At 73.6% G+C, this 57,671-nt stretch carries 38 protein-coding genes (1 of these 38 running past the window's edge); 6 read left to right on the plus strand and 32 right to left on the minus strand.

What is annotated here, in order from left to right; translation table 11 throughout:
• Positions 1 to 262: 262 nt before the first annotated feature.
• The 16 genes from ACFRAC_RS22335 to sbnA form a co-directional block, all read right to left on the minus strand.
• Positions 263 to 559 (minus strand): hypothetical protein, encoded by a 297-nt coding sequence (locus tag ACFRAC_RS22335; protein WP_361341160.1) that lies wholly within the window; start codon positions 557 to 559, stop codon positions 263 to 265.
• A 131-nt stretch (positions 560 to 690) separates the two neighbouring features.
• Entirely contained in the window at positions 691 to 1,335 is a 645-nt protein-coding gene (locus tag ACFRAC_RS22340; RefSeq protein WP_382926329.1) for a LuxR C-terminal-related transcriptional regulator, read from the minus strand.
• The gene (locus ACFRAC_RS22345; protein WP_382926331.1) at positions 1,299 to 2,618 is read right to left on the minus strand and encodes a sensor histidine kinase; all 1,320 of its coding nucleotides are present in this window, start codon (positions 2,616 to 2,618) and stop codon (positions 1,299 to 1,301) included. The genes ACFRAC_RS22340 and ACFRAC_RS22345 overlap by 37 nt, the downstream gene beginning before the upstream one ends.
• Positions 2,619 to 2,765: 147 nt before the next feature.
• Positions 2,766 to 3,227: a MaoC family dehydratase gene (locus ACFRAC_RS22350; protein WP_382926334.1), complete on the minus strand. Its 462-nt coding sequence runs from the start codon at positions 3,225 to 3,227 to the stop codon at positions 2,766 to 2,768.
• A 99-nt stretch (positions 3,228 to 3,326) separates the two neighbouring features.
• Entirely contained in the window at positions 3,327 to 4,358 is a 1,032-nt protein-coding gene (gene sbnB / locus ACFRAC_RS22355) for a 2,3-diaminopropionate biosynthesis protein SbnB (RefSeq protein WP_382926337.1), read from the minus strand.
• Positions 4,359 to 4,409: 51 nt separating this feature from the next.
• Entirely contained in the window at positions 4,410 to 6,137 is a 1,728-nt protein-coding gene (locus ACFRAC_RS22360) for a phytoene desaturase family protein (protein WP_382926341.1), read from the minus strand.
• Positions 6,137 to 6,865 (minus strand): 3-oxoacyl-ACP reductase FabG, encoded by a 729-nt coding sequence (gene fabG, locus ACFRAC_RS22365; RefSeq protein WP_382926343.1) that lies wholly within the window; start codon positions 6,863 to 6,865, stop codon positions 6,137 to 6,139. The genes ACFRAC_RS22360 and fabG overlap by 1 nt, the downstream gene beginning before the upstream one ends.
• Positions 6,862 to 7,989, minus strand: coding sequence for a beta-ketoacyl synthase N-terminal-like domain-containing protein (locus ACFRAC_RS22370; RefSeq protein ID WP_382926346.1), 1,128 nt, complete (start codon positions 7,987 to 7,989; stop codon positions 6,862 to 6,864). Before ACFRAC_RS22370 ends, fabG begins: the two co-directional genes overlap by 4 nt.
• A 9-nt stretch (positions 7,990 to 7,998) precedes the next feature.
• Positions 7,999 to 9,228: a beta-ketoacyl-[acyl-carrier-protein] synthase family protein gene (locus ACFRAC_RS22375; RefSeq protein WP_382926348.1), complete on the minus strand. Its 1,230-nt coding sequence runs from the start codon at positions 9,226 to 9,228 to the stop codon at positions 7,999 to 8,001.
• 44 nt (positions 9,229 to 9,272) lie between these two features.
• Positions 9,273 to 9,524 carry an acyl carrier protein gene (locus tag ACFRAC_RS22380; RefSeq protein WP_361341184.1) on the minus strand — a complete coding sequence of 84 codons (252 nt, stop codon included), beginning with the start codon at positions 9,522 to 9,524 and terminating at the stop codon, positions 9,273 to 9,275.
• 112 nt (positions 9,525 to 9,636) lie between these two features.
• Positions 9,637 to 10,479 (minus strand): ABC transporter permease, encoded by an 843-nt coding sequence (locus ACFRAC_RS22385; RefSeq protein ID WP_382926352.1) that lies wholly within the window; start codon positions 10,477 to 10,479, stop codon positions 9,637 to 9,639.
• Positions 10,476 to 11,441 (minus strand): ATP-binding cassette domain-containing protein, encoded by a 966-nt coding sequence (locus ACFRAC_RS22390; RefSeq protein ID WP_382926355.1) that lies wholly within the window; start codon positions 11,439 to 11,441, stop codon positions 10,476 to 10,478. The genes ACFRAC_RS22385 and ACFRAC_RS22390 overlap by 4 nt, the downstream gene beginning before the upstream one ends.
• Positions 11,442 to 11,443: 2 nt before the next feature.
• Positions 11,444 to 11,650: an MbtH family protein gene (locus ACFRAC_RS22395; RefSeq protein WP_062668543.1), complete on the minus strand. Its 207-nt coding sequence runs from the start codon at positions 11,648 to 11,650 to the stop codon at positions 11,444 to 11,446.
• Positions 11,651 to 11,697: 47 nt separating this feature from the next.
• Positions 11,698 to 18,924, minus strand: coding sequence for an amino acid adenylation domain-containing protein (locus ACFRAC_RS22400; RefSeq protein ID WP_382926358.1), 7,227 nt, complete (start codon positions 18,922 to 18,924; stop codon positions 11,698 to 11,700).
• Entirely contained in the window at positions 18,921 to 26,822 is a 7,902-nt protein-coding gene (locus tag ACFRAC_RS22405) for an amino acid adenylation domain-containing protein (RefSeq protein ID WP_382926361.1), read from the minus strand. Before ACFRAC_RS22405 ends, ACFRAC_RS22400 begins: the two co-directional genes overlap by 4 nt.
• Before the next feature lie 54 nt (positions 26,823 to 26,876).
• Positions 26,877 to 27,914, minus strand: coding sequence for a 2,3-diaminopropionate biosynthesis protein SbnA (gene sbnA, locus ACFRAC_RS22410; protein WP_382926365.1), 1,038 nt, complete (start codon positions 27,912 to 27,914; stop codon positions 26,877 to 26,879).
• A gap of 277 nt (positions 27,915 to 28,191) precedes the next feature.
• Here sbnA and ACFRAC_RS22415 point away from each other — a divergent pair, with 277 nt between their 5' ends.
• Positions 28,192 to 35,211 carry an amino acid adenylation domain-containing protein gene (locus ACFRAC_RS22415; RefSeq protein ID WP_382926368.1) on the plus strand — a complete coding sequence of 2,340 codons (7,020 nt, stop codon included), beginning with the start codon at positions 28,192 to 28,194 and terminating at the stop codon, positions 35,209 to 35,211.
• Positions 35,212 to 35,297: 86 nt separating this feature from the next.
• On the opposite strand, the gene ACFRAC_RS22420 is transcribed toward ACFRAC_RS22415, so the two are convergent.
• The 12 genes from ACFRAC_RS22420 to ACFRAC_RS22475 all read right to left on the minus strand — a co-directional run bounded on the left by ACFRAC_RS22420 (position 35,298) and on the right by ACFRAC_RS22475 (position 47,805).
• Entirely contained in the window at positions 35,298 to 36,056 is a 759-nt protein-coding gene (locus ACFRAC_RS22420) for a BTAD domain-containing putative transcriptional regulator (protein WP_382926371.1), read from the minus strand.
• 131 nt (positions 36,057 to 36,187) lie between these two features.
• A complete protein-coding gene (locus tag ACFRAC_RS22425; RefSeq protein ID WP_382926374.1) occupies positions 36,188 to 36,478 on the minus strand; it encodes a helix-turn-helix transcriptional regulator in 291 nt (96 codons plus the stop codon).
• Positions 36,479 to 36,751: 273 nt separating this feature from the next.
• On the minus strand, positions 36,752 to 38,947 hold the full coding sequence (locus tag ACFRAC_RS22430; protein ID WP_382926376.1) for an MMPL family transporter: 2,196 nt from the start codon (positions 38,945 to 38,947) through the stop codon (positions 36,752 to 36,754).
• Positions 38,948 to 39,110: 163 nt separating this feature from the next.
• Positions 39,111 to 39,701 (minus strand): 4'-phosphopantetheinyl transferase family protein, encoded by a 591-nt coding sequence (locus tag ACFRAC_RS22435; RefSeq protein ID WP_382926379.1) that lies wholly within the window; start codon positions 39,699 to 39,701, stop codon positions 39,111 to 39,113.
• Between the two features lie 176 nt (positions 39,702 to 39,877).
• Positions 39,878 to 41,038, minus strand: a complete 1,161-nt coding sequence (locus tag ACFRAC_RS22440) for an acyl-CoA dehydrogenase family protein (RefSeq protein WP_382926381.1) — start codon at positions 41,036 to 41,038, stop codon at positions 39,878 to 39,880.
• Complete coding sequence (locus ACFRAC_RS22445) at positions 41,035 to 41,694, minus strand: hypothetical protein (protein WP_382926383.1); 660 nt, start codon at positions 41,692 to 41,694, stop codon at positions 41,035 to 41,037. Before ACFRAC_RS22445 ends, ACFRAC_RS22440 begins: the two co-directional genes overlap by 4 nt.
• Complete coding sequence (locus tag ACFRAC_RS22450) at positions 41,669 to 42,580, minus strand: hypothetical protein (protein WP_382926385.1); 912 nt, start codon at positions 42,578 to 42,580, stop codon at positions 41,669 to 41,671. The genes ACFRAC_RS22445 and ACFRAC_RS22450 overlap by 26 nt, the downstream gene beginning before the upstream one ends.
• A gap of 2 nt (positions 42,581 to 42,582) precedes the next feature.
• Entirely contained in the window at positions 42,583 to 42,864 is a 282-nt protein-coding gene (locus ACFRAC_RS22455) for an acyl carrier protein (RefSeq protein ID WP_382926387.1), read from the minus strand.
• 37 nt (positions 42,865 to 42,901) lie between these two features.
• Positions 42,902 to 44,191 carry a type III PLP-dependent enzyme gene (locus tag ACFRAC_RS22460; RefSeq protein ID WP_382926389.1) on the minus strand — a complete coding sequence of 430 codons (1,290 nt, stop codon included), beginning with the start codon at positions 44,189 to 44,191 and terminating at the stop codon, positions 42,902 to 42,904.
• Between the two features lie 2 nt (positions 44,192 to 44,193).
• Complete coding sequence (locus tag ACFRAC_RS22465; protein WP_382926392.1) at positions 44,194 to 45,588, minus strand: ATP-grasp domain-containing protein; 1,395 nt, start codon at positions 45,586 to 45,588, stop codon at positions 44,194 to 44,196.
• Positions 45,589 to 45,617: 29 nt separating this feature from the next.
• A complete protein-coding gene (locus ACFRAC_RS22470; protein WP_382926395.1) occupies positions 45,618 to 46,550 on the minus strand; it encodes a 3-oxoacyl-[acyl-carrier-protein] synthase III C-terminal domain-containing protein in 933 nt (310 codons plus the stop codon).
• A 64-nt stretch (positions 46,551 to 46,614) separates the two neighbouring features.
• Positions 46,615 to 47,805: an MFS transporter gene (locus tag ACFRAC_RS22475; protein WP_382926397.1), complete on the minus strand. Its 1,191-nt coding sequence runs from the start codon at positions 47,803 to 47,805 to the stop codon at positions 46,615 to 46,617.
• A 72-nt stretch (positions 47,806 to 47,877) separates the two neighbouring features.
• On the opposite strand from ACFRAC_RS22475, the gene ACFRAC_RS22480 reads away from it, so the two are divergent.
• From ACFRAC_RS22480 to ACFRAC_RS22490, 3 genes are all read left to right on the plus strand, one after another.
• Positions 47,878 to 48,861 (plus strand): ArsR/SmtB family transcription factor, encoded by a 984-nt coding sequence (locus ACFRAC_RS22480; protein ID WP_382926400.1) that lies wholly within the window; start codon positions 47,878 to 47,880, stop codon positions 48,859 to 48,861.
• 10 nt (positions 48,862 to 48,871) lie between these two features.
• A complete protein-coding gene (locus ACFRAC_RS22485; RefSeq protein WP_382926404.1) occupies positions 48,872 to 49,375 on the plus strand; it encodes a glutathione peroxidase in 504 nt (167 codons plus the stop codon).
• Between the two features lie 82 nt (positions 49,376 to 49,457).
• Positions 49,458 to 50,309, plus strand: a complete 852-nt coding sequence (locus ACFRAC_RS22490) for a MerR family transcriptional regulator (RefSeq protein WP_382926407.1) — start codon at positions 49,458 to 49,460, stop codon at positions 50,307 to 50,309.
• 180 nt (positions 50,310 to 50,489) lie between these two features.
• Here the strand turns inward: ACFRAC_RS22490 and ACFRAC_RS22495 are convergent, their stop codons facing one another.
• The 3 genes from ACFRAC_RS22495 to ACFRAC_RS22505 all read right to left on the minus strand — a co-directional run bounded on the left by ACFRAC_RS22495 (position 50,490) and on the right by ACFRAC_RS22505 (position 52,813).
• The gene (locus tag ACFRAC_RS22495; RefSeq protein ID WP_361341241.1) at positions 50,490 to 50,681 is read right to left on the minus strand and encodes a DUF397 domain-containing protein; all 192 of its coding nucleotides are present in this window, start codon (positions 50,679 to 50,681) and stop codon (positions 50,490 to 50,492) included.
• A gap of 210 nt (positions 50,682 to 50,891) precedes the next feature.
• Positions 50,892 to 51,749: a helix-turn-helix domain-containing protein gene (locus ACFRAC_RS22500; protein ID WP_382926410.1), complete on the minus strand. Its 858-nt coding sequence runs from the start codon at positions 51,747 to 51,749 to the stop codon at positions 50,892 to 50,894.
• Between the two features lie 308 nt (positions 51,750 to 52,057).
• On the minus strand, positions 52,058 to 52,813 hold the full coding sequence (locus ACFRAC_RS22505; RefSeq protein WP_361341244.1) for a GPP34 family phosphoprotein: 756 nt from the start codon (positions 52,811 to 52,813) through the stop codon (positions 52,058 to 52,060).
• 251 nt (positions 52,814 to 53,064) lie between these two features.
• Between ACFRAC_RS22505 and ACFRAC_RS22510 the strand changes: the two genes are divergently transcribed.
• Together ACFRAC_RS22510 and ACFRAC_RS22515 are read left to right on the plus strand one after the other, a co-directional pair.
• Entirely contained in the window at positions 53,065 to 55,551 is a 2,487-nt protein-coding gene (locus ACFRAC_RS22510) for a D-alanyl-D-alanine carboxypeptidase (protein ID WP_382926413.1), read from the plus strand.
• A 191-nt stretch (positions 55,552 to 55,742) separates the two neighbouring features.
• A complete protein-coding gene (locus tag ACFRAC_RS22515) occupies positions 55,743 to 57,599 on the plus strand; it encodes an MFS transporter (RefSeq protein ID WP_382926416.1) in 1,857 nt (618 codons plus the stop codon).
• Between the two features lie 9 nt (positions 57,600 to 57,608).
• On the opposite strand, the gene ACFRAC_RS22520 is transcribed toward ACFRAC_RS22515, so the two are convergent.
• Positions 57,609 to 57,671, minus strand: partial view of a hypothetical protein gene (locus ACFRAC_RS22520; RefSeq protein WP_382926418.1) — the end only. 777 nt of this gene lie beyond the right edge of the window; only the last 63 of its 840 coding nucleotides appear in the window; the start codon falls outside the window, past its right edge — the gene reads right to left on this strand; its stop codon occupies positions 57,609 to 57,611.

Raw genomic sequence — 57,671 nt, forward strand, 5'->3', positions numbered from 1 at the left:
GAACCGACCAGGGGCCCGGTCCGCTCGCGCGGGTCGGGCCCCTGGTCGGTTCTTCGGGGGTGGTCGTGGAGTTGGTCGGCCGCAGGCGCTGTCACGCCCTTTCGGCTGGACCGGCGCTGGGCCGGGTGTTCCTCACGGCCGCACTCCACCGGCCGGTCTCACCCCGGGGCGCCAGGACGCCTCCCCTTCGACGGGTGTCCCGTCCGGGTCGGCGCCGGGCGACCTGAGGCGTGGCGCGAAACGCCGTTCCTTCGGGCGGACCTCAGAACGCGCTGTTGTCGCAACCCATGGACGAGCCGAGGTGGGTCGCCTGCGCGCCCGGGTCGCCCTCGCCGTTGAGCGCGCTGCCCAGGGCGCCGTTCAGGATGCCGACCTCACCGAGGACGTCGACGTTCAGGTCGTGCGACCGGCAGTTGGAGCTCTGCAGGACGCTGACCTTGTCCCCGCCCTTCTTGCCGCCGTGCCCGTCGAGACCCTGAGCGGTGGCCGTGCCGCTGGCCAGGATTCCGGCGCTGCCGAGGGCGACGACCAGGACGGCAGCCTTGCGAAGCTTGTGCATGTCATCTCCGGAGAGGTGAGGAGGTGCGATCCACGAGAGATCGACTGCGTACAGTTACGAAAGTAATGTGAAGAAATTGGACATGTCAGTACGACTCGCCGATGATCGTCATGTTTCACACCGCCCGCCCGCTACTGGTCCAGATACGCCAGCACGGCCAGCACCCTGCGGTTGTCCCCGTCCGTCGGCAGGAGACCGAGCTTGGTGAAGATGTTGCCGATGTGCTTGGCGACGGCCTTCTCGGAGATGAACAGGCCCTGGGCGATCCCCGCGTTCGAGCGGCCCTGCGCCACCCATTCCAGGACCTCGCGCTCACGCTCGGAGAGGCTGCCCACGGCCTCGTCGCGCTCCTTGCGGACCAGGAGCTTGGAGATCACCTCGGGGTCCATCGCGGTGCCGCCCTCCGCCACCCGGCGGATGGAGTCGAGGAAGTGGCCGCCGTTGGTGACGCGGTCCTTCAGCATGTAGCCGACGCCCCGGCCGCCGCCGGCCAGCAACTCGCGTGCGTACAGCGGCTCCACGTACTGGGAGAGGAGCAGGACCGGCAGGTCCGGGACGCGTTCGCGGGCGGCCAGCACCGCGCGCAGGCCCTCGTCCGTGAACGTCGGCGGCAGCCGGACGTCGACGACCGCGACGTCCGGCTGCCGCTCGATGAGCGCGTCCAGCAGTTCCGTCCCGTTGTCCACGGCGGCGACGACCTCGTGGCCGTGGGCGCCGAGGAGACGGATCAGCCCGTCCCTCAGGAGGAAGTGGTCTTCGGCGAGGACAATACGCACGGAAGCTCCATCGTCACCATGGTCGGGCCGTTCACGGGGCTGTTGACGGCGAGGACGCCGTCGAAGGTGGCGAGCCGGCGCTCGATGCCCCGCAGACCGGTTCCGCGCGAGACGTCCGCACCGCCCTGGCCGTCGTCCGTGACGGTGATGCGCAGCATCCCGCGATCGTAACGGATGTCGATCCAGGCCCGGTCGGCGCCGGAATGCTTGGCGACGTTGGTCAGGATCTCGGAGATCGCGAAATAGGCCGCGGACTCGACGGGCATCTCGGGGCGGCCCGGCAGGTCGACGTGGACCTCGGTGCGGACCGGGCAGACCATCGCCAACGCCCGTACGGCATCGGCGAGTCCGCGGTCGGCGAGGACCGGAGGGTGGATGCCGCGCACGAGGTCGCGCAGCTCCTCCAGGGCCTTGGAGGAGGACTCACGGGCCTCGATGAGCAGGGCGCGCACGGCCTCCGGGTTGGTCTCCAGGAGGTGTTCGGCGGCGTCCAGGGTCATGCCCATCGCGACCAGGCGGGCCTGGGCGCCGTCGTGCAGGTCGCGTTCGATACGGCGGATCTCGGCCATCTGCGTGTCGACGGCGTCGGAGCGCGTGGTGGACAGGTGCTGGATGCGGCTGGCCATCAGCTCGCTCTCGCTGGGGGCGAGCATGGAGCGGGTGTACAGGGCGTGCCGGCGGACGGCGCGCGGCGCGACCCACAGGGCGAGCGGCAGCTGGAGGACGCCGAGGACACCGGCGAGGACGGCGGTGGCCTGGCCCTCGATCGGGATGAACTGGTACCACAGGCCGTCCCATTCGACGGACAGCGGGACCCCGAAGAAGGCGAGGAAGACGCCCCAGACGCCGCTGAGGATCAGGGCGAGCGGGAAGAACGCGAAGAACGCGCCGGCCAGCGGGTCGACGAGCACCCAGACCCACTCCCGGCGGGTCTGCGGGTCGCTCATGATCCACCGGTAGCGGGCGGCGGCCCCGGAGGCTCCCTCGGGTGCGGGGGGCAGCGGGCCGGGCGGGCCGGGGATCTCGACCCCGGACCAGCGCAGGGCCAGCTCGCGCTGGCGGGCGGCGAGGTTGCGCACGCCCTCCATGGCGCGCGGCACCACGCCGAGGCCGGGCCCCACCAGCCAGATCGCCCCGGACACCGCCAGGGACCGGCCGAAGGCCGCCGACGCCATCCAGCACAGGGTCATCACCCTGCGCAGCCCGACCAGTCCGGCCGCGACCGAGAATCCCCTGATCTCGTCGGGCGCGCGGTTCACCCCGAGCTGCATCGTGCGGTCCATACGGCTCGCTCCTCTCTGCTGCCTGTGCGGTACGTGGGCCGAAGCGCCCGTGTCCTCATTCTGGCCACGGCCGGGGTGGCGGCGCGGTGGGGAAAACTCCCCTCTTCGGCGGCTGGAAAGGGGTGTTGCCTCCACCCGCCGGGCGGGTCAGGGGCCGATGAAGAGCGACAGGGTGTCCGCGACGCAGGCCGATCGCGGGCGTTCCTCGCCCTCCACCTCGACCGTCATCCGGACGGCCGCGAGGTGGCCGGCGGGGGTCTCGCGCACGCCGGTCAGCCGGGCGCCGCCGCGGACGCGGGAGCCGACCGGTACGGGCCGGGGGAAACGCACCTTGTCCAGGCCGAAGTTGACGCCCATCTCGATCTTCTCGATGTCGAAGATGGCGCGCATCATCTCGGGCAGCAGGGCCAGGGTCATGTAGCCGTGCAGGATGGTCCCGCCGAAGGGGCTGCGCGCCGCCCGTGCGGGGTCCACGTGGATCCACTGGAGGTCGCCGGTGGCCTCGGCGAACCGGTCGACCCGGTCCTGGGTGACCCGCTGCCACTCGCTGTACCCCAGGTGTTCGCCGGTGGCGGCGGCAAAGTCGGCCAGACTGGCGAAAGATCTCATGGCGTCGATTCTGTTGGGCCGTTCGGGACAGGGACAAGGCGCGCCCCGGCCAGGAAGTCCCGGCCGTCAGCGCGCCGTCAGTCGTTCGTCAGCGGTGGCTCAGCCGTACCGCTTGAGCTCGTGGAAGAAGCCGGGCACGGTGTGCAGCTCGCCGGCGGCTGCGACCCGGTCGTAGACGTGCTTGGCGACGGCCAGGTCCAGGACGCCGAGGCCGAACGGGGAGAAGATCACCGTGCGGTCGGAGGGCGGGGTGAGGGCCCCGGTGAGCACGTCGTACAGGGTCCCGGCCACGAAGTCCCGGTTTCCCAGGCGCTGTTCCGCCAGGTGCGGGGACGTGCCGGCCTTCAGGCAGTGCTCGACGTCGTCGACGGCGTTCCAGGAGTCGAGGACGATCTCGGGCGACAGGTCGCGCAGGGAGACGTGCAGCACCAGCGGGTGGTGGGTGAACCACTGCGGGTCCGTGACGTGGGGTTCCCCGGCGACGGTGGCGAAGACGACGAGGTCGCTGGAGCGGATCAGGTCCTCGGCCTTGTCGTGGACGGTGATCTCCACACCGTCGCCCTCGGCGCGCCGCAGATAGCCCCGGAAGCCCTCGGCATGCTCGGCGGACAGGTCGTGCACGCCGATCGCCTCGAAGTCGAAGCCGCTCGCGGCGAGGTAGGTGTGCAGGTAGCGGGCGATCAGGCCGACGCCGACGAAGCCGACCCGGGTGGGCCGGGTGCCGCGGGCCGTGCCGAGCCGGTCGGCGGCCAGCGCCGCCGAGGCGGCGGTGCGGGCGGCGCTGATGATGGAGCTCTCCAGGCAGGCGAACGGGTAGCCGGTCTCGGCGTCGTTGAGGATCAGCACCGCCGAGGCGCGCGGAATGCCCGCGGCGACGTTCTCCGGGAAGCTGGAGATCCACTTGATGCCGTGCACGCCGACGTCGCCCCTGACGGAGGCGGGCAGCGCGATGATCCGGGACGACGGACGGTCCGGGAACCGCAGGAAGTACGAGTCCGGGTTGACCGTCTGTCCCTCGCCGTGCAGCCGGTAGGCGGCCTCGACGGCCGCGACCACCTCGTTCTCGTGCCCGTCGAGCGCCTGGTGCACCTGGGCGCCGGAGACGACGGCGAAGGGGGGGACCTGAGTCATGGGGATGCTGCTCCTGAGAGGTGGAAGGGTCGTACGGGGGCGGGGGCCGGGTCAGCCGATCCGGGCGAGGCCCTTGGCGTCCTGCCGGGCCCGGCCCCGGGACACCAGCAGCGGGTCCCAGTCCGGGTGCCGGTCGGGCAGCCGGGCGGGGTCGCCGAGGACCGTGCCGCCGTACACCTCGGCCAGCAGGGGGCGGCCGAGGATCTGGGAGGCCACGGCCATGCCACCGGTGGCGACGCCGCCGACGCCGCTGCCGTAGCGGACGTTCTGACCGACGACGTAGAGCCCTTCGACGTCCGTGCGCACGTCCGGGCGGCGGCCGTCGGAGCCCCAGCTGGCCATGCCGTACGGGGTGCCGCCGCTGGCGCGGATGTAGCGCTCGTTGGTGAGCGGGGTCGCGGTCTCCACGTGGGTGACGCGGTCCCGGACGGGCCCGAGGACGCGTTCGGCGGCGTCCAGGATCAGCTCGGTCACCTCGCGTTTGCGGGCCAGGTAGGCGGGGTTGCGGCGGTACGGTTCGCCGTCCGCGGGGCCGCCGCGCACCCCCCAGAAGGCGTGGCCGGGCGGGCAGCCGGTCATGAGCTGGAAGTTGCTGTGCCCGGGCGGGCAGACCGCCTTCGATCCCCGGTCCTTCACGGAGGCGAAGGAGAACGCGAGTTGGGGGATCCGGTCGAAGACGCCGTCGCGCTCGTAGCGGTCGAGCACGTCGGCGTGGGCGGCCTCCATGTCGTCGCTGTCGTGCCACCAGATGTTGGCGTTCGGCAGGCCGTCCAGCTCGGTGTCGAGGGCGACGTACACGGCGACGACCGCGCTGCGCATGGTCGCCGCACGGGTGCGGGCGACCAGGTCGGCGGGGAAGGACTCCTCGCCGCCGCACAGGTCGAGGACGGTGCGCCGGTAGTCGGCGTTGGAGACGACCAGGGGCGCGAACACACGCTGCCCGTCGGCGAGTTCCACGCCGGTGGCGCGTCCGCCGTCGATCAGGACGCGGCGCACCTCGGTGCGGGTGCGCAGCTCGCCGCCGTAGGACTCCAGGGCCTCCACGAAGGCGGCGACGAGGGTCTGGCCGCCGCCCTCGGGGTAGTACGCGCCGCGCAGGTAGTGGTCCATGATGTTGACGTGCTCGGCGAAGCCGATGCCGTCGGGCATGGCGCCGTAGTTGCCGGCCTGCGCGGCGAGCAGGGTGCGGCCCTTCGGGGACAGTCCGCAGTGGTCGAGCGCCCTGCCGAGGGTGCGGCGGGTCCAGCGCATCGTCTGCGGGGAGCGGCGGAACAGCTCGACCATCGACTCGCCCATCAGCCCGGCGCGGCTGGCGCCGGCCACGGCGACGGCGAGGTCGACGAACCGGTCGACCCGGTCGGCCTCGGCGGGCAGGGCCTGCTTGAGGCGGGCCCGGTACCGCTCCCAGCCGGCCGGCACGTCCACGGTGGCCGTGGGCGTCATGATCCGGTCGAAGCCGCCCTCGTTGTCCATGGGCCGGAACCGCACGCGGTCGCGCACGCCCAGGCCGGACAGCACGGCGGGCAGCAGTCCGCCCTCGCCGCAGTCGCCGAGGTAGTGGGTGCCGACGTCGAACTCGTACTTGCGGCGGCGCCGGAAGACGTGCGCGTTGCCGCCGGCCACGTCGTGCTGTTCGAGGACGAGGACCCGGCGGCCGTCGGCGGCCAGGTATCCGGCGCCGACGAGGCCGCCGATGCCGCTGCCGACGACGATCGCGTCGTAGTGCCGGCCGTCGAGGTCGCGGGCGCCGCGCTGCTGGGGTCGGGTTCCGCCGCTCATCAGAAGGTGCCGCCGCCGTGGATCTCGAGGACCGAGCCGGTGATGTACGCGGCCCGCTGGGACACCAGGAAGGAGACCAGGTCGGCGACCTCCTCGGGGCGGCCGAGGCGGCCCAGCGCCACGTTCCTCAGCTGCCGCTGCAGGGCGGTCTCCGGCATGCCGCCGACCATGTCGGTCTCGATGAGGCCGGGCGCGACCACGTTGGCCCGGACGCCGCGGGGCCCGCACTCCTTGGCCAGGGACTTGGTGAACCCGATGATCCCGGCCTTGGAGGCGGCGTAGTTGGCCTGCCCGGTGTTGCCGTACACGCCGGCGACCGACGACAGGTTGACGATGGCGCCGGTCCGGCGCTTGCTCATGGAGAACGCGGCGGCCCGGCACACGTGGTAGACGCCGTCGAGGTTGGTGCGCAACACCTGGTTCCAGTCCTCCTCGGGCATCAGCACCAGCGGCCGGTCCCGGGTGATGCCGGCGGAGGTGACGGCGGCGTCGACGGGGCCGAGCTCGCGCTCGGTGCGCGCGTACCAGTCGCGTACGCCGTCGGCGTCGGCGACGTCGCAGCGGGTGGCGGTGACCCGGGTGCCGTGCTCGGCGGCCTCCTTGGTGAGGCGTTCGGCGGCGTCCTCGTCGGAGCGGTAGCAGAAGGCGACGTCGTACCCGTCCTGGGCCAGGCGCGTCACGATCGCCCTGCCGATGCCCCGGGAGCCGCCGCTGACCAGTGCGATCACCGCTGCTCCCCCATCAGGCGCAGGACGGCCGCGGCCACCGCGCCGTCGCGGTCGACGGCGGAGACCAGGGCGGTACGGCCCCGGGAGCCGGGGTCGGCCTCGGCGACCGCGAGGACGGCTCCGATCTGGAAGGAGGCGGAGGCGGCGCTGGTGTCGCCGAGCAGTTCCATGGACGGCACGCGGGAGAGCGCGTCGGCGGGGACGAGGGCGGCGAGGGCCTCGTGCTCGGCGCGTCCGGCGGCGGTCGGCGCGGCGCACGGCACGGCGGCCCACAGTCCGGCGGCGTCGACGCCGGCCCGGTCGAGTGCGCGGCGGGCGCACGCGGTGACGGCGGCCTGCGGGTCGTCGTCGATGTCGACGCGGGTCTCCACGCTCAGCACGGCGGCCAGCGCGGGGCGTTCGGCGGTGTCCGCGGGTTCGAGGAGGAAGAGGCCGCAGCCCTCGCCGAGCAGCGGCGCCGGGTCGCCGGGGGCGGCGGCAGTGTGCTCGAACCAGGCGTGCGCGGCGGAGAACTCCTCGGCGGAGCCCACCAGGTACTTCGTGGCCCGGCCCTGGTGCATCAGGCGGCGCGCGTAGTTCAGGGCGAGCAGGCCGCTGACCCGGCCGCCGGCGACGGTGGTGTTGGGGCCCTTCAGGCCGTGCCGGATGGCGGTGGCGCCGGCGGCGTGGTTGAGGCTGCCGAACGGGATGCGTCCCGCGTCGACGTAGAAGGGGCGCTCGTTGGTGTAGGACTGGCGCAGGAAGTCGGTGACGTTCTCCAGGCTGCCCATGGTGATGCCGAGCACGACGCCGGTCAGGTCGTCGGTCTCCACGACGCGGTTGCCGTCGCCGTCCAGCAGGAGGCCGTCCGAGGCGACCAGGGCCAGCGCGGTGAGCCGGTCCATCTTGGCGGTGCCGCGTTTGCCGAGCACCTCCTGGATGTCGAAGCCGGGCACCACGCAGACGTCGGAGGACGGCAGGGAGCCGAGCCCGGCGTCCGCCTTCACGGCCGTCTTGGCGCCGGCGCGGACCCCGGCGGCGAAGCGTTCACGGCCGATGCCGTACGGCGAGACGGCCGACCAGCCGGTGATGACGGGTGTGCCGGGCGGCAACGTGGCCTCCGGACTGGCGGTTGCGGTGCTCATGGTCGTCACTCACTCCCCGTACGTGCCGAGTATCAGGACGGCGTTGTTGCCGGCGAAGGCGCTGGAGTTGTTCTGCACGATCCGTACGTCCGCCTCGACGGCCCGGTTGGGCACGACGTCGAGCGGGCAGTCCGGGTCGGTCTCGCGGTGATTGATGGTGGGCGGGATGAAGCCCTCCTCGATGGCGATGCCGCAGGCGATCGCGCCGAGCGCGCTGGCGGCGCCCATCGAGTGGCCGAGCATCGACTTCACGGCGACGGTGCGCGGCGGGGTGTCGCCGTACACGTCGACGATGGCGGCCGACTCGGTCTTGTCGTTGGCCTTGGTGCCGGTGCCGTGCGCGGAGATGAAGTCGACCTCCTCCTGCTCGACGCCGGCGTCGTCGAGGGCGAGGCGGATGCCGCGCGCGATGCCGTCGCGGTTGGGCGCGGTGGGGTGGGCGGCGTCGCAGCTGAGGCCGTAGCCGAGGACCTCGGCGTGGATGCGGGCGCCGCGGGCGAGCGCGGACTCCAGGCTCTCCAGGACGAGGATGCCGGCGCCCTCGCCGGTGAGGATGCCCTGACGGTCCTTGTCGAAGGGCCGCACCACGTCGGGGGTGAGCGCGCCGAACCGCTTGAACAAGGCGAACGCCTTGCGGCACACGGCGTCGGCGCCGCCGCACAGCGCGAGGTCGACCTCGCCGGAGCGGATCGCGTCCAGGCCGTAGCCGATGGAGTAGTTCCCGGCGGCGCAGGCGGTGGTGACGGTGGTGGCCTCCACGTTCGGCATGCGCAGTTCGCGGGCGATGACGGTGGACAGCCGGCCCGCGTTGATGCGGCGGGACAGCACCGGGTCCATCGCCTCGGGGTCGCCGGCGGCGAGCTCCTGCTCCAGCAGCAGCGCGATGTCGTGGGATTCGCCGTCGGTGGTGCCGACGGTGACGACGGCCGGCCGCTCGCCGAGGTCGGTCTCGGTGAGCCCGGCGTCCTCGACGGCCATCCGTGCGGCGGCGACCGCGTACTGGCCGGCGCGGCCCATGTCGTCCAGGGGGACGTTGCGGATCCACCGCCCGGGCTCGAAGTCGGGGACCTCGCAGGCGATGTCCTGGCCGAAGCCCTCGGTGTCGAACCGGGTGATGGGCCGTGCGCCGGAGCGGCCGGCCCGCAGCCCCGCCGTGTACTCCTCGACACCCGTGCCGATGCTGGAGATCACCCCGTAGCCGGTGAGGACGACCCGGCGGCGTGCTGGTGCGGTGGACATGGGACTCCTTCGGAGGGACGGACGCTCGGGACGGGGGGTGCCGGTCACCAGCCGGCGGCCGCCGCGGTCACCTGGTAGGTGGCCTCGACGTTCACCATCCTGGGGAGTTCGTTCATGTCGATGACGATGGAGTACTCCATCTCCAGGGCGCTGAGGACGTCGATGAGCTTCAGCGAGTCGGCGCCGAGTTCGTCGATGAACAGGGCCGTGTCGGAAAGGGAGCCGAGGTCGACGTCGATGTTCTCGGCGATGATTTCCCGGATTCGGCTGAGGCGTTCGGGGGCGACCGTCGTCATTGCTGTTTCCTCCGTTTATGACGGTTGAGATCTGCTGTCGCGGAAAAACGTAGTGAGCGTCGGTGACTGCGCGCTGACGTCCAGCTGATGGACCGCTGACGGGCGTCGCCGGTCAGCGTCCGACGGCCCGCCGGAAGCCGCGTACGCTGCCCAGCACGGCCACGACCAGCAGCGCGGTCAGCGTGATGGCGGTGACGGCCCCGGGGTGCTGGGCGGGGAAACCGGTCCCGGCGGCGCCCGCCGGGTCGTTGCCCCACAGCCGCCGGCAGGTGGTGATGACGGACGTCACCGGATTCCATTCCGCGACCGGGCGCAGCCAGCCGGGCAGTCCGCTCACGGAGACGTAGGCGTTGGACAGGAAACTGAACACGACGAGGACGAGAGCGCCGGTGCCGTCGATGGCCTCGATGTTCTTCTGGGTGGTGCCGAGCAGAATTCCCACCCAGAGCATCACGTAGACGAAGGCGAGCAGGACGGCGAATCCGGCGGCGGTGCGCAGGGCGCCCTCGTGCGGGCGCCAGCCGACGGCGAGGCCGGCCAGGGACACCGCGGTGAGGCTGACCGCGCCGACGAACAGGTCGGACAGGGTGCGTCCGACGAGCACGGACGCCGGGGAGATCGGCAGGGAGCGGAACCGGTCCACGAGGCCGTGCCGCAGGTCGAGGGCGACCCCGATGGCGGTGGGGCCGACGCTGGTCAGGCCGACCTGGATGGCGATGCCGGCCATGATGAAGTCCTCGTAGGCCACGTGCCCGGGGACCTGCATGGAGTTGCGGAACAGGTAGCCGACGGCGATCAGCATGACCAGCGGGTTCATCGTGACGAGGATCAGCCGGCCGGGCGAGCGCCGCAGATGGGTGAGGTGCCGGCCCGCCAGCGTCAGGGTGTCCCCCAGATGCCCGGCGAGGGCGCCGCCGGAGGGCGCGGGGCGGGTCGTCGTGGCCGTGGCCGTCACTGGGTCTCCTCTTTCCGGCCGGTGCCCGTGAGGTCGAAGAAGACGTCGTCGAGCGTGGGCCTGCGCAGTTCGAAGTCGGCGAGGGGCACCCCCTTCTCGCGCAGGGCGAGCGCGGCGCGGGCCACCTCGTCCAGGCCGTCCGGACCGAGCTGCACCGACACCCGGCGGGCGCCCTCGTCGACGGCCGGCGCCCGGCCGCCGAGCCCGGACAGGGCGGCCACCGCGTCGCCCAGGTTCTCCGGGCGGGCCACGGTGACCTCCAGGAACTCGCTGCCGACCTGGCGTTTGAGGGACTGCGGGGTGCCCTCGGCGATGACGCGGCCGGCGTCGATCACGGCGATCCGGTCGGCGAGTTCGTCGGCCTCCTCGAGGTACTGGGTGGTGAGCAGGATGGTCACCCCGCCGGCGACGAGGTCGCGCACGATGTCCCACAGCACGGCCCGGCTGGTCGGGTCGAGGCCGGTGGTGGGTTCGTCGAGGAACAGCACCTCGGGCTCGCCGATGACGCAGGTGGCCAGGTCGAGGCGGCGGCGCATCCCGCCCGAGTAGGTGCCGACGGGCCGGTCGGCGGCCTCCGTGAGCTCGAAGCGTTCGAGCAGTTCGGTGGCGCGCCGGGCGGCGCCGCGCCGCCCGAACCGCAGCAGCCGGGCGAGCAGCGCGATGTTCTCGCGCCCGGTGAGCAGTTCGTCGACGGCCGCGTACTGGCCGGCCAGGCCGATGCGCCGGCGCACCTCGCGGCTGTCCCGGACGACGTCGTGCCCGGCGACCGTGGCCCGGCCGGCGGACGGCTGGACGAGGGTGGCGAGGATGCGCACGGTGGTCGTCTTGCCGGCGCCGTTGGGCCCGAGCACGCCGAGGACGGTGCCGGCCGGCACCGCCAGGTCGATGCCGTGCAGCGCCGTGTGGGAGCGGTAGGTCTTGCCCAGGCCCTCGGCGAGGATGGCGATGTCGGACGAGGACACGCTCAGCCCGCCTGCCGCTGGAGGCTGAGCGGACGCATGTCGGTCCAGTTGCTCTCCACGTGGGCGACGGCGGTGGCCCGGTCGGTCGCGTCGAGCACGACCCGCCAGCCGTCGGGCACGGCCGCGAAGGACGGCCACAGGGAGTGCTGCCCCTCGTCGTTGACGAGGACGAGGAAGGTGCCGTCTTCGTTGTCGAAGGGGTTGGCCATGGGGTTCTCCTGATCTGTGCGGAAGGGTGGGACGTTCGGGTGCCGCGTCAGCGGGCGGCCGCCAGGGCGGCGAGATCGTGTTCGACGTGGCGGCCGATGACGGCCGCCGGGCCGGGGGCGAGCATCCGCTGGTGGCCGCAGTCGACGTCGTACGTCTTCGGGGCGGCCGCGAGGTGCGGCTCCCAGCGTTTGGCCCGCAGGGCGCGTTCCTCCCCGGTGACGCCTTCGGCGGCCAGGAAGAGCGTCATCGGGCAGCCGTCGAGACGGCCGGGTGTGAAGCGCCGGAACAGGTCGAGGTGGTTGCGCATGACGCCGAGCAGCCGCTCCAGGGTGGCCGCGCCCAGACCGGCGAGCGGGCCGCCGAGCCGGTCGAGGTGGGCGGCGACGGCGGCCGGGGTGAGCGTGCCGAGCCCCGTGGTGTCGACGCCCGCCTCGGTGAGGAAGTCGGCGAGGAACTCCTCGTCGGTGGGCGCGGCGCCGTCCGCGTCGCCGGGGAAGGCGTCCAGGTTGGCCAGGTAGGCCACCTCCTGGCCGGCGGCGCGCAGCCGGATCGCCATCTCGTGGGCGACGACTCCGCCGTAGGACCAGCCGAGCAGGTGGTACGGCCCCTCGGGCTGGACGGCGCGGACGCGCCGGACGTAGTCGTCGGCGACCTCGCCGAGGTCCCGGGGCAGGGGTTCGCCGGCGGCGAGGCCGCGGGCCTGGAGGGCGTACACCGGCCGGCCGGGGTCGAGGTGCTCGGCGAGCGTGGCGAACGGGATGCCGAAGCCGAGGCCGCCGTGGACGCAGAACAGCGGGGGCCGGGTGCCGGTGGACCGGATGGGCAGCATCGGGCCGAGCGGGTCGACGCCTTCGCCGAGGGTCGCGGAGGCGGCCGCGAGCGACTCCAGGGTCCGGTGCTCGAAGACGGCGGCGAGACTGATCCGCAGTCCGGCCCGGGCGGCGGCGTTGACCAGCAGGATCGCCTTGAGGCTGTCGCCGCCGAGGGCGAAGAACCCGTCGTCGGGACCGACCGGTCCGGTGCCGAGCACCTCGGCGACGGCCGCGCAGAGGACGCGTTCCGCGTCGGTGCGCGGCGGCCGTACGGCCCGGTCGGCGGGGGCGGTGCCGGCGGCGGGCAGGGCGCGGACGTCGAGCTTGCCGTTCGGGGTGAGCGGCAGGTCCGGCAGTGCGACGTAGGCCGCGGGCACCATGTATCCGGGCAGGGAGCGGGCCAGGTGGGCGCGCAGCTCGGCGGCGTCGGGCGCGGGCCGGCCGGGGGCGGGGACGACGTAGGCGACGAGCCGGCGCTGTCCGCCGGGTCCGGCGGGGGCGAGGACGGCGGCCCGTGCGACGGCCGGGTGGCCGGTCAGCCGGCCTTCGATTTCGCCGGGTTCGATGCGGAAGCCGCGGATCTTCACCTGCTGGTCGGCGCGCCCCACGTAGTCGATACGGCCGCGCGCGTCCCAGCGCACCAGGTCCCCGGTGCGGTACATCCGCTGCCCCGGCGCGCCGAACGGGCAGGCGACGAACCGCTCCGCGCTCGCGCCGGGCCTCCCCAGGTAGCCGAGCGCCAGGCCCGGTCCCGCCAGGTACAGCTCGCCGACCACGCCGCGCGGCACCGGCCGCAGCGCGTCGTCCAGCACATAGGTGTGGGTGTCGCCGATGGGCAGTCCGATGGGCACGCCGGCCGGGGCGTCCACCGCCTCGGCGCAGTCCTGGAGGGTGGCGAAGGTGGTGGCCTCCGTGGGGCCGTACACGTTGTACACGCGGGTGCCGGGCAGGGCGGCGCGCAGCCGGTCGAGGTGGTCGCGGGAGTGCGTCTCGCCGCCGGTCAGCAGCACCCGCAGCGGGGTGAGCGCGTCGGGCCCGGTGTCGGCGACGGCGTTGACGAACTGGGTGGTCAGGAAGGCCACGCTCACCCCGGCCGACCGGCAGAAGTCGCCCAGCGCCCGCGGGTCGGCGGGTCCCGGCGGGCAGATCGCGAGCCGGGCGCCGTGGGTGAGCGGCGTCCAGATCTCGAAGGTGGACGCGTCGAACGCGACCGGCGCGAAGTACAGGAAGGTGTCGCCGGCGGTGAGGGCCAGTTCGGGCAGGCCCTGGACGAGCCGTACGGCGGCGCGGTGCGTGACGGCGACGCCCTTCGGGCGGCCGGTGGAGCCGGAGGTGTAGATGACGTAGAGGAGGTCGTCCGGGCGGGGCGGGGCGACGTCCGGCGGGGTGGCCGGGAGAGGGGCGAGGGCGCCCCGCACGTCGGGGGCGTCCAGGACGACGACGTCGGCCGGGCATCCGGTCGCGGCGTCCGCCAGCGCCTCCTCGGTGAGCAGCAGCCGGGCCCCGCTGTCGGCCAGCATGCCGTGCGTCCGCTCCACCGGATGGGCGGGGTCGAGCGGCAGGTACGCCGCCCCGGTCCTGGCGATGGCCAGCAGGGCCGTGACGGTGGCCGGGCCCCGCTCCAGGCGCAGCGCCACCAGGTCGCCGCGGCCGACGCCGCGTCCGGTGAGCAGGTGGGCGAGGCGGTTCGCGGCGGCGTCCAGGTCGCCGTACGTGGTCTCGGTCGTGCGGCCGTCGCCGCCGGTGTGGACCAGGGCGACGGCGTCCGGTGCGGCGGCGGCCCGACGGGCCACGAGTTCCGTGACGGTGGTCCGGTCGGTGCCGGTGTGGCGGGTGCCCCGCTCCAGCAGGTACGCGCCCTCGGCCGGGTCGAGGACGTCGAGCCGGGACAGCGGTGCGCCGGGGTCGGCCAGCGCGGCGCCGAGCAGCCGCAGATAGGCGTCGGCGATCCGGCGGGCGGTGGCCGGTTCGAAGAGGTCGGTGCGGTACTCCAGCGCGACGGACAGACCGTCGGTGCCCTCCTCGGTGAGCTGGAGGAACAGATCCCACTTCGCTGTGGACCCGGGCACCTCCCGGGGCCGTACGGTCAGGCCGCCGGTGCCGAAGCGGGGCGGCTCCGCCTCCTGCTGCAGGCTCAGCATGACCTGGAACAGGGGGTGCCGGGACATCGACCGCTCCGGGTTGAGCGCCTCGACGAGCTTCTCGAAGGGCACGTCCTGGTTGCGGTACGCGGACAGGGTGAACTCCCGCACCCTTGCGAGCAGTCGGCGGAAGTCCGGGTCGCCGCCGGTGTCGGTGCGCAGCACGAGGGTGTTGACGAACATGCCGACGACGTCGTCGAGGCGTTCGTCGGAGCGTCCCGCCACCGGGGTGCCGAGCGGGATGTCGGTGCCCGCGCCGAGCCGGGTGAGCAGGGCGGCGAGCGCGGCCTGCAGGACCATGAAGACGCTGGCGCCGGATCGCGCGGCGAACGCGCGCAGCGCGCGGACCAGTTCCGGCGGGGCGTCGGCGCGGACGAGACCGCCGTGGTGCCCGGCGCGGGTGCCGCGCGGGAAGTCGTAGGGCAGCCGGAGTTCTTCGGGCAGCCCGTCGAGGGCCTGCGTCCAGTGCGCGAGCTGGCGGCCGAGCTCGCTGCCGGGGTCGTGTTCGTCGCCGAGGAGCTCGCGCTGCCACAGCGTGTAGTCGGCGTACTGCACGGGCAGCGGGCGCAGGGCGGGGGCACGGCAGGCGCGGCGCGCCTCGTAGGCGGTGGTGAGGTCGCGGGTGAGGGGCGCCAGGGACCAGCGGTCGCCCGCGATGTGGTGCAGGACGAGCAGCAGGACGTGCTCGCCGGGCCCGACCGCGAACAGCCGGGCCCGCAGCGGTATCTCCCGCCGCAGGTCGAAGCCGCGGCCCGCCTCGGCGGCCAGGGCGGCGTCCAGGCCCGCCTCGTCGACGGCGGTCACCGGCAGCGGGACCGGGGCGTCGGCCGGGGCGAGCACCCGCTGCTCGGCCGGGCCGACGCCCCCGGTGGGGCGGGCACCGGGTACGGGGGAGGCCCCGGTGCCCGCCGACTCGGCGGAGGCGGGCAGGGCGCGGGCCGGGAACACCGTCCGCAGCGCCTCGTGCCGGGCGACTACGTCACCGAGCGCCGTCTCCAGCGCGGCTGTGTCCAGGGGTCCGGTGAGCCGGACGGCCAGCGGGATGTTGTAGAGGCCGCCGGGGGCGCCGAGCCGTTCGATGAACCACAGCCTCTGCTGGGCGTACGACAGGGGCAGCGTGGCGGGGCGGGGGCGTGCGGTGAGCGGGGGTCTGCCGGGTCCGGCGGCGGGCAGGCGGGCGGCGAGCGCGGCGGCCGTCGGGGCCTCGAACAGGTCGCGCAGGCCCAGTTCGGCGCCGAGTTCGGCGCGGATCCGGTTGACGACGCGGGTCGCGAGCAGCGAGTGCCCGCCGAGCGCGAAGAAGTCGTCGTCCACGCCGACGCGTTCGAGGCCGAGCACGTCGGCGAGGACCGCGCACAGCGTCTCCTCGGCGGGGGTGCGCGGGGCGCGGTCGGAGGTGGCGTAGGTCGGGGCGGGCAGGGCGCGGCGGTCGAGTTTGCCGTTGGCGGTCAGGGGCAGCGCGGGGACCCGGACGACGGCGGCGGGGACCATGTGCTCGGGCAGCCGGGAGGCCGTGAAGTCCCGCAGGGAGGCCGTCAGTTCGCGGCCGGAGGAGTCGTCGTCCGTCACGACGTACGCGACCAGCCGCTGGTCCCCGGGGCGGTCCTCGCGGGCGATGACGGCCGCCTCGGCGACGCGCGGGTGCCGGCCGAGGACGGTCGCGATCTCGCCGGGCTCGATACGGAAGCCGCGCAGCTGCACCTGCTGGTCGGCGCGGCCCAGGTAGACGAGGGTGCCGTCGTCCCGCCACCGGGCCAGGTCGCCGGTGCGGTACATGCGCGCGCCCGGCGGTCCGAACGGGCAGGCCACGAACCGGTCGGCGGTCAGCCCCGGGCGTCCCAGATAGCCGCGCGCGAGACCCGGACCGGCCACGTACAGCTCGCCGGGCACTCCGGCCGGCACGGGGCGCAGCGCGCCGTCCAGGACGTACACCCGCAGGTCGGGGATGCCGCGCCCGATCACGCTGCCCCCGCCGGCGGCGGCCGTCGCGGCGTCCAGCTCCTGGTAGGAGACATGGACCGTGGTCTCGGTGATGCCGTACATGTTGACCAGGCGCGGGGCGTCGTCGGCGTGCCGCGCGTACCAGCCGGCGAGCCGGCCGAGGTCGAGGGCCTCGCCGCCGAACACGACGTGCCGCAGGGACAGTTCGTTCCACGCCTCGGCGTCCGCGCGCATCAGCTGGTAGAAGGCCGACGGGGTCTGGTTGAGGACGGTGACCCGTTCGCGGGCGAGCAGGTCCCGGAAGGCGTCGGGCGAGCGGGAGACGTCGTGCGGGACCACGACCAGGCGTCCGCCGTACAGCAGGGCGCCCCACAGCTCCCACACGGTGAAGTCGAAGGCGATGGAGTGGAACAGCGTCCACACGTCGTCGGGTCCGAAGCCGAACCAGGCGTCGGTGGAGTCGAGCAGCCGGACGACGTTCTGGTGCGGCACCACCACGCCCTTGGGGCGGCCGGTGGAGCCGGAGGTGTAGATGACGTAGGCCGCGTGCCCGGGGGTGACGGCGGGCCGGGGCGCGGTGTCCGGGTGGGTGGCGAGCTCGGCGGCGGTCCCGGCCGTGTCGAGGTCGACGCGGGCGGTGCCGGGGTGGGCGGGCAGGTCGGTGCCGGTGCGGGTCAGCAGGAGGACGGGGCGGGCGTCGCGCAGGGTGTGGGCGACGCGCTCGGCCGGGTGGGCGGGCTCCAGCGGAAGGTAGGCGGCGCCCGCCTTCAGCACGGCGAGGACGGCGACGACGAGGTCGGCACCGCGCGGCAGGGACACCGCCACGAAGGTCTCCGGTCGGGCACCCCGGGCGGCGAGGAGGTGCGCGAGCCGGTTGGCCCGCCGGTCCAGCTCCCGGTAGGTGAGGCTCTCGGTGCCGGCGGTCACCGCCACCGCGCCGGGGGTGCGGGCGGCCTGCGCGGCGAACAGTTCCGGGACGGTCGCCCGGCGGGCGGTGTCCGGGCCGGACGCGGGGGTGCCGCTCCACTCGGTGAGGATGCGCCGCTCGTCCTCGGGGGCGAGCCCGCCGAGGTCGGCGAGGAGGACGTCCGGGTTCTCGGCGACCTGGCGCAGGACGCGCACGAGCCGGCCGAGCACCTTCCCGCCGTCCGGCACGGACGGCCGGTACGCCAGCTGGAGCTCCAGCCGGTCGCCCGGTACGACGGTGAGGTGGAGGGGGTAGTGGGTGGCCGCGTGCACCCGGGCCGCGCGCACCGTGCCGCCGGTCTCCCGGCGCAGGCCCTCCTCGTCCAGCGGGTAGCTCTGAAAGGCGAGCACGGTGTCGAAGAGGTCGCCCTGGACTCCGCTCGCGGACTGCACCTCGGCGAGCGGCAGATGCTCGTGCGGCATCATCTCCAGCTGCTGCCGGGCCAGTTCACCGAACAGCTCGCTCGCCCGCCGCCCCGGTCGTACGTCGGCCCGCACCGGCAGGGTGTTGGCGAACAGCCCGATCATCGACTCGACGCCGGGCACCTCGGCGGGCCGGCCGGAGGTGACGGCCCCCAGGACCACGTCGTCGCGTCCGGTGAGCCGGCCCAGCAGCACCGCCCAGCAGCCCTGCACCACGGAGTTGAGGGTCAGCCCGCGTCCGCGCGCCCAGGCCGTGAGCGCGGCGGTGTGCTCCTCGGACAGCAGGGCGTGGTCCGTCTCGGGGAGCCCGGTGTCCGCTCCGGCCGTCTCCGGGGCGACCCGTACGGGCCCGTCGAGCCCTGCCAGCAGCCCCGCCCAGGCCGTGCGGGCCGCGGCGGGGTCGCGGGTGCCGAGCCAGCCGAGGAAGGACCGGTAGGCCGGGGGCTCGGGCAGGGAGGCGGCGCCCCGCTCGTCGGCGAGGAGGGTCAGCTCGCGCACCGCGAGCGGCAGGGACCAGCCGTCGAGGAGGATGTGGTGCACGGACCACACCAGCCGGCAGCGGTGCGCGCCGAGCCGCAGCAGGGCGAACCGCATGAGGGGCGGACGGGCCGGGTCGATGCGCCGCAGCCGGTCCTCGCGCGCGATCCGCGCGGCCTCCGCCTCCCGCTCCTTCTCGGGCACGTCCGCGAGGTCGTGCACGGACCACGGCGGGCGTACCTCGTCCTCGTGCGGGACGACCTGCACAGGCTCACCGTTGCGGCGGCTGCGGAAGCAGGCCCGCAGGTTGGGGTGGCGGCGCAGCAGGGCGGCGGACGCGGCACGCAGCCGGCGCTCCACGTCCACCGGGTCGCCGTCGATGTCCGCGACGAACTGGAGCGTGTAGAGGTCCGGGCCGGTGCGGTCGTAGGAGGACAGGAAGAGCAGGCCCTGCTGGAGCGGGGAGAGCGGGAGGACCTCGCTGATCCTGGTCCTGGTTCTCGGCTCGGTCACGACAGATCCTCACTCAGCTCGAATTCGAGGTCGGCCAGTTCGTCGTCGGTCAGGGAGACCAGTTCGCCGTCGGGCTCGGGCTCCGGCGGTGCGGCCTCGGCGCCCGCCGCGGCGCGGGCGAGCGCGGCGGCCGTACGGTGCGTGAAGACGTCCCGGGTGGTGAGGGCGAGCCCGGCGGTGCGGGCGCGGCTGACGACCTGGATGGAGCGGATGCTGTCGCCGCCGAGCGCGAAGAAGTCCTCGTCGACGCCGACGGCAGGCATGCCGAGCACCTCGGCGAGGATGCCGCAGAGGATCTCCTCGCGCTCGTCGCGCGGGCCCCGCGTGGGCCGCGTGTCGTCCGTGTGGTCCGGACGGGGCAGGGCCTTGCGGTCGAGCTTGCCGTTCGCGGTGAGCGGCATGGCGTCCAGGACGAGCCAGGTGGACGGGATCATGTAGGCGGGCAGCAGCCGCGCCAGGTCGTCCCGTACGGCGTCGGGGGACGCGGCCGGTCCGGTCAGGTAGCCGACCAGGCGCGGGGTGCCGGAGGCGTCGGGGACGACGGTCACGGCCGCGTCGGTGACCTGGTCGAGCCCTCGGACGGTGGCTTCGATCTCGCCCAGTTCGACGCGTCGTCCGCGGATCTTGACCTGGTGGTCGCGGCGCTCGATGAACTCCAGCTGCCCGTCCGCACGCTGCACCACCCGGTCACCCGTCCGGTACATCCGCGCTCCCGAACCCGCGAACGGGTCGGCCACGAACGTCCCCGCGGTACGCCCCGGATCATCCAGATAACCCCGGCCCACACCCGCACCACCGACATACAGCTCCCCCGGCACCCCGGCCGGCACCGGCTGCAACTCGTCGCTCAGCACATACAGCCGCGTATGACGCACCGCACCACCGATCGGCACCCGGCCACCCAGCACATCACCGCACCGGATCACGCCATGCGTCACATCGTCCGAACACTCCGTCGGACCGTACGCGTTCATCAACGGCACCAGCGGATAACGCCCATGCCAGCGCTCACACAGATCAGCGGGCAACGCCTCACCCGTCACCATCAGCCACCGCAGATCCGGCAGCTCAGGCGCACGGCCCTCCACATCGAAGGCGTCCAGCGCCGCCCGCAACAACGACGGCACCACCTCCAGCACCGCCACCCGCTCCTCACGCACCACCGCGAACAGACCCACCGGATCCGCCGCCAGCTCCACGCCCGACACCCGCACCCGGCCCCCCACCAACAAAGGAGCCAGCATCTGCCACACCGACACGTCGAACGTCAGCGGAGCGTTCTGCACCACCACCTCACCCGCGACCAGCTCCAGATCCGCCACCTTCGCCCACAGGTGATTCACCATCCCCGACCGCTGGACCATCGCCCCCTTCGGACGCCCCGTCGACCCCGACGTGAACATCACATACGCCAGATCCAGACCACCGCCGACGGTGGGCGGCAGGGCGCGGTCGGTCAGCGTGTCCTCCAGGACGAGGACGGTGGCGTCGCCGGCAATCTCGCGGGCCTGCGCCGCGTACGCCCGGCCCACCAGCAGGTGGGTGGCGCCGCTGTCCCGCAGGAGTGCCGCGTTGCGGGCGCCCGGGGCCGCCGGGTCCAGCGGCAGATAGGCACCGCCCGCGCCCAGCACACCCAGCACACCCGTCACGAACGGCACGCCGGGGTCCGCGAGCATCGCGATCACGGAGCCGGTCCGCACGCCGTCCCGGGTGAGCCGGGCGGACAGCCCGCCGGACGTCTCGACCAGCTCCCGGTAGCTGAGGGTGCCCGTGTCGTCCGTCAGGGCGGGCTCGTCCGGGATGCGGTCGGCGACCGCGCGCACCCGCTCCACGACGCCGAGGCTCTCCTCGGGGATCGAGGGGTCCCAGGTGCCGAGCAGACCGCCGAGGTCGCCGGGCGTCCCCGGTCCGGCGAGGCCGGCCGGCGCGGTGACGTCGACCCGGGCGAGCGGCAGCGCGGGGTCGTCGGCGACGGTGCGCAGGAGGTGCCGGAACATCACGGCGACGCGTTCGACGCCGGCGCGGGTGAACAGGCCGGGCGCGTAGTCGAACCGCAGGTGCAGGGACTCGCCGGGGAACACGGCCATGCTCAGCGGGTGGTGGCGGGCGTCCCTGGCCTCGGTGCGCAGCACCCGGGTGCCGTCGGCCCCGGAGTCGGTGCCGGCCGCGCCGAGCGGGAAGTTCTCGAACAGGACGACGGTGTCGAAGACCTCGCCGGTCAGTCCGGCGGCCTTGTGGATGTCGGCGAGGCCCAGGTGCTCGTGCGGCAGCAGCGCGGTCTGCTGGTCCTGGAGCGTGGACAGCAGCTCGGCGAGGGTCGTGCCGGGGCTGAGCCGGACCCGGACCGGGACCGTGGTGAGGAACATGCCGATCATCGACTCGACGTCGGGGACCTCGGCGGGCCGGCCGGAGGTGACGGCGCCGAAGACGACGTCCTGGCGTCCGGTGAGCCGCCCGAGGAGCAGCGCCCAGCAGCCCTGGACGACCGTGTTGAGGGTGAGACCCCGGGCGCGGGCCCAGCCGGACAGGGCGGCGGTCAGCTCGCGCGGCACCTCGGCGTGCACGCTGTCGGGCAGCGCGGGGGCGCGGCCGGGGTCGGCCGGTACGAGCAGCGTCGGCTCGTCCACGCCCTCCAGTGCGGTGCGCCAGGCCGCCCGGGCGGCCTCACGGTCCTGGGCGGCGAGCCAGGCGAGGTAGGAGCGGTAGGGGGCGGGGTCGGGCAGGAGCGTGGTGTCCGGGTCGGGACGGCACAGGGCGAACAGCTCGCGCACCAGCAGCGGCATCGACCAGCCGTCGACGAGGATGTGGTGGCTGGTCCAGATGAACCGGTGCCGTCCCTCGCCGTGGGTGACCAGGGCGAACCTGAGGAGCGGCGGGGAGGTCAGGTCGAAGCGCCGGGTCCGTTCGGCCTCGGTGATCCGGTCGAGCTCCGCGGTGCGCTCCGGTTCCGGCAGGGCCCGCAGGTCCGTCTCCTGCCAGGGCAGTTCGGCGTGGTCCGGCACGATCTGCACGGGGTCGCCGGTGGCGCGGGCGCGGAAGGCGGCGCGCAGGTTGGGGTGCCGGTCGAGCAGGGCCTGTCCGGCGGCGCGCAGCACGGCGGCGTCGAGGTCGCCCTCCAGTTCGGCGACGATCTGGAGTGTGTAGACGTCGGTGGTCTCGCTGTCGTAGTCCGCGTGGAACAGCAGGCCCTGCTGGAGCGGGGTGAGGGGCAGGACGTCGGCCAGGGCGGTGCCGGCGGCGGCGAGTTCGCTCTCGTACGTCTCGATCTCCGCCTGGCTCAGGGCGACCAGCGGCAGGTCGGACGGGGTGCGGCCGCCCGCGCCGGACCCGGTGGTGTGCCGGACCAGCAGGCCGAGGGCACGGAACCAGGTCTCGGCGATGTCCTGGGCGTCCTCCTCGGCGACCGCCTGGCCGGCCCACGCCCAGTTGGCGATGAGGTGGGGGCCGTCGTGGCGGTCCTCGGTGGCCGGGGTGACGTCGAGGAGGTGCGGCAGCGGCATACCGGGGTGGGCGCCGGTGCCGACGACGCCGTCACCGCCCGCCGGTTCCCACAGCCGGTCCTCGCGGGCGTCGAAGCGGCCCATGTAGTTGAAGCCGAGTTGCGGGCGGGCGTAGGGGACGAGGACGCGGGCGGCGTGCGGGTTGAGGTAGCGCAGCAGGCCGAAGCCGACACCCCGGTCGGGCAGGGCGCGCAGCTGTTCCTTGACGCGCTTCAGAGCGGTGGACAGGGCGGGGCCGCCCGCCCACACCTCGTCCCAGTCGAGGGCACCCGGATCGAGGCGGACCGGGAAGGCGCTGGTGAACCAGCCGACGGTGCGGGACAGGTCGAGGTCGTCGGTGAGCTGCTCGCGGCCGTGGCCCTCCAGCTCGATCAGGGTCTGCGCGTAGGGGGTACGGCCGTGCCGGCGCCGCCAGTCGGCGACGGCCAGGGCGAGGCCGGTCAGCAGGACGTCGTTGACCTCCGCGTGGAAGGCGGCGGGCACCTCGGTGAGGAGCGGGCCGGTGACGTCGGGCCCGAGTTCCAGACGGAGGGTCCGGCGGGTGCAGTACACGTCCTTGGCGGGGTCGAGGCGGCGGGTGCCGATGAGTGGGTCGGGGCCGTCGAGCAGGCCCTGCCACAGGGCGAGTTCGGTGCCGCGCCTCTCGGTGCGGGCCTGGTCGGCGAGCGTGCGCGACCAGGCCCGGTAGGAGGTGCCGACCGGGTCGAGTGCGGGGGTGCGCCCGTCGGCGAGGGCCGCGCAGGCGGCCGCCAGGTCGGGCAGCAGGATGCGCCAGGAGACGCCGTCGACGACGAGGTGGTGGCCGCACAGCACGAGCAGCGCGGTGCCGGCGCCGGGGGCCGGTGCGATCAGCACGGCCTGGAGCATGATGGCGGCGGACGGGTCGAGCCGCGCGCGGGCGGCGGCGGCCTGCCGTTCGGCGAACGCGAGCAGGTCCTTGCCGTCGGCGCCGCCCGCGTCCGCATGCGCGAGGAGGCGCACACCGGCCAGTGCGCCGGGTTCCAGCACCTCGGTGTGCCACAGCCCGGGCGACGGCTCGGTGGCGCGGGTGCGCAGGGCGTCGTGGTGGTCGGCCAGGGCGTGCAGGGCGGTCTCCAGCACCTCGGCACCGAGGTCCGCGGGCACGTGCACGACGACGTGCTGGCTGTACTTGACGACGGGCCCGGTCAGGCTGCGGACGTCCTCGTGCAACTGGCCCATGATCGGCGTCAGTTCGTACGGTCCGACGCCCGGTTCTCCGTCCGGCTCGTCCGTCTCGCCGGTGCCGGGGCCGCCGGCGGCGCGGGCCAGCGCGGCGACGGTCTTGTGCTCGAAGACGTCCCGGGTGGTCAGGGCGAGCCCAGCCTTGCGGGCGCGGCTGACGACCTGGATGGAGCGGATGCTGTCGCCGCCGAGCGCGAAGAAGTCCTCGTCGACGCCGACCTCGGGGGTGCCGAGGACGTCCCCGAGAATCCCGCACAGGATCCGCTCCCGCTCGGTGCGTGGACCGCGCACGGTCTCCTGGCCGGCGAGCGCGGGCTGCGGCAGGGCCTTGCGGTCGAGCTTGCCGTTCGCGGTGAGCGGCATGGCGTCCAGGACGAGCCAGGTGGACGGGATCATGTAGGCGGGCAGCAGCTGGGCCAGCTCATGGCGGACCTGTACGGCGTCGACGCCGGGCCCGGTCAGGTAGCCGACCAGGCGCGGGTGGCCGGAGGCGTCGGGCAGGACGGCGACGGCGGCGTCGGCCACGCTCTCCAGGGAGCGCAGGACGGCCTCGATCTCACCGGTCTCCACGCGTCGTCCGCGGATCTTGACCTGGTGGTCGCGGCGCTCGATGAACTCCAGCTGCCCGTCCGCACGCTGCACCACCCGGTCACCCGTCCGGTACATCCGCGCTCCCGAACCCGCGAACGGGTCGGCCACGAACGTCCCCGCGGTACGCCCCGGATCATCCAGATAACCCCGGCCCACACCCGCACCACCGACATACAGCTCCCCCGGCACCCCGGCCGGCACCGGCTGCAACTCGTCGCTCAGCACATACAGCCGCGTATGACGCACCGCACCACCGATCGGCACCCGGCCACCCAGCACATCACCGCACCGGATCACGCCATGCGTCACATCGTCCGAACACTCCGTCGGACCGTACGCGTTCATCAACGGCACCAGCGGATAACGCCCATGCCAGCGCTCACACAGATCAGCGGGCAACGCCTCACCCGTCACCATCAGCCACCGCAGATCCGGCAGCTCAGGCGCACGGCCCTCCACATCGAAGGCGTCCAGCGCCGCCCGCAACAACGACGGCACCACCTCCAGCACCGCCACCCGCTCCTCACGCACCACCGCGAACAGACCCACCGGATCCGCCGCCAGCTCCACGCCCGACACCCGCACCCGGCCCCCCACCAACAAAGGAGCCAGCATCTGCCACACCGACACGTCGAACGTCAGCGGAGCGTTCTGCACCACCACCTCACCCGCGACCAGCTCCAGATCCGCCACCTTCGCCCACAGGTGATTCACCATCCCCGACCGCTGGACCATCGCCCCCTTCGGACGCCCCGTCGACCCCGACGTGAACATCACATACGCCAGGTCGAGCGGGCCCCCGGACAGGGGGAGTCCGGCGTCGCCGCGGGCGTCGGCCGGGTCGGTGAGGGACAGGGCCACGACGTCCGCGTCCGGGGCGTCGAGCCCGGCGCCGAGGAGGAGGTGGCGTGCGCCGCTGTCCCGCAGGAGTGCCGCGTTGCGGGCGGCCGGGGCGGCCGGGTCCAGCGGCAGATAGGCACCGCCGGCGGCCAGGACGCCCAGCACGCCCGCGACGAAGGGCACGCCGGGCTCGGCGAGCAGGGCGACGACCGCACCGGTGGCCGTGCCGGCGGCGCGCAGGCGGGCGGCGACCCCGGCGGCACGGGTGACGAGACCGGCGTAGGTGACCTCCTGTGTGCCGTCGGAGACGGCGACGGCGCCGGGCGAGAGCGCGGCGACGTCCCGGACCCGCTCCACGAGCCCCTCGTAGCCGGCCTGTTCGGTGTCCCGGTCCCAGGTGCCGAGCAGTCCGAGCCGTTCCCCGGGGGCGCCGATGCCGATCCGGCCGACGGGGTGGTCGGCGGGGAGGGCGGCGAGGTCGCCGAGGAACGCCTCGAAGCGGGCCAGGTGGGTGGCCAGCTCCTCGGACGTGTAGAGCTCCGGGTTGCCGTCGAGGTGGATCTCCATCGTGCCGTCGGCGGTGTTGAGGACGGTGATGATGAGGTCGTTGACGATGCCGGTGGAGAGATTGACGACGGTGCCCCGGCAGCCGGTGCCGAAGGCGAGGGCAGGGTCCTGATCGAGGACGTTGATGAACGGCCCGAAGGGGCGCCGGTCGTCGGTGCGCAGGCCGATGTCGCGGCGGACGCGGTCGCCCCGGTACCGCTGGTGCTTCAGGGCCCCCGACACCTCGACCCAGGACTGGCGCAGCAGCTGGGCCGGGGTCATGCCGGGGCGCACCGGCACGGCCAGCGGAAGGTAGTTGGCCAGCATGCCGGGGATCTCCCGGCTGGCGGCGCCGACCCGGCCGGTCACCGGCAGGGTGAGCAGCGGCCGGTCGACGCCGGTGGCGTGCCGGGTGTACGCGGCGGCCGCGGCGACCAGGACCACGGGCAGGGTGACCTTGCCGTCCCTGGCGAGGGCGCGCAGGGCGTCCGTGGCCTCGGTGCCGAGGCGGGTGGTGTGCCGCAGCGCGCTGCGGCCGGGGGCGGGCTGCCGCGAGGAGAGCGAGACGAGTTCGGGGGCCGGGCCGCGGGTGCTCTCGGTGAGCCGTGCGGTCCAGTAGGCGCGGTCGCGTTCGACGTGCGGGGAGCCGAGGTAGTCGCGTTCGGCGTCCAGAAGCCGGTGGAAGGGCGGCATGGCGTCGGCGGCGAGGTCGCCCGGGCGGGCACCGGCGGCGAGCCGGCTGTAGAGGGCGGCGAGCTTCGGGTAGAGCAGCGCGCGGCTGAACCCGTCGGCCAGGATGTGGTGCATGCACAGGTAGAGCAGGTGGTGCTCGGGGCCGAGCCGGATGAGGGCGCCGCGGAACAGCGGGAAGTCGGTGACCTTCAGGGGATCGGCGTGGTCGGCGCGCATCCACGCCCCGGCCGCGGCGAGCGGGTCCGCCTCGCCGCTCAGGTCGAGGGTCTTCAGGGGGAGCTGGGCGAGCGGCCGGACGATCTGTCCGGGGGCGCCCTCCTCCTCGACGAACTGCACCCGCAGTCCCTCGGCCTCGTGCCCGAGACGTCCGAGGGCCCGGCCGAGCACCTCGGTGTCCAGCGGTCCGCGCAGGTCGATGTAGTCGGCCATGTTGTAGCCGAGCGGCCCGGTGGCGAACTGCTCGTCGAACCAGATCTCCGCCTGTGCCGCGGTGAGCGGGAGGACGGCGCCTCGGTCTGTCGTCATCGCTTTCCTCTCCGTCATGCTCAGCGCCTCAACCCATCCGTCCGCTCGTGCCGTTCATCCGGAGACCGGTTCGAGTCCGGCCGTCGCACCGGTCCGTGCCGGGTGCTGCCCGGCGGTCCGCGTCAGGCTGTCCGGGCCGAGGGCGTGGGTGACCCAGTCGTCGTGGTAGACGGTCTCCATGTAGCGCTCGCCCAGGTCCGGGGAGATGGTCACCGCGGTCACCTGCTCGTCCGCCCGGCCGGTGGCGTCGCCGTGGTGCCGGTCGAGCCAGGTCAGCGCGCCGGTCACGGCGGTGCCCGTGGAGCCGCCGAAGGAGAAGCCGTGCCGCATCAGTTCCCGGCAGGTGCGGACGGTGTCCGCCTCGGGGACGTGGACGACGGCGTCGACGAGGGACTCGTCGAGCAGGGCGGGCCGCACGCTGGTGCCGAGACCGGGGATGTGCCGGGTGGCCGGGGGACCGCCGAAGGTGACCGAGCCGACGCTGTCCACGGCGACGATCCGCACCGAGGGGCGCCGCTCGCGGAACCAGCGGGCGCAGCCCATCAGGGTGCCCGTGGTGCCGGCGCCGACGAACAGCACGCTCAGGTCGGGGAACTGCCGGGCGATGGCGGGCGCGGTGGTGCGGTAGTGGGCCATCCAGTTGCCGGGGCTGAGGTACTGGTTGAGCCAGACCTTCTTCTCGTCGGCGGCCAGCAGCGCCTTGACGTGGCGGATGCGGGCGCCGAGGAAGCCCTCGCTCTCGTGCGGCTCGGTGATGACGTGCACCTCGGCGCCGAGCGACTCCATGGTGCGCCGGGTCACGGCGTTGCAGCGGGTGTCGGTGACGCACAGGAACCTGAAGCCCCGGTTCGCGGCGATCAGCGCCAGGGCGACGCCCATGTTCCCGGAGGAGGACTCCACGAGGGTCGAGCCGGGGCCCAGGGCGCCGGCGGCCTCCGCCTGCGCGACCATCTCCCGGGCCGCCTTGAGCTTGATGGAGCCGGCGAAGTTGAATCCCTCGACCTTGAGAAAGAGCCGACGCCCGAAGAACGGTTGCAGATTCACGAAGAGGTCGCTGACATCGAATTCATGCGACGCGGATATAACCGGCACTGGCACTCCTGGCCTTCGGCGACGAATGAGCCTCGGCGCCCAGCCTGTCGCCGGGCGCTGACGCAGTGCTGACGGTCTGCTGACGGGGTCCACCGGGGCCGGGGACGGCCGGGCACCTGCGGTGGCGCGGGGTGCGGGCGGGCGGGGAAGGCGGTGCCGGCGTCAGCGGGGTGTCAGTTCCCGGTCAGTTGAGCGTCAGTGCCATCGGAAATCGTCGTGCGGTCGGAATTTCTCCCGGCTTCCGCCCGTCCCACAGCTCTTTTGTGAGGAGCACGGCTTGAATCGGCCATCAGCCATCAGTGAAGTCCTTCCGCTCTCGCCTTTGCAACAGGGCCTGCTGTTCCTCACGGAATTCGACCGGGAGGGGACGGACCGCTACACCCTTCAGCTGGTGGTGGACTTCGAGGACCTGACCGACGCGGGCGCGGCGGCGCTGCGCGAGGCGGCGTCGGCGCTGCTCGACCGCCACCCGCAGCTGCGGGCCTGTTTCCGGCACCGGCGTTCCGGCGAGGCGGTGCAGGTGGTGCCGAAGGCCGTGGACCTCCCGTGGCGGGAGGTGGAGGTGGCGGACGACGCGGACCTGGACCGGCCGGCCCGGGAGGACCGGCTGCGCCGGTTCGACCTCGGCCGTCCTCCCCTGCACCGCTTCACCCTGCTCAGGGCGCCGGGGGGCCGCGCACGGCTGCTGTGGACCGTGCACCACATCCTGGTCGACGGCTGGTCGATGGCGACGCTGACGCGGGAGCTGGCGCGGTACGCGGCCGGGGCGGACGAGCCGGCGCCCGTGCCGCCCTACCGGGCCCACCTCTCCTGGCTCGGGACGCGTGACCGGGAGACGGCCCGGGCAGCCTGGACGGAGGCCCTGGCCGGCGTGTCGGAGCCGACCCGCCTCGTGGGGGACGACGGGACCGCCGACAGCTCGCGGGATCTGCCCGAGCGGGTCCCCGTCGAGCTCTCCCCCGACGTCGCCGCGAGGCTCACCGGGTTCGCCCGCGCCCGGGGCCTGACGGTCAACGCGGTCGTCCAGGGCTGCTGGGCGCTGCTGCTGTCCCGGCTGACCGGCCAGGACACCGTCCTGTTCGGCGCGGTCACCTCCGGCCGGCCGGCCGAACTGCCCGGCGTCGAGGACATGGTGGGCCTGTTCGCCAACACCCTGCCGGTGCGGGTCGACGTGGACCCCCGGCTGACCCCGGCCGAGCTGTTCGCCGCCGTGCAGGAACGGCAGGCCGGGCTGTTGCCGCACGAGCATCTGACGCTGGCGGAGGTGCAGCAGCTCACCGCGGTGCGCGGCGAGCTGTTCGACACGGCCCTGATGTTCCAGAACTACCCGGTGGACCGCTCGCCGCTGCCGCCGTCCGAGCAGGGCGCGGGCCCGCGGGTGACGGGCGTCGACATCCACTCGGCGACCCACTACCCGCTGACGCTCACGGTGTTCCCCGGCACCCCGTTCGGCCTGGCGGTCGACCATCTGCCGTCCCGGGTCCCGGCCGCCGCCGCCCGCTCCCTCGGGCTGCGGCTCGCGCGGCTGCTGGAGGCGGCGGTGACCCGTCCGGACGAGCCGTCGGGCCGCCTCGACGTGCTGCTGGACGACCGCGAGCGCGCCCTTCTGCTGACCGGCCGCAACCGCACCCGGGCCGGCCTTCCCGACCGCCTGCCGGCGCCGCTCCTGGAGCGGTGGGCCGAGCGCACGCCCGACGCCCCGGCGGTGCGCTGCGGCACGGCACGCCTCACCCACCGGGAACTGCACGCCCGCGCGGACGAGTTGGCCGCCGCCCTGCGCGCGGCGGGCGCGGGCCCCGAGCGGGTCGTGGCGCTCGCCCTGGACCGCTCCCGCGACCTCGTGGTGGCGGTGCTGGCGGTCCTGAAGACCGGTGCCGCCTATCTCCCGCTCGACCCCGACTATCCGGCGGACCGGCTGCGCCTGATGCTCGCCGACGCGGCGCCGGTGGTGACGCTCACGCATCGCCGGGTCGCCCCGCTCCTGGCGGACGTCCCGGCCGGCACGACGTGGGTCCTCGACGGGGAGGGGTTCCCCGAGGGGACGCCGGGGGACGGCGAGGGCCCGCCCACCGACCCGCGCTCCCCCGCGTACGTGATCTACACCTCCGGCTCCACCGGCCGCCCCAAGGGTGTCGTCGTCCCCCACGAGGCCCTGGCGAACCTCGTCCACGACATGACGCGGCGCCTCGAGGTCACCCCCGGGGACCGCTTCCTGGCGGTCACCACCTTCGGGTTCGACATCGCCAACCTGGAACTCCTCGTCCCGCTGGCGGCGGGCGCCGAACTCGTCCTCGCCGACCGGGAGACCGTCCGCGACCCGGCCGCCCTGGCCGACGCGATCACCACGGCCGGCGCCACCCTGCTGCAGGCCACCCCCAGCCTCTGGCAGACCCTCACCGCCCACCACGCGCCCGCCCTGCGGAACCTGCGCGCGCTGGTCGGCGGCGAGGCGCTGCCGGAGCCGCTGGCCCGCGCCCTCGTCACGCACTGCGCCTCGGTCAGCAACGTGTACGGCCCCACGGAGACGACCGTCTGGTCCACGGCCGCGCCTCTCACCCCCGCGCTGCGCGGACAGCCCCCCATCGGCGAACCGATCTCCAACACGGCCGTGTACGTCCTCGACCCCGCGCTGCGCCCCGCCCCGGACGGCTCGTTCGGCGAGCTGTACATCGCCGGGACGGGGCTGGCCCGCGGCTATCTGGGCCGGCCGGCTCTCACCGCGGACCGTTTCGTCGCCGACCCGTACGGCCCGCCCGGCAGCCGCATGTACCGCACCGGCGACATCGTCCGCCGCTCCGCCGACGGCACCGCGCTGGAGTACGCGGGCCGCAGCGACCACCAGGTGAAGATCCGCGGGCACCGCGTCGAGCTCGGTGAGATCGAGTCCGTGCTGGGCGCACAGCCCGGCGTCGAGCGGGCCGTCGTCACGGCCCGCCCCGGCCACGGCGGCGAGGCCCGCCTGGTCGCCTATGTCGTACCGGCAGGGACCGACCGCGACCGGCTGCGGGAGCGCGCGTCCGCGGTGCTGCCCACGCACATGGTCCCTGCCGTGTACGTCCCCCTGGACACGCTCCCGACCACCCCGAACGGCAAGGTGGACCGCAAGGCGCTGCCCGCCCCGCCGGAGGACCGCGGCGGGAGCGGTCGGCCGCCCGCCACGGCACGCGAGGAGCTGCTGTGCGCCGTGTTCGCGGAGGCGCTGGGCGTCGCACGGGTCGGCGCCGACGACGACTTCTTCGCGCTGGGCGGCCACTCGCTGTCCGCGGTCCGCGTCGCCAACCGGCTGCGCGCGGAGCTCGGCGTGGACGTCCCCGTGCGCACCCTGTTCGACACCCGTACCGCCGAGGCGCTGGCCCGCGCCCTGCCCGGCGGCCCGCTGACGCCGGACCGCCCTCCGCTGCGGCCCGCCCCGCCCGGGGACCGGGCGGCTGCGCCCCTGTCGTACGCGCAGGAGCGGCTGTGGTTCCTCAGCCGGATGGGCGTCCCGGCCGGCACGTACAACATCCCGCTCGCCGTCCGGTTCACCGGTCCGCTCGACCCGGCGGTGCTGGGGCGGGCGCTCGCGGACGTGGTGGCCCGGCACGCGTGCCTGCGCACCGTGTTCGTGGAGACCGACGGGATGCCGTCGCAACTGGTGCTGACCGCGCGGGAGGCGGCCGGGGCGGGCGCCTCCCTGGAGGTCGTACGGCTGTCCGGGAAGGAGGCGCTCGCCGGGGCACTGGCCGGTGAGGCGGCGCACGCCTTCGACCTGTCGGCCCGGGTGCCGCTGCGCGCCCGTCTGTTCTCGCTCGGCTCCGGCACCCACGTGCTGGCCCTGACGCTGCATCACATCGCGGCGGACGGCTGGTCGCTGGAGCCGCTGGCCCGGGACCTGGCGTCCGCCTACCGGGCGCGGCTGGCCGGCCGCGCGCCGGACTGGGAGCCGCTGCCGGTGCGGTACACGGACTACGCGCGCTGGCAGCGGGAGCTGCTCGGTCCGAGGGACGACCCGGACGGCCTCGCCGCCGCCGAACTCGCCCACTGGACGCGGGTGCTGGAGGGGCTGCCCGAGGAGCTGGAGCTGCCCGCCGACTTCCCGCGGCCAGCCCGCGCCTCCGGGCGGGGCGGGAGTGTGGCCCGGTCCGTGCCCGCCGAGGCGCACACCCGTCTCGCCGGGCTGGCGCGGCGCTCCGGCGCCACCCTCTTCATGGCCGTGCAGGCGGGGCTCGCGGCTCTGCTGACCCGGCTGGGCGCGGGTACCGACATCCCGCTGGGCAGCCCGGTCGCGGGCCGCGCCGACGACGCGCTGCGCGACCTGATCGGCTGCTTCGTCAACACGCTCGTGCTGCGCACCGACACCTCCGGCGACCCCACTTTCACCGGACTGCTGGAGCGGGTGCGGGAGACGGACCTGACCGCGTACGCCCACGCAGAGCTGCCGTTCGAGCATCTCGTCGACGCACTGAAGCCGACCCGCTCGCTGGCCCGGCAGCCTCTCGTCCAGGTGGTGCTGGCGTTCCGCAACGCCGCCGACCCCCTGCCGGCGATCGACGGGATCACGGCCGCGGTGGAGTCCGTGCCGTCGACGACCGCGAAGTTCGACCTCTCCTTCGAGGTGACCGAACGCGCGGCGCCCGACGGCACCCCGGACGGGCTGGAGATCCTGCTGGAGTACAACGCGGACCTGTTCACCGAGGCGACGGCCGGCCGGATCGCGCAGGCGCTGGCCACCCTCCTCGACGCGGCGTCCCGCACCCCCGACGCCCCCGTCGGCACGCTCGCCCTGCTCACCGCCCAGGAACGCCACGCGCTGCTGACCGGGCACCAGGGGCGGGTGCGGCCCCGGCCGCCGGTCACGCTGACCGACCTGTTCGAGGCCCACGCCGCCGGGGCCCCCGACTGCCCGGCGCTGGTCGTCCCCGGCACGGCCCCCGTGACCTACGGCGAACTGGACGCCGAGGCCGGCCGGCTGGCCCGGCGGCTGCTGGGCCGGGGCGTCGGCCCCGGCGACGTGGTGGCCCTTGCCCTGCCCCGCTCCCCTGACACGGTCGTGGCCCTGCTCGCGGTGCTGAAGACCGGCGCGGCCTATCTGCCGGTGGACCCCGACTACCCGGCCGAGCGGATCGCGTACATGCTGCGGGACGCCCGCCCGGCCGAGGTGCTGTCCGTCCGGGCGGTCGCCGGCCGGCTGCCGGGGGTGTCCCCGCTGCTGCTGGACGACCCCGCCGAGCGGCCCGAGCGGCCCGCCGCGCCCCCCGCCGTCCGCCGTGCGGGCCCGCGGGACACGGCGTACGTCATCTACACCTCGGGCTCGACCGGGCGGCCCAAGGGCGTCGCCGTGCCGCACGCGGGCGCGGCGAACCTGGCGGCCACCCTGCGCGAGGGCCTGGGCGCGGGTCCGGGCACCCGGGTCCTGCAGTTCGCCTCGTTCAGCTTCGACGCCACGGTGTGGGAGCTGGCCGCCTCGCTGTTCAGCGGGGGCACCCTGGTGTTCGCGACCGCCGAGAGCAGGATGTCCCCGCCGCTGCTGGCCGGGCTGATCGGCGAGAACGGGGTGAACCACGCGATCCTGCCGCCCAGCGTGGTCGCCGGCTTCCCCGACCCGGCGGCGCTCCCCCGTGACCTGTGCCTGCTGGTCGGCGGTGAGGCGTGCCCGCCGTCGCTGGTGGAGCGGGTGGCCCCGCACGTCACCCTGCGCAACGCCTACGGGCCCACCGAGACGTCGGTCTGCGCCACCTGGAGCGACCCGCTCACCCCGGGCGGCAGGCCCCCGATCGGCCGCGCCCTGGACAACGTCCGGCTGTACGTCCTGGACGCGGCCCTGGCCCCCGCGCCGGTCGGGGTCACCGGTGAGCTCTGCGTCGCCGGGGCCGGACTCGCGCACGGCTACACGGGCCGCCCCGGCGTCACCGCCGAGCGCTTCGTCGCCGACCCGTACGGCCCGCCCGGCACCCGGATGTACCGCACCGGTGACCTGGTGCGCCGGCTGCCCGACGGCTCCCTCGACTACGTCGGCCGCGCCGACCAGCAGATCAAGCTGCGGGGCTTCCGGATCGAGCCGGGCGAGATCGAGGCCGCGCTGACCCGGCACCCGGCGGTCGCGCAGGCGGCGGTCGTGGCCACCCCGACACCGGCCGGCGGGAAGCAGCTGACCGGGTACGTGGTGCCGGTCGCGGGCGTGGCCGACGTCGACGTCCCCGCCGTGCTCGGCCACGCGGCCGAGTTCCTGCCGGCCCACATGATGCCGGCGGCCCTGGTGACCCTCCCGAAGCTCCCGCTGACCACCAACGGGAAGCTGGATGTGCGGGCCCTCCCGGCGCCGGGCGCGCCCGCCTCCGGGCGTCCCCCCCGGCCGCCGCGCACCGCCGCCGAGCAGGCGCTGGCGGACGTCTTCCGCGAGGTGCTGGGCCTGGAGGAGGTCGACGCGGACGGGGACTTCTTCGCGCTGGGCGGCGACAGTCTGCGCTCGGTGCGGATCGTGTCCCGCGCCGCCAAGGCGGGCCTGACGCTCTCCCTGTCCGACGTGTTCACGCACCGGACGGTGGCGGCTCTGGCGGCGGCCGCGGAGCGGCGGGCCCCGGTGGAGGAGGGTGACGACGAGGGCTTCACGGCCCTGCTGCCCGTGCGTCCCTCGGGGTCCCTGCCGCCGCTGTTCTGCGTCCACGGCGGCGTCGGCTTCGGTCTGCCCTTCGCCGGGCTGGCACCGCATCTCTCCCCGGAGCGCCCGGTGTTCGCGCTCCAGTCCGACGGCATCGCAGCGCCGGCCGGCGCATGGTCGCCGCCCGCCGACGTGCCGTCCCTGGCCGCCCTCTACGTGGAGCGGATCCGGCGGGTCCGGCCGCACGGGCCGTACCACCTGCTGGGCTGGTCCTTCGGCGGCCTGGTGGCGCACGAGATGGCGGTACGGCTCCAGGCTGCCGGGGAGGAGGTGGCGTTCCTCGCGGCGCTGGACGTCTGCCCGGTCGCCCCGGAGGACCCCGCGGCCACGGACGAGCAGATGCGCACGGCCTTCCTGGAGCATCACGCCCGGGGCCGCGCGGTGGACGGGGCGGAGCTGGAGCGGCTGACGACCGTGATGCGCCATCACACCGGCATCGCACGGCACTTCACACCCGGAGGCTTCCACGGGCCGCTGACCCTGTTCGTGGCCGCGGACGAGCCGGACGCCCCGGTCGCCGACCCGGCGGCGCGCTGGGAGCCGTACGTGGCAGGGCCGGTCGTGGTGCACGAGGTCCGCTGCGGACACGAGGAGATGCTGTCCGGGGAGGCGGCCCGCCACATCGGCACGCTCACGGAGCGGGCGCTGCGCCGGACCTGACCCGGCCCGCGCACACGAAGGCGCCGGCGGTTCCAGGGGAATCGCCGGCGCCTGTCCGTGTCCGCCGGTTCAGCGGTCCCGCGGACTCACAGCGACGGGTCCTGCATGAGGATCGCCTGGTACGTGCTGTGGAGCCGGCGCGACGGCTTGAGACCCAGTTCCTCGTCGAGCCACTTGCGGGTGCGGTGGAAGATGTCGATCGCCTCGGACTGCCGCCCGCATCGGTACAGGGCGATCATCAACTGCTCGCTGAACCGCTCCCGTTCCGGGTACTGGGCGAGCAGCTGCTTCAGCTCGGCAACGACGACCCCCGCCTCGCCGGCCTGGAGCTGAGCCTCGATCAGGTCTTCCCTCGCGGTCTTGCGCTGTTCGTCGAGACGGAGGGCGACCGCCCGGCACCGCGGGCCGTCGCTCACGTCGAGCAGGGCGGGCCCCCGCCACATGGACAGGGAACCGCGCAGCAGGTCCCTCGCCTCGTGCGGCCGCTCGCTCACCAGACTCGCGCCCTTCTCCGCCATCCGCAGGAAGCGGTGGGCGTCGAGGGCCTCCTCGGGCACGTCGAGCAGATAGCCGTTGTCCACGGTCCGGATGACCGTCTGGTCGGGATCCTCGAAGCCGAACTCGGCCAGCGCCTTGCGCATCCGCTTGACGTTGGCCTGCAGGGCGTTGCGCGTGTTCTTGAGGGGGCTCTCGCCCCAGAGTTCGTCGATCAGTTCGTCGAAGGCGACCACCTGACCGGGGTTCATTGCCAGCATGGTCAGCATGACGCGTATCTTCTTCGCCCGCAGACCGACAGTCCGCTGACCGTCCCCTATCAGCAGCGGGCCCAGTATGGAGATGTACACCAAAAAATTCCCATCCCTATCCAAGAATTCGGCCGCGAGCTCCCACCTCGCGACTTCGGGCACAGCACGCGGAACAGCGACTCATTCCGACGGGCCCGACAAGGGAATTACCTGGGAGTTACTCGAACTGATCAATTATCGAACACGTCCGAGTGGTTCGAAATTGTACCTTCGTACATGTGGTGATGGGCCTGGGCCACCAAGCCCACCTGAAGGCGCGATTCCACTTCCAGCTTGGTCAGGATGCTCGCGACGTGCGCCTTCACCGTGCGCTCGGTGACCTGGAGGCGGGCCGCGATGGCCCGGTTGGAATGCCCGTCACCGAGGAGTGCGAAGACCTGGAGCTCGCGGTCCGAGAGCGTGTCTACGCGAGCGAGCTCGGCCTGCCAGCGCGCGGTCGGCAGGTCGTCGTCAGCGTGCATGGATACTTCCCCCTGATCGCCCCGTTTTCCCCCGTCGTCGCGTCAAGGAAGTTGATGATTCACCCAATGCATCGGTGGTGGACCGGTGATCGCTCTTCCCCGAACGCGCGTCTGAGTGTACAACTCCCACATCTTTCCCCACAGGAGTCGCAGAAGCGGTTCACACAATTCGCTGGATGATTAGCGAGTGTCCAGCGCAAAGCATGACAGACATGACGGAAGGGGCGGCCCGTAAGGACCGCCCCTTCCGTCGCGACCGGGCCGCGCGGCGCCTCAGAGAATCGGCGCCCGCTGCGCCAGCACCGCCGGGATCCTGACCGGCCGGGCCTCGTCCTGGTGGGCCAGGCGCGAGGGCCACCAGGTCTTCCAGCCGAGGAGCGTGACCACCGACGGCAGGACCACGATCCGGATCAGCGTGGCGTCCAGCAGCACCGCACAGGCCATGCCCACCCCCATCTGCTTCATCTCGATGAAGCTCAGCGAGGCGAGCAGGGCGAACACGCTGACCATCACCACGGCCGCGCTCGTCACCACTCCCGCCGTGCGCGTGATGCCCTGCTCGACGGCCTCACGGATGGGCAGCCCGCCGCGCGCCGCCTCCCGGATCCGGCTGACCACGAAGACGTGGTAGTCCATCGACAGCCCCAGCAGGATCACGAACAGCATCAGCGGCAGCCACGCCACCACCCGGCCGGTGGACTCGAAGTCGAGGAAGCCCTCCGCCCAGGTCCGCTGGAAGATCAGCGCCAGCAGGCCGAACGAGGCGACGGCGGAGAGCACGTTGAGCACCACGGTGATCAGCGCGAGCACGACCGAGCGGAACGCGATCGCCATGACCAGGAAGGTCAGCAGCAGCGCCACCCCGAGCACCCACGGCATCTTGTCGACGACGTTGGCCCGGTAGTCCACGTCGTACGCCACGTCGCTGCCGCCGACCGCGAACTCGGCGCCCTCGACGGCGCCCACGGTCTTCGGGGCGATGTCCTCGCGCAGCGCCGCCAGCGACTCCCGCGCCTTCTCGGAGCTGCTGTCGAAGCGGGTGCCGACGGAGATCGTCGTGATCGTCCCGTCCTTCGAGGTGCGCACCTCGGGCGCCGGGGTGTGCACGAACAGGTCGGAGTGCCGGGTGCGTTCGACGAGCGCGCCCACCGCGTCGTCCAGGCGCCCCTTCTGGCCGGCGGGGACCCGGACGGCGACGGTGTGGGTGTCGGCCTGGCTCGGGAACGACTGCGTCAGCCGCTCGTTGGCCTGCATCGCGGGGATGGACCGGGGCAGGTCGTCGACACCGGTCGCCTTCAGCTTCAGGTCCAGCGCGGGCAGGGCGAGGGCGAGCAGGGCGCCCACGGAGACCACCAGGGCGATCACAGGGTGGCGCAGGGACGGCTTGAGCATCGCCGACCACAGCCGCGGCTTGGTGCCGGCCCGCTGGGTCAGCCGCCACACCAGCGGCACCCGCGGCCGGTCCAGGTAGCGGCCGAACTTGGAGAGCATCGCGGGCAGGACGGTCAGCGAGGCGAGCATCGCGATGGCGACGACCAGGACCGCGCCGGTCGCCATCGACTCGAAGGCGATGTGCCCGGCGAGGTACAGGGCCCCCATGGAGACCATGACGGCCAGTCCGGAGACCATCACGGAGTGGCCGGAGGTGGCGGAGGCGATCTCGATGGCGTCGATGTTGTCGGCGCCCAGGGCCCGCTCCTCGCGCTGCCGCTTGAGGTAGAAGAGCGAGTAGTCGACGCCGATGGCCATGCCCATCAGCACGATGATGTGCGTCACCGGGCCCGGGTCGGCGACGAGTTGGGAGGCGACACCCCACAGGCCGAGACCGGCGAGCACGGACGAGATGCCGAGGATGACGGGGACGCTGGCGGCGACGATCGCGCCGAAGACGAACACCATCACGATCAGGGTGACCGGCAGGCTCAGGCCCGTCGCCCGGCCCAGGTCCTCGGAGAGCATGTCGTCGAGCCCGGCCTTGATGGAGCCGGCCCCCACGAGTTCGACCCGGACGTCGGAGTGCGCGTCCCCGACCTTCGTGACCCGGTCGATGAGCGGCTGCACCCGCTCGCTCGCGGTCTCGGGGTCGCCGGAGAGCGTCACCGGCACCAGCAGGGCCGAGCCGTCCGGCGCGGGCACGGGCCTGCCGACGGAGGCGACGCCCTCGGCACCGCGCAGCGCGTCCGCGGCCTCCCCGGCGGCCGCCCGCGCCGCCTTCTGGTCGAGGCCGCCCTCGTAGGGCGTCACCAGGACGTTCTCCACGGCCCGGCTCTCCAGACCGCCGCTGCGGGCCAGATCGGCGGCCCGCCCGGACTGCCCGATGGCCAGGTCCGAGACGGTCGCCGACCGTGTGCCGGTCATTCCGCCGACCACCAGGGCGCCCAGGACGAACACCACCCAGAGCGTCATCGCCCACCAGGGGTGGACGGCGCTCCAGCGAGCGGCCCTGGTGATCAGGTTCCTGCCTCCCACGATTGCTTTCCCCTTCTCGAATGGATCGCCCCGGATCACGGACACATGACTCGGTACGAAATTCCGGCCGTTGATTACCGCGCGCTCTTGCCTGTCGAAAATCTATGGGTGACCCGGCGCGCGTTCACGGGTACAAGTACTCCGATTCGAGGGGGAGTTTTCTCTACTTGACACCCCGGGTGGCCGACATGGCGGCGGATTCTTCCGGCGGCATGTCATACCACAGCCGCGATGACACGGAAAAGGGGCCGCCGCCGAGCAGGGCGACGGCCCCCGCGTATCCGGCGGGCAGCGTCAGGTCCGCGACCGTCCAGGGTCCGGGCAGCGCACCGGTGGGGTCGCGGACGACGGCCTGGGCCGCGGCGTGCGCCACCGGCACGCCCATGCCCTGGGTGAGCCGGCTGCCCGCCGCCTTCACGCACGCCTCCTTCCTCGTCCAGAAGCGGACGAAGGCGCCGCGCCCGGCGCGCTCCACCAACTCCCGTTCCGCTTCCGGGAAGAAGCGCCTGGCCAGCCGGATGACGTCGAGGTCCGGCCGGGCGTACTCCACGTCCACGCCGACCGGCCGGGGCGCCAGCGCGAGGAGCGCCAGCTCGCCCGAGTGGGACAGGCTGAAGTGGGTCCCCGCGGCCCCGTCGACGACCGGTTTTCCCCAGGGTCCCCGGGTGAAGCGCAGCTCCTGCGGGGGCCGTCCGAGGCGGGCCCCGATGATGACGCGGGCCGCGGCGTGCGCCCGTACGAAACGGCGTCGCATTCCGGGGAGTTTCCCCATCCGGGCCCGCGTCCTCTCCTGCTCGTCGAGGATCCCTTCGAGAACGGAGACACGGTCTTCCGCTTCCGGTACGCCCGTCCCATGGACCTGGACGGAACCGGAAGCGGAAGCGGAAGCGGAAGCGGAAAGCGGAATGTGCCACACCTCGACCCGTGTGTTCACGGGCGGCCCACCTTTCCGGTGTGCAGTCCCTGGAACAGATTGAGTTTCTGGATGTTCCGCGTGCCTTCCATGAACTCCACGCCCCGCGCGTCCCGTGCCAGCTTCTCCAGCAGCGGGTGGTCCAGCCGCGCGCCGGGCCCGAGCAGACCGAGCGCGGCGAGGGTGACGTCCTCGGCGACCTCGCAGGCCCGCGCCTTCGCGGCGGACGCCAGGTGCCCCGCCGCGGGCCGGCGGTCCACGGCGCGGGCGGCCCGGTAGGTCAGCAGCCGGGCGGCGTCGATACGGCGACCCAGTTCCTCGTACGTCTCCCGCTCAGCGCCCCGCAGCCGCCGGCGGTGCTCGGCCACGTACGCGTGGGCGGCGCGGGCGATGCCGAGGGCGATGGCGGCCACGCTGGGCCGCAGCTGGTTGAAGACGGCCACGATGCTCCACATCCCGCGCCGGGTCGGCGGCAGATGGGTGCCCAGCACCTGCTCGGCGGGCACCCGCACCGCGTCCAGCGTGATGCGGGTGAGCTGGGCGCCGCGCAGCCCCACCGTGGGCAGCGGCTCGGCACGGAAGCCCGGGTCGGCGGTGTCGACCAGGACGGCCAGCACACCGAGCCGCTCGGTGCCCTCGACGCGGGCGAAGACGGCGCCGACGTCGGCACGCGCGGCGTTGCCGACGTACCGCTTCGCGCCGTTCAGGACGTATCCGCCGTCGCCCACCGGGGTGAGGGTCGCGGTCATCTCCCCGATCGCGGAGCCGCGTTCGGGCTCGGTCAGCGCGAAGCAGGTCCAGCGGGGCCGCTCCGCGAGACGGCCGTACACCCGGTCCCGCTGCTCCTGGCTGCCGAGGACACCGAGCAGCACCCCGCACATGGAGGCGCCCGGCGAGGCCAGCATCATGCCGGCGTCCCCCCGGGCCAGTTCCTCACTCACGATCACCCGCTCCAGGGTGGGCAGCCCGTGCGCCGGCCCCGCGCCGGCCGCGTCGCTCACCCGGTCCCAGCCGGGCGGCACCAGGTGCCCGGCGAGGAACCGCACGGCGGGCAGGTCGAGGTGCCGCCGGACGGCGTCCGGGTCGCGGTCGAGCTCCAGGGCGTGCGCCCGCAGGTCCCCGGCCCAGCGGCGCACATGGTCCCGGGTGGTGACGAGGGACGCGGGCAGTGCGCTCACGCCGGCTCCCCGCGGTAGACGTCGGCGAGCAGCTCCGAGGCGTGCGCGGCGGGGCCGGGGCCGTCCTGGGTGAAGCCGTGGGCGCCGAGCAGCCGCAGCAGGGTGCGGTCGGCCCGGGTGATCTGCCGCTGGAGCCGGTCCAGGGTGCCGTCCCCGCCGGGGGTGTCGGCCAGCTCCTCCAGGACGCCCTCGATCTCCAGGTGCTCGATGAGGACATCGGCGAGGGTGCCCTTGACCATCTGCTGCATCAGCAGCGAGGTGCCCTCGACCTGCCGGGCGGCGAGATAGGCGACGCACGCCTCCCGCAGCCGCTCGGACATGCCGAGCCGCAGCCAGGCCAGCCCGGTGCCCCAGACGCGCGCGTCGGGCCCGTCCGGCGCCGCCGCGGTCTCCGTGCGGTCCGCGGGCCGCAGCACGGCCAGTCCGGGCAGCGGTTCGTCGTCCCGGCGTTCGTCGCGTCGGGCGTCCTCGGCCTCCATCGCGGCGAATTCGTCGAGCAGTTCCTTCGGCAGCACGGCGTGCCCGCGCGGCCCGCGCGGCGGCGCCTTCGGCGACAGGGCCCGCGCCAGCAGGGCCAGCGCGGGCACCAGCCCGTCCGTGCGCGCGCTCCCGCGCGCCTCCCGGCAGTGCTCACGCACCTCGGCCGGAACCGTCATCGGTGTTCCCCTTCCCCCCGGTCACCCGGGTCCGGGTGCAGTCGAGCGTGCAGTGCGCGAGCCGGCCGGGCCCCGGGTCGTGGTCGGCCACCACCACCGGGCCGGTGACACCCCGGCCGACCGCGTCCAGCAGCGCCGTCCAGACGCCGGTGCACGGCAGTCCGGGCGCGGCGACGGCCACCGGCGCCTCGTACGCGGGCAGCCGGCGGGCGGCCTCGGCGAGCCGGGCGCCCGCCACCACCGGGACCGCAGGGTCCCACCCGGCGCAGGTGTCCGGCGCCGCCACCGGGCCCTGCCCCATGCCGCCCACGGGGGCCCCGCCGCCGCCCCACTCCAGCAGCAGCGCGACCGCGGAGTCCGTGTGCGCGGCCGCCGCGTCCGGCACGGGGAACGGCTGGGTGCTCTGGTCCACGGCCAGCAGCAGCACCCGGGTGAGGTCGCGGCGCCGTGCGTACTCGACGGCCACCCGCAGCGCGCTGAACCCGGTCAGCGGCCCCTGGTCGGACAGCGCGAAGGCCAGCGGCCCGCCCGGAAGACGCCCCTTCACACAGGACGCGGCCAGCTCCGCGTGGACGAAGTCGGGCGTGGCGTACGCGACCACGACGAGCTGCGGGGCCTGCCCGGCGGGCAGGCCGCCCAGCGCGTCGAGTGCGCCGAGGGCCAGCTCCACGGAGCCGCGCCGGGGCGCGGCCGCGTAGCCCTCGCGGTCGAAGCGCAGCCCGTAGGGGGCGCCCAGCTCCGCGTAGAACGCCTCCAGTTCCGGATCCGGTACGTAGGGGGCCGCGGCGGCCCCGGGCGCGAACCGGGCCGCCCTCACGAGGCGGGGCAGGACCGGCGCGGCGCCGTCCGGCTCCGCCCGCCGTACGGGCGCTGCCGTGCGGAACACGCTCAGGCGCCCGCTTCGGCCGCGACGAAGTCGGCGAGGGAGCCCACCGTCTCGAAGTGGGTCATCTCCAGTTCCTCGGCGTCGAACTGCACGTCGAGGATCTCCTCGATGGTGATGAGCAGTTCCAGCGCGCTGCTGGAGTCCAGGCCCAGCTCGTCGAAGAGGCGCACGCCCTCGGCGGCCTCCGCTACGTCCTTGTTCAGGACCTCGCTCAGGCCCTTGCGGACGGCGTCCACGTAGCGCTCGCGCTCGGCGCCGGCCACCGCTGCGGTGTTCTCGGTCATCTGTCGTTCTCCTCGCTGGTGCGGTCGGTCTCGGGTGTCAGGGGGTGGTGTCGCTGCCCGGCGTGTCGTACAGGCGCTGCCCGCCGAGCATCGCCTCGACGTCGTCCCGTTCGCGGACGAGGTGCGGCCGCCCGTCCAGGACGAGGACCTCCGCCGGGTAGCCGTGGCTGAGGAAGTGCACGGGGGAGGCGGTCGGCCCGTACGCGCCGGAGCGCAGCACGCCGATCAGCTCACCGGCCCGCAGCGCCGGCATCGGGACCTTCTTGCCGATGACGTCGTTCGGGGTGCACAGCGGCCCGGTGATGTTCCACGGCTCGCCCGCCGGCTCGTCGAGGCGCTCCAGGGCGACGATGGGGAAGTTGCGCTTGACGTAGGAGCCGATGCCGACGGCCGCCATGTGGTGGTTGGTGCCGCCGTCGGTGACGGCGAAGTTCTCGCCCATCGACTGCTTCGTGTAACGCACGCGCGTCACGTAGGTGCCGGACGCGGCGACCAGGAACCGGCCCAGCTCCATGATCATCCGGGTGTCCGGGTGCCGTACGGCGAAGGCGTCCACGACCGGGTTGAGACGGGCGGTGAGCTCGTCGAGGTCGAGGTCCTTCTCGTTGTCGAAGTAGGCGATGCCCAGGCCGCCGCCGACGTCGACCGTCTCCAGCGGGAAGCCCAGGTGCCCGGAGACGCGCTCGGCGAGGTCCAGGATGCGCCGGGTGTTCTCCACGACGGTGTCCTCGCCGAGGATGCGGGTGCCCAGGTACACCTGGACGCCCATCAGGCGCACGGCGGAGTACCGGGACGTGAGGCCGGGGCCCTCCGCCAGCAGCCGCTCCTCGTCGATGCCGAACTGGCGGGGCTTGCCGCCCATGGTCAGGCCCGAGCCCTTCACGGAGAAGGACGGGTTGACGCGCAGCGCGACCCGGGCGGTGACGAACTTCTCGCGGGCCACCTCGTCGATCAGGGCGAGTTCGTCGAGGGACTCGCAGACGATCGCGTGGACGTCCTCGTCGAGGCAGGCGGCGAGTTCGGCACGGGACTTGCCGGGGCCGAGGAAGATGATGTCGCGCGGGGCGACTCCGGCCCGGCGGGCCGTGACCAGCTCGGTCAGGGAGGACACCTCGGCGCGGGCGCCGCAGCGGTTCAGCAGGGCGCAGACCGAGATGTTCGGGTTGGCCTTCAGGGAGTAGAAGACCTCCAGCGACGGGTGCAGCCGTTCGCGCAGTCCCTGGAAGCGGCCGGTGATCTCGGCGCCGTCGTACAGGTAGAGGGGGGTGCCGTACTGCTCGGCGAGGTCGGTGACGCCGATGCCCTGCACCTCGAAGGCGTGGCTCACGTTCAGCTCCGTTCCGTGTGGGCCGCGAGGCGGCGGGTGATGTCGGTGTCGAGGGCGGCCACCTCGGCGTCGGAGCCGGCCACGAGGACGCCGTAGAGCCGGCCCTCGAAGCCGTCGTCCCCGGCGTCCGCGGCGGCGGCGTTCACCGTGGCGTAGTTGTTGACGAACAGGCCGCGCGGGCGCGGGCCGCGCTCGGTCAGCAGCAGCGTGTCCAGGACCTCGCGCAGCTCCGCGAAGGGCAGGGCGCGCCGCGGCCGGACGGTGAAGTGCCGGGCGACGGCGACCTCGTCGGGCCCGGCGAGGACCTCGTGGACGACGCTCTGGTACGTCGACATGTTGTTGCGGGCGTTGATCTCCACGACCGGGTACAGCCCCCCGTCGGGGTCGACCATGGCGTCCACGCCCACCACCCCGAAGTAGCCGTCGGCCGCCAGGCGTTCGCCGAGCCGGCCGGCGGTGGCGGCGATCTCGGTGATCTGCCGTTCGGTCAGCCGGGCGGGCATGCGGTGGCCCTTGTGGACGCCGTTCTCGGTGAGCAGTTCCTTGACGAAGTCGAAGTGCGTGGAGCCGTCCCGGCCCACCGTGAACTGGTAGTTGAGGTCGGCGCGCTTGGCGACCCACTCCTCGACGACGAGCGCCGTGCGGGGCTCCCCGCCGCCTGCCGCCCGCTCGGCCTGGGTGACGGCCATCCGGTGCAGCCGCGCGAGGCGCTTGCCGCTGTCGAGGACGACGATGCCCTTGCCGGACACCCCGAACGCGTCCTTGACGACGACCCTGCGGCCCGCCGCCAGCAGCTCCCCGGCCGCCGCGACGGCGTCCGCCAGCTCCGGGAGCGTCTCGCAGGCCCAGCCCCGCGCCTGCCGGATGCCGAGCTCGTCGGCGAGACGGCGGCTGTAGACCTTGCTGTTGACGCGCTTGCAGACGGCGGCGGACGGGGCGGCCAGGGCCAGTCCGGTGCGTTCGGACAGCTCCTCCTCGACGGTGGAGACGCCGTGCCCGGTCAGCCGGGCGCCGCCGGCGGCCAGCGCGGACAGGGTGTGCAGCAGCCCCGGGTCGGCGAGGGCGTCCTCGCTGACCGTGCGGCGCGGGTCCTGCCCGGCCACCACGTGCACGGTGGGCAGGGCGAGGCCGAGTCCCTCCAGGTAGGCGCGGTAGCCCTCGTCGAGGGCGGTCTTGAGGACGACGTGGTCGTCCTTGCCGCCGAGCAGCAGCGCGAACTCGTCCATGCGGTTGACGACCGCGCTGCCGGCGTGGGCGCCGACGCGGGGCAGCGCGGGCTCACCGACCGCCCACTGGTTCTCGACCTCGAAGTTGCCCAGGAACACCAGAGGGGTGTCGACGGCTCCGGTGACGGCGCGCTTGAGGCGCGCGGTGAAGCCGGCGGGCGGTGGTTGCATCTGTGTCGACCTCGTCCTTCTCGTGGATGTCAGTGCTCGAAGACCATCGCCGCGAACGTCGCCCCGAGCCCGACGCTGGTCATGAGGTAGCGGTCGCCGGGGCGCAGCCGGCCCAGCTCGGAGGCGTGCTGGAGGTTGATGAAGGGGTCGGCGCAGAAGCAGTGCCCGGTGTGCGGCACCAGGTCGAGGAAGACCCGCTCCAGGGGCAGCCCGAGCTCCTTGCAGACGCCGATCCACGACAGCCGGTTCACGTTGTGGGGCAGCACCAGCGCGAGCTCGCCGAGCGTGCAGCCCGCCTCGTCCAGGGCCGCGCCGATCACCTCGGTCAGGCCCGGCCCGTACAGGTCCTGGAAGTCCTTCGCGGCCGCGTCGCCCATGATGAAGTCGGCGCCGAAGCGGGGGTGGGTGCGGGCGGCGTAGCCGAGCATCCGGTCCCGTCCGGTGCGGTCGGCGGCGATCAGGACGGCGGCCGTGCCCTCGCCCATGACGGTCACGTCGGGAATGGACTGCGTCTTGCCGGTACGGGCCTTCTCACCGGTGAGGACGAGGGCGAGCGCGTCCGGGTCGGGGTCCGCGGCGAGCAGGGTCCCGGCCATGTCCACGGCGAGCAGGCCCGAGGCGCAGGCGTGGTGGGCCACCACGAACGCGGTGGCGTGCTCCAGGCCCAGCTCGGCCAGGAGCGGTCCTAGGGAGGTCATCGGGTAGGGCAGCGGCGAGGCCATGGTGCGGGCCTGCAGGACGTACTTCACCCGCTGCTCCTGACCGCGCAGCTCGACGAGCTTGGCGGCGGCGCGCAGCAGCAGCTCGGTCTCCGTGGCCTCCGGTGCGCGGCACACCTCGGAGAGACCGTAGAAACGCTGGTAGCGGCGCAACTGCACGTCGGTCAGCCCGAGTTCCCTCTGGAACCGGGCGATCGGAATGGTGTCGGGCAGGCTGCTGGAGACCGCGACGATGGACGTCATACCCCTAACAGTCGCGGCCCCCGCTGACGCCCAGCTGACGCTGCGCTGACCGGCGCCCCGCCCCTCACCCGCCGCCCTGCGTCACCGCCGCGCCCTGCGGGGTGCGGCGGTGGGCCGTCGCGAGGGCCACGGTGACGGTGAGGGACGCGAGGGCCATGCAGGTCATCGCCGTCGCCGGCGTGGTCAGCTGGGCGACCGTGCCCGCCAGGGCCGCGGCGACGCCCTGCATGGCGAGCATCCCGGCGCCGCGCAACCCGAGGGCGTGACCGGCGAGTTCGTCGGGGGTGAGGGACATCAGGCGTTCCTGCTGGGCCAGGGTCGCGCCGAAGCCGACGGAGGCGACACACACCGCCAGGGCGGACCAGGGCAGGCCGGGGCGCAGGGCGAACAGCAGGTACGGCGCGGCCAGCAGCGTCAGGAGCGGGATCGGCAGGCGCGGGCGCAGGGCGGGCGGCACCAGGCGGCCGACCGTCAGGTCGCCGGTGAACATGCCCAGCGCCGCACAGGCGAAGAGGGCCCCGGCCGCGCCGGGGTCGTAGGAGACGTAGAGGGATTCGCAGCCGACGATCAGGCCGTTGGGCAGCCACATGCCGAGGTAGGCGAGGCGGCGGGGGCGCGAGGACCACAGCAGGGCGTTGGTGCGCCAGGTCTCCGCGACGGACGGGCGGCCGGCGGCGCGCGGCGGACGGGCGGTCAGGCCCAGCCGCAGGACGAGGGACGCGACGGCGTACAGCGCCGCCGCGAGGAGCAGACAGGCACGCGGGGACAGTACGGCGAGGAGGGCGCCGCCCGTCGCGAAGCCGACGATCTGCACCAGCCCGAAGACCATGTTGAACACCGAGCGGCCCAGCACGAAGCCGCCCTTGGGCAGGATCTCGTTGAGCAGTCCCCCGCTCACCCCGCCGCCCAGCGAGGAGACCAGTCCCTGGACGAAGACCACGCCGAAGGCCGCGCCGAGCGGCAGCCCGGGCAGCGCCTGCACGGCCGCGCAGAGGCCGAAGGCCAGGGCGATGCCGCTGAGCGCGGCCCGCGGCGGGAGCCGGTCGGCGGCCGACAGCAGGAAGGTCGCCCCGAGCAGCTGCGCGAGCTGCGGCCCGAACATGCTGACCGCCGACAGCAGCGATGAGTCGGTGGCCCGGTAGACGAGCGTGGCGAGCGCGAGCCCGCCGATCGTCAGGGCCGCGCCCTGGGCGGCGGCGCCGAGGAAGAACGGCGTGAACTCACGGGTCCGGAAGAGCTCGCGGTAGCTGCGCATGCGGGGAGTCTGGGGCGGCGCGCGCGGCGGCCGTACTGTTTCGCGCGCACGCGAAACGTCGGGAGGGTGCTCGTGGGGTGGTGGCAGCTCAACGCGGACACACTGGTGCGCAGCCGGTTCGTGCTCTCCCCGTTCGCGGAGACCTTCGCCAGTCTGCGGCTGCTGCACACAGGCACTGCGGCGCACCCCGGCGAGCGGGCGTGGCTGCGCGCCCATCTGCCCGCCTACCGGTCGCTCCTCGCGGCGGACCCGACGACCGCGCGGCTGGTGGGCGCCGCCCTCGGCCGGTCCTGGATCGCCGACTTCGTCGCGCCCACCCCGCGGGACGGGGAGGCCTTCGAGGACGTCGTCGCCCGGGTGCGGTCCGCCGATCCCGCCGCCGCGCGCGCCCACCTCGCCGTCTCCCTCGCCGGGCCGCTGCCCGCCGAGCTGGACCGCGACGACCTGCCCGAGCGGGCCGCCCGGCTCCTGGAGCACGTCTGGACCCGGACCGTACGGCCGTCCTGGGAGCGGCGCCGCCGCGTCCTGGAGGCGGACGTGGCCGCCCGGACCGCGCGGGTCAGCCAGGGCGGCTGGGCGGCGGTCCTGGACTCCCTGCGGCCCCGACAGACCCGCTGGCTCGGCGGGAACCGGCTCCAGGTGAACCTGCAGGAGTACCCGCCGCGCGAGATCTCCGGCGCGGAGCTGGTGTTCATGCCGGTGACCCCGCGCACCGGCTGGGTCTCCTGGGAGGAGCCCGACCGGTACGCCCTCGTCTACGCCTGCTCCGGCCCCCTCACCGACCCGGGCGCCCGGAGCGTCCCCGCGGGTCTGTCCGCCCTGCTGGGCCCGGCCCGCGCCACCGTCCTCGTCCTCCTCGGCTCCCCCCTGAGCACGAGCCACCTGGTCGCGGTGACCGGGCAGGGCCTGGGCTCGGTCGGGCGGCATCTGCGGGTGCTGCGGGAGGCGGGACTGGTGGAGCGGCGGCGGGCGGGCCGGTCGGTGCTGTACGCGCGGACGGCGGCCGGGGACGTCCTCGTCGACGCCCCGCGCCGGCGCGGAACGGAGCGGAGTTAGCATCCGGTCCATGACGACCCAGAACAGCACCTCACCCCTCGACGTCGACATCGACGCCCTCACCGGCGGCCCGGCCGACCTCGCCCAGTACGCCGGCAAGGTCGTGCTGGTCGTGAACGTGGCCTCCAAGTGCGGCGCGACCCCGCAGTACAGCGGCCTGGAGAAGCTCCAGGAGCGCTACGCCGAGCGCGGCTTCACGGTGCTCGGGGTGCCCTGCAACCAGTTCCTCGGGCAGGAGCCCGGCTCCGCCGAGGAGATCGCCGAGTTCTGCTCGGCCACGTACGGTGTGACCTTCCCGATGACCGAGAAGGTCGAGGTGAACGGGGAGGGCCGGCACCCGCTGTACGAGCGGCTGGTGGGCTTCGCCGACGCCGAGGGATACACCGGCGACATCCGCTGGAACTTCGAGAAGTTCCTGATCGGCCGGGACGGCGCGGTCGTCGCCCGGTTCTCGCGGCACACCGAGCCGGAGGCCGCCGAGCTCGTGGCGGCCGTCGAGGCCCAGCTGGCCTGACCGCTTGACCTTGCCCCAGGGGCAGAGCCGAGCGTCGTCGTCGCCGGGCGGAGGGAACCGCCCGGCGACGGAGGATGAGGCCGTGGACGAGGAACTGCTCACCATCGGCGCGTTCGCCGCGCGGGCGCGACTGTCCGCCAAGGCCCTGCGGCTGTACGACCGGCTGGGACTGCTGGTGCCGGCGCGGGTCGACGAGGCCAGCGGGTACCGCTACTACCGGGCCGAGCAGGTCGCACGGGCCCGTACGGTGGCGCTGCTGCGCCAGCTGGACATGCCGCTCGCGCGGGTCGCGGAGGTGGTCGGGGCCCCGGACGGGGCGACGGCCGCCGACCGGCTCGCCGCCTACTGGGCGCAGGTCGAGGCGCGGGTGGCGGGGCAGCGGACGCTCGCCGAGTACCTCCGTGGACGACTGTCGGGGAGGAGCTCCGAGATGTACGGGAAGTTCGTGGTCGAGACGGTGGACGTGCCCGGGCAGGTGGTGATCGGGGAGGCCCGCCATGTGCTGGTGGGCGAACTGCCGGTGTGGATCGGGTCGGCTCTGGGCCGGCTGGAGGCGGCGGGCCGGGAGTGCGGCGGGATCACGGCGCCGCCGTTCGTCGTGTACCACGCCGAGGTGTCGCCGGAGAGCGACGGGCCGGCCGAGGCGTGTGTGCCGGTCGCGGACGAGGCGGCGGCCCGTGCCTGGCTCGCACGGACCGGCCGGACGCACACCACCTCGGTACGGGTGGAGCCCGCGCGGCGGCTGGCCTTCACCCGGATCACGAAGGCGCAGGTGGCGCATCCGCAGATCATGGCGGCGTTCGAGGCGGTGGAGGAGTGGATCGCCCGGGAGGGGCTGGAGCAGGCGGGTCCGTGCCGCGAGGTGTACTTCGCGGACTGGGAGGCGGCGGGAGCCGGGGACCCGGTGTGCGACGTGGCCTTCCCCGTGAGGTGATCCGGGGTGAGGCGGTGGGGGTGACGCCGGCGGTCGCCGCGCCGGGTCGCCGTGCCTGACGGGTGTGGCCGAGCCCTCTCGGCAAGGACGGCGGACTGGTCGAGAGGGCTCTTCCTTGTGCTGCCTGTGCAGTGGTGACGCTTACGGCCGGTGGAAGGAAAGGTCAGACGGACCCGCCCCTCACGCCTTGACCGACGCCACGAAGGTGTTCCACGCGTCGGCGGGGAACGCCAGGACGGGGCCCTCGGGCACCTTGGAGTCCCGTACCGCCATGGCCGCCGTGACCGGCGACTTGACTTCGACGCACGCGCCGTTCCCTGTCGAGTACGAGGACTTGGTCCACGTGTCCGTGGAACCCTGACGAATTGCCATGTTTGCTCCGCAATGCTGATGGTGAGTGCTGTCATCGCGCGGCACGGCCCTGGCCGGACCGGCAGCGCGATTCACGCCAACCTTTCGCTCGGTGGCGTGATCGACGCTACTCGCCAGCCCCGGCCGACGAAGCGACTATTCACTCGGCCGGGTGGCATATTCCAATGGAGCCTTCCGTCCTGACGGGTGACGGTGTACGGTGCGGCTTTTTCAGCGCGCGTACTCCTTGGCGATGTCCGCGATGAACTGCCGCGACTGCTCGACGTTCAGGGCCTGCGCCCGCAGGTGCTCGTACATCACGCTGTACTTCTGGACGTCGTTCGCCTTCTCCAGGTACAGGTCGCTGGTGACGCCCTCGATGTAGACGACACTGGAGTCGGCCGCGTCCGGGAACTCCAGGATCGCGTACTGGCCGTTGAGGCCCGGATGGGCGCCCATGTCGAACGGGATCACCTGCACGGTGACGTGCGGCAGCAGGGACTGCTCGACGAGCTGCTCCAACTGGTCGCGCATCAGGGAGCGGTTGCCGACGACCCGGCGCAGGGCGGCCTCGTCCAGCACGGTCCACAGCCGCAGCGGGTTGTCCTCGGTGGAGATTCGTTCCTGTCGGCGCATCCGCACCTGGACGCGCTTCTCGATCTCCGTCGGCGCGGTCTCGGGCAGCGCCCCGGCGATCAGGGCCTCCGCGTACTGCTTCGTCTGGAGCAGACCGGGCACGACCTGCGGGTCGTACACGCGCAGGCTGGCGGCGTCGGTCTCCAGGCCGATGTAGACGCTGTAGGGGATGTCGCCGAAGGAGTGCCACCAGCCCTGCTGACGCGAGTCCTTGGCCATCTGCATCAGGGAGTCGACGATCCGGTGGTCCTCCACCTCGTAGACCCCGCACAGGTCGCGGACGTCGCGCTGGCTGATGCTGCGCCGCCCGTTCTCCAGCCGGCTGATCTTCGACTGGGAGACCAGCAGCCGTTCGGCCACTTCCTCGGCGGTCATGCCCTTGAGCTCACGGAGCCGGCGCAACTCCTGGCCCAGCCGGCGTCGCCTGACGGTGGGATTGACATTGGACGCCACGGGACGTGCACCTCCGGCTGCCTGCCTTGTGATCGGCACTTTGCGTATCTGCTGTTCAGCAGATTGCCACCAAGGCGCTCACCACCGCTGGGAAACGGTGGATATGCGCAGGACGCACACCGTTGGGGATACGCGCGGGCACACGCGGCCGCGCGGGGCGACGGAACCGGTGTCCCCGTCCGTGAGAAGACACGGACGTACGGTTCCGTCGCCCCGCGCGGATCAGCGGCTCCCGAACCGGTCATGGGGACGGCGCGGCGCTGCACGTGGCGTGCGTGTGGTGCGGGTCGAACGGGTCGAGCGGTCTCTCAGTGGGCCACGACACGCGCCATGGACCCACGGCGCGGCTGTGCCGGGACGGCGCGCGCGGGTTCCGCCGGCGACCTGCCGCCGGGGCCCGGCTGCCGGCCGGACGGTGGCTGGCCGCGACGCGGCTGTGCGGCCGCGCCGTTCTGGACGTCCATCACCGCGTGCGCGACGAGGCCGCCCATGGGGTCGTGCCGGATCAGATCCCGCAGCCGGGAGCGAGAGGAGCGTCCCTCGTTGCCCGGATACAGGTGCTTGCCGAGCCCGACCGCGTGGGCCAGGGCGGCGAGCGCCGCGGTCCGCGGGTCCGGCGGTACGCCGGTGCGGATCGCGGAGTCCAGCCGGGCCCTGATCTCCCGGCTGATCTCGGTGTCCGTCGCCTGGTAGCGCGTCGTCGGCAGCACTCCGCACATCTGGCCCGGCACGGCGGCGACCATGCCGCACCTCTCCAGATGCGAGAGATAGGTCTGGCGCAGCCCCAGCCGGGGCCCGCCGATCCAGTGGACGGCCCGTACCGGAGCGCCACGCCTTCGCAGCAACTCCAACGCGCAGTCCAGTGTCGGATCTCCTGTCGGCCGTGGTGCCACCACGGCGATACGATCCCCGTCTGGGGCTATCCGTCCGGCCAGCGCCAGCTCCACTAGCTGTGCTCCGGCCAGACCGAGGTCGAGCGACTGCGGCTGCGCGGTGGTACCCGTGGCCGGGTCCAACGCCAGCAGCAGAAGCTCCTCCGGAAGTGTTCTGCGGCTCCTGCCCATCCATGCCTCCCCGCGTGGATGAAAGACAGGGTGACCCCTCTCACATTGGTCTGTCGAGAGCACGTGACCGGTTCGTAGCGGAACCGGTAGGTATGTCGTTCTCGTCTACCGCGTCAGGTGGGGGCCGCGCACAGGACACTGGTATCTGGTTCGGACAGCGGCACGGGCACCGTGCGGACACGGTGTCCGGGCGACGGCCCACGATTCGGCAGCCGCACGGAGGGCGTGCGGCGGCACATGAGGAGGCATCGGTGGCGGGCGAGTCCCCCGACAGGTCGAAGCAGCGCGAGTCGTCGGCAGAACCGACGTCGGGGAGCGCGGTCCCGGTTCCCGAGTCCCGGCCCGAACCCGGGGCCACCACCCGTCCGGCCCAGGACGCGGGCGGCGACCCGCGCCTGGCGATGGCCCGCGAATCGTCCTCGCGCGGCGGCGTGGACACGGCCACCCGGGTGCTGTCCCGCCAGGATCTGGACGAGGCCCGGGAGGAACCGGCGGAACCGGAGGCCGACGGTGACGATGACGCCGAGGCCGCCGAGCCCGCCGCAGGGAGCGCCGAGGGTTCCGGCGACTCCCCGGCCACCGAGGACGCCGAGGGGCCCGAGAGCGAACGCGAGGCCACGGAGGTCGCCCAGGACGCCGGGGACGCCGAGGACGCCGGCGACAACGATGGCGACGGCGAGGCGGTTGGCACCTCGGACGACTCCGAGGCCACCGACAGCTCCGGGGACGCCGGGGACTCCGGGGACGAGTCCCCCGGCACGGACGGGGACCGGCTGAGGGACGCCGTCGCGGCCTGGGTGGCGACCGCCGACGGCAAGGGCGCCCCGGAGGACAAGGGCGAGGCGGGCGCGGAGGACGGCGCCGAGGACAGCGCCGAGGAGGCCGGCGAGGACACCGACAGCGTTTCCGGCGCCGGCGCGGAAGCCGGCACCGACGCCGAGCACACGGCAGACGCCGAGGACACCCGTGCCGACGGCAAGGGCGTCGACCAGGCGACCGCGGTCTTCCGGACCCGGCCCGCCGAGCAGCCGGAGGCGTCGAAGGCCGACGACGCCGAGGACGAGCCCGCCGCCGAGGACACCCCCGCCGGTGGCAAGGGCGTGGACCAGGCGACCGCGGTCTTCCGGACCCGCCCCGCCGCGCCGCACGTCGACCAGCCGACCACCATGCTGAAGGCACCCAAGCCCGAAGCACCCGAGCCGAAGGCGCCGAACCCGGAGGCGCCCAAGTCCGGGGCGCCCAAGTCCGGGGCGCCCAAGCCGAAGACCCCGAAGGCCGAGGCTCCCGAGGCCCCGGCGCCCGCCGAGCGCACCAGCAAGTTCGTCGCGCTCAAGCCGGACCTCCCGCCGGAGACCCCGAAGGCACCCGAGGCCCCCCGGGCTCCCGTGCCGCCGGCGGACGTCACCGCCGCCGTCCCGCAGATCGGGCCGGAGCGCACCACGCAGCAGCCGCTGCCGCCGAAGCCCCCGCTGGACCTGCTCGCCGAGCTGACGAACACCCCGCCGCCGCCGGAGACCCCGGTGCGGACCCTGGTGCGGCGCGTCAAGATCTGGACGCCGCTGGTGATCCTGCTGGCGATCGTCTTCGCGATCGTGCAGGGTGTGCGTCCGCTCCCGGCGCCCACCCTGGACCTGACCGCGCAGGACAGCTTCACCTTCGAGGGCGACAAGATCGACATCCCGTGGCCGGCCCGGGGCCAGGCCGCGCTGGACGTCGACGGCATCGGCAGCTTCGGCTCCTCGGGCGACCAGAAGCCCGTGCCGATCGCCAGCGTCGCCAAGGTCATGACGGCGTACCTGATCCTGCGTGAGCACCCGCTGAAGAGCGGTGCCGAGGGCCCGAAGATCAAGATCGACCAGTCGGCCGAGGACCAGTCGAAGGCGGGCCAGGAGTCCACCGTCGACGTGACCGCGGGCGACTCCATCTCCCAGCGGGAGGCGCTGGAGTCCATCCTGATCGCGTCCGCGAACAACGTGGCGCGGCTGCTGGCCCGCTGGGACGCCGGTTCGGAGAAGGACTTCGTGGCGAAGATGAACGCCACCGCCGGGAAGCTCGGCATGACGAACACCACGTACACCGACCCGTCCGGTCTGAACGACACCACCGTGAGCACGGCCGTCGACCAGGTGAAGCTGGCCAAGGCCGCGATGAAGGAGCCCGCCTTCCGCGAGGTCGCCGCGATGATGTCGTACGACGACTACAAGGGCGTCAACCACTCCAACTGGAACCAGCTGGTCGGCAAGAACGGCGTGGTGGGCATCAAGACCGGCACCACCACCTCCGCCCTCGGCAACCTCGTCTTCGCGGCGAAGAAGGAGGTCGGCGGCGAGACGCGCACCATCATCGGCGCCGTCGTCCGCCAGCCCGCGGGCGGCCCGGAGAACACCATCCTCAGCGCCGCCCTGTACGGCGGCGACCAGCTGATCCGTGCCGCGCAGGGCGCCCTGGAGCCGGCGACCGTCCTGAAGAAGGGGGACGTCGTCGGCTACGTGGACGACGGGCTGGGCGGCCGTACCCCGGTGGTGGCCGCCAAGGACGTCACGGCGGTTGGCTGGGCGGGCCTGAAGGTGAAGCTGACCTTCGCGCCCGACGAGGTCCCGCACACCGCGAAGGCCGGCACCGAGGTGGGCGCGCTCACGGTCGGCGACGGCACCAGCGGCGCGGTGAAGATCCCCGTCGCTCTCCAGACGGACCTCACCGAGCCGGGCTTCACGGACAAACTGACCCGTATCGGCTGACCTGGGGGCGCTACGGCGTCACCGCACCGCAGCCCGCCGACCGCGTTCGCCGGCGGGCTGCGTGCTAGCGTCACGAATCGGGCAGGTCGTCGCTCACGGGGCACGACCGCAGCACCTTGACCGACCGGGCCGAGACACGCGGGACACGGGACGCGGCCGGAACAGAAGACAGCACGGGGAGTGCCTCAGACGTGGCCACTGCGGAGCCGACACGCGCCGACGACGCCGATCCGGGACGGGGAGCCGGTCCGCGAATACGCGTGCCCGCGCCGCACACGGAGGAGGATCCGGGCGACACCCGGAACGGGCCGTCGTCACGTCCGAGGAGGGCCGTCCACGCCCTGCGCGAGCGTCTGCTGCGTCACCCGGCACTGTCGGTCACCGCCCTCTCCGGGCTGCTCCACATCATCTGGTTCTTCACGTTCGCGAACAGTGGCGGCGACCTCGCGGCCCAGGACGCCTGGGCCGAGTTCGTCGGCCGGCACCCCGACTCCGCGTACAACCTCGCCTGGTACGGCGGGATGCACCCGGTGTCGTACAGCATCGTGTCGCCGTATCTGATGTCGGTCCTGGGCGTCCGGACGACGATGATGATCGCCGGGACGATCTCGGCGGGGCTGCTGATGCTGGTCCTGCTGCGCAGCCGGTCCGTGCGCAACCCGCTGTGGGCCGCGCTCGCCGGGATCTTCGGGCTGATCGCCAACGCCATCTCCGGGCGCGTGACGTTCGCGCTGGGCACGATGTTCGCGCTGGGCGCGGTCGCCGTCGTCTTCTGCTGGCCGTACCTGTGGCGCTACAGACGCTGGGCGAAGGCGCTGTGCGCGGCGCCGCTCGCCGCGCTCGCCACCATGGCGTCGCCGGTCGCGGGACTCTTCGTCGGGTTCGTGGCCGTCGCGCTGTTCCTGCAGAAACGGCGTCCGGGTGCCTGGGCGCTGGGGCTCGCGCCGGCCACCGTGGTGGGGCTGTCGGCGTGGCTGTTCCCGTTCTCCGGCACCCAGCCGATGGTGTTCGGCTCGGTGATCATGCCGCTGCTGATGGCCGTCGTCGTCCATCTCGCGGTGCCCGCGGACTGGAAGACCGTCCGGCTGGTGTCGGCGGTCTACGGCGTCTCGGTCGTCCTGGTGTGGGTGGTCAGCTCGCAGATCGGCTCCAACATCACCCGGCTGGCGATGCTGTTCGCCGGGGTGACGCTGGTGGCGGCCCTGCCGTTCACGGTGCCGCGCACGCGCAAGTGGTACGCGGTGGTGACGGCCCTGCTGACGTTCGTCGGATGGATCGGCTACAAGACGGTCGACGACGTCATCCACGCGGCTCCGGAGGCGTCCTGGGCGCGTGAGCTGGCCCCGCTGGTCAACGAACTCCAGGAGGTCGGCGCCGAGAAGGGCCGGGTGGAGGTCGTGCCGGCCCGCTCGCACCGGGAGGCGTCCGCGCTCGCGCCGTACGTGAACCTGGCGCGCGGCTGGAACCGGCAGGCCGACATGGAGCGCAACCCGCTCTTCTACGACGACACCCTCAACTCGGCGAACTACCGGGAGTGGCTCCGGCGCTGGGCGGTGCACTTCGTCGTGCTGCCCAAGGACGAGCCGGACCCCTCCGCCGCGCAGCGGGAGCGGGAGCTGGTGCAGCGCGGCCTGCCGTATCTGAAGCAGGTGTGGGGCGACGCGAACTGGCAGCTGTTCCAGGTGACCGACCCGGCGCCGCTCGCCGAGCCGAACGCCGTGGTGGAGCGGGCCGAGCAGGGCGAGATGACGATGCGGGTGAGCAAGCCGGGCCGCATCCTGATCCGCATCCCCTACTCGCCCTGGCTGAGCATCGTGGACGCCGAGGGCAAGAAGCTCGACCCGCCGAAGGAGACGGAGGCCTCCCTCAAGCGTCCCGACGACGAGCCCAAGACGTACGCCAACGTCAACGGCTGTCTGATGGAGACCGAGGAGGACGCGAAGGGCGACCGCTGGACGACGCTGGTCGCCCCGCGGGCGGGCGTGTACCGGCTGGCGGCGCCCTACGACGTGCCGCGCGGCACGCCCTGCCCGGAGGAGCTGCGCTGACGCAGCCTCTCAGCGCAGCTCGGCCACGTACCGGTCGGTGCCCGGCACCGTGGGGATGAAAGGCGCCACGAG

This window comes from Streptomyces sp. NPDC056628, from assembly GCF_042792555.1.
In the GTDB taxonomy this organism is placed as follows: domain Bacteria; phylum Actinomycetota; class Actinomycetes; order Streptomycetales; family Streptomycetaceae; genus Streptomyces.

Coding starts and splice junctions, on each gene's coding strand:
- ACFRAC_RS22335 (WP_361341160.1), bottom strand. CDS start 559: ATGCACAAGCTTCGCAAGGCTGCCGTCCTGGTCGTCGCCCTCGGCAGC.
- ACFRAC_RS22345 (WP_382926331.1), bottom strand. CDS start 2,618: ATGGACCGCACGATGCAGCTCGGGGTGAACCGCGCGCCCGACGAGATC.
- ACFRAC_RS22350 (WP_382926334.1), bottom strand. CDS start 3,227: ATGAGATCTTTCGCCAGTCTGGCCGACTTTGCCGCCGCCACCGGCGAA.
- sbnB (WP_382926337.1), bottom strand. CDS start 4,358: ATGACTCAGGTCCCCCCCTTCGCCGTCGTCTCCGGCGCCCAGGTGCAC.
- ACFRAC_RS22360 (WP_382926341.1), bottom strand. CDS start 6,137: ATGAGCGGCGGAACCCGACCCCAGCAGCGCGGCGCCCGCGACCTCGAC.
- ACFRAC_RS22370 (WP_382926346.1), bottom strand. CDS start 7,989: ATGAGCACCGCAACCGCCAGTCCGGAGGCCACGTTGCCGCCCGGCACA.
- ACFRAC_RS22375 (WP_382926348.1), bottom strand. CDS start 9,228: ATGTCCACCGCACCAGCACGCCGCCGGGTCGTCCTCACCGGCTACGGG.
- ACFRAC_RS22380 (WP_361341184.1), bottom strand. CDS start 9,524: ATGACGACGGTCGCCCCCGAACGCCTCAGCCGAATCCGGGAAATCATC.
- ACFRAC_RS22395 (WP_062668543.1), bottom strand. CDS start 11,650: ATGGCCAACCCCTTCGACAACGAAGACGGCACCTTCCTCGTCCTCGTC.
- ACFRAC_RS22405 (WP_382926361.1), bottom strand. CDS start 26,822: ATGACGACAGACCGAGGCGCCGTCCTCCCGCTCACCGCGGCACAGGCG.
- ACFRAC_RS22425 (WP_382926374.1), bottom strand. CDS start 36,478: ATGCACGCTGACGACGACCTGCCGACCGCGCGCTGGCAGGCCGAGCTC.
- ACFRAC_RS22435 (WP_382926379.1), bottom strand. CDS start 39,701: ATGCGACGCCGTTTCGTACGGGCGCACGCCGCGGCCCGCGTCATCATC.
- ACFRAC_RS22445 (WP_382926383.1), bottom strand. CDS start 41,694: ATGACGGTTCCGGCCGAGGTGCGTGAGCACTGCCGGGAGGCGCGCGGG.
- ACFRAC_RS22455 (WP_382926387.1), bottom strand. CDS start 42,864: ATGACCGAGAACACCGCAGCGGTGGCCGGCGCCGAGCGCGAGCGCTAC.
- ACFRAC_RS22465 (WP_382926392.1), bottom strand. CDS start 45,588: ATGCAACCACCGCCCGCCGGCTTCACCGCGCGCCTCAAGCGCGCCGTC.
- ACFRAC_RS22470 (WP_382926395.1), bottom strand. CDS start 46,550: ATGACGTCCATCGTCGCGGTCTCCAGCAGCCTGCCCGACACCATTCCG.
- ACFRAC_RS22475 (WP_382926397.1), bottom strand. CDS start 47,805: ATGCGCAGCTACCGCGAGCTCTTCCGGACCCGTGAGTTCACGCCGTTC.
- ACFRAC_RS22485 (WP_382926404.1), top strand. CDS start 48,872: ATGACGACCCAGAACAGCACCTCACCCCTCGACGTCGACATCGACGCC.
- ACFRAC_RS22495 (WP_361341241.1), bottom strand. CDS start 50,681: ATGGCAATTCGTCAGGGTTCCACGGACACGTGGACCAAGTCCTCGTAC.
- ACFRAC_RS22505 (WP_361341244.1), bottom strand. CDS start 52,813: ATGGGCAGGAGCCGCAGAACACTTCCGGAGGAGCTTCTGCTGCTGGCG.